General features: G+C 70.5%; 46 protein-coding genes (2 of these 46 only partly in view). 24 read left to right on the top strand and 22 right to left on the bottom strand.

Annotation, left to right across the window (positions count from 1 at the left end):
* Positions 1 to 262: the 3' portion of a hypothetical protein gene (locus KY661_RS05080; RefSeq protein WP_225409105.1), read on the top strand. Its footprint begins 23 nt before the window's first position; only the last 262 of its 285 coding nucleotides appear in the window; the start codon falls outside the window, past its left edge; the stop codon is at positions 260 to 262.
* A gap of 10 nt (positions 263 to 272) precedes the next feature.
* Here KY661_RS05080 and KY661_RS05085 read toward each other — a convergent pair whose 3' ends face one another.
* The 5 genes from KY661_RS05085 to KY661_RS05105 all read right to left on the bottom strand — a co-directional run bounded on the left by KY661_RS05085 (position 273) and on the right by KY661_RS05105 (position 5464).
* On the bottom strand, positions 273 to 1445 hold the full coding sequence (locus KY661_RS05085; RefSeq protein ID WP_225409106.1) for a CBS domain-containing protein: 1173 nt from the start codon (positions 1443 to 1445) through the stop codon (positions 273 to 275).
* 202 nt (positions 1446 to 1647) lie between these two features.
* Complete coding sequence (locus KY661_RS05090; RefSeq protein WP_225409107.1) at positions 1648 to 2763, bottom strand: ArsA family ATPase; 1116 nt, start codon at positions 2761 to 2763, stop codon at positions 1648 to 1650.
* Positions 2760 to 3704 carry an ArsA-related P-loop ATPase gene (locus KY661_RS05095; protein ID WP_225409108.1) on the bottom strand — a complete coding sequence of 315 codons (945 nt, stop codon included), beginning with the start codon at positions 3702 to 3704 and terminating at the stop codon, positions 2760 to 2762. Before KY661_RS05095 ends, KY661_RS05090 begins: the two co-directional genes overlap by 4 nt.
* A 180-nt stretch (positions 3705 to 3884) precedes the next feature.
* Positions 3885 to 4568 (bottom strand): hypothetical protein, encoded by a 684-nt coding sequence (locus tag KY661_RS05100; RefSeq protein WP_225409109.1) that lies wholly within the window; start codon positions 4566 to 4568, stop codon positions 3885 to 3887.
* Positions 4569 to 4639: 71 nt separating this feature from the next.
* Entirely contained in the window at positions 4640 to 5464 is an 825-nt protein-coding gene (locus KY661_RS05105) for a GNAT family N-acetyltransferase (RefSeq protein ID WP_225409110.1), read from the bottom strand.
* 57 nt (positions 5465 to 5521) lie between these two features.
* On the opposite strand from KY661_RS05105, the gene KY661_RS05110 reads away from it, so the two are divergent.
* Positions 5522 to 6544, top strand: coding sequence for an ROK family protein (locus KY661_RS05110; RefSeq protein WP_225409111.1), 1023 nt, complete (start codon positions 5522 to 5524; stop codon positions 6542 to 6544).
* A gap of 23 nt (positions 6545 to 6567) precedes the next feature.
* On the opposite strand, the gene KY661_RS05115 is transcribed toward KY661_RS05110, so the two are convergent.
* Positions 6568 to 7215: a hypothetical protein gene (locus tag KY661_RS05115; protein WP_225409112.1), complete on the bottom strand. Its 648-nt coding sequence runs from the start codon at positions 7213 to 7215 to the stop codon at positions 6568 to 6570.
* Positions 7216 to 7365: 150 nt separating this feature from the next.
* Between KY661_RS05115 and KY661_RS05120 the strand changes: the two genes are divergently transcribed.
* Positions 7366 to 8703 (top strand): cytochrome P450, encoded by a 1338-nt coding sequence (locus KY661_RS05120; RefSeq protein ID WP_225409113.1) that lies wholly within the window; start codon positions 7366 to 7368, stop codon positions 8701 to 8703.
* Here the strand turns inward: KY661_RS05120 and KY661_RS05125 are convergent.
* Positions 8688 to 8984, bottom strand: coding sequence for a hypothetical protein (locus tag KY661_RS05125; RefSeq protein ID WP_225409114.1), 297 nt, complete (start codon positions 8982 to 8984; stop codon positions 8688 to 8690). The genes KY661_RS05120 and KY661_RS05125 overlap by 16 nt on opposite strands.
* A 257-nt stretch (positions 8985 to 9241) precedes the next feature.
* On the opposite strand from KY661_RS05125, the gene KY661_RS05130 reads away from it, so the two are divergent.
* A complete protein-coding gene (locus tag KY661_RS05130) occupies positions 9242 to 9520 on the top strand; it encodes a hypothetical protein (RefSeq protein ID WP_225409115.1) in 279 nt (92 codons plus the stop codon).
* Between the two features lie 52 nt (positions 9521 to 9572).
* Here the strand turns inward: KY661_RS05130 and KY661_RS05135 are convergent, their stop codons facing one another.
* The 4 genes from KY661_RS05135 to KY661_RS05150 form a co-directional block, all read right to left on the bottom strand.
* The gene (locus KY661_RS05135; protein ID WP_225409116.1) at positions 9573 to 11648 is read right to left on the bottom strand and encodes a response regulator; all 2076 of its coding nucleotides are present in this window, start codon (positions 11646 to 11648) and stop codon (positions 9573 to 9575) included.
* 314 nt (positions 11649 to 11962) lie between these two features.
* A complete protein-coding gene (locus KY661_RS05140; protein WP_225409117.1) occupies positions 11963 to 12835 on the bottom strand; it encodes a hypothetical protein in 873 nt (290 codons plus the stop codon).
* A 72-nt stretch (positions 12836 to 12907) separates the two neighbouring features.
* Positions 12908 to 13921 carry a hypothetical protein gene (locus tag KY661_RS05145; RefSeq protein ID WP_225409118.1) on the bottom strand — a complete coding sequence of 338 codons (1014 nt, stop codon included), beginning with the start codon at positions 13919 to 13921 and terminating at the stop codon, positions 12908 to 12910.
* A 149-nt stretch (positions 13922 to 14070) separates the two neighbouring features.
* Positions 14071 to 14718 (bottom strand): hypothetical protein, encoded by a 648-nt coding sequence (locus tag KY661_RS05150; RefSeq protein WP_225409119.1) that lies wholly within the window; start codon positions 14716 to 14718, stop codon positions 14071 to 14073.
* A gap of 237 nt (positions 14719 to 14955) precedes the next feature.
* On the opposite strand from KY661_RS05150, the gene KY661_RS05155 reads away from it, so the two are divergent.
* A complete protein-coding gene (locus KY661_RS05155; protein WP_225409120.1) occupies positions 14956 to 15840 on the top strand; it encodes an MbnP family copper-binding protein in 885 nt (294 codons plus the stop codon).
* Between the two features lie 21 nt (positions 15841 to 15861).
* Positions 15862 to 17001 carry a methanobactin export MATE transporter MbnM gene (locus KY661_RS05160; RefSeq protein WP_225409121.1) on the top strand — a complete coding sequence of 380 codons (1140 nt, stop codon included), beginning with the start codon at positions 15862 to 15864 and terminating at the stop codon, positions 16999 to 17001.
* Between the two features lie 6 nt (positions 17002 to 17007).
* On the opposite strand, the gene KY661_RS05165 is transcribed toward KY661_RS05160, so the two are convergent.
* From KY661_RS05165 to KY661_RS05175, 3 genes are all read right to left on the bottom strand, one after another.
* Positions 17008 to 18099, bottom strand: a complete 1092-nt coding sequence (locus tag KY661_RS05165) for a cytochrome-c peroxidase (RefSeq protein WP_225409122.1) — start codon at positions 18097 to 18099, stop codon at positions 17008 to 17010.
* Entirely contained in the window at positions 18093 to 19211 is a 1119-nt protein-coding gene (locus tag KY661_RS05170; RefSeq protein ID WP_225409123.1) for an ABC transporter C-terminal domain-containing protein, read from the bottom strand. The genes KY661_RS05165 and KY661_RS05170 overlap by 7 nt, the downstream gene beginning before the upstream one ends.
* A gap of 148 nt (positions 19212 to 19359) precedes the next feature.
* A complete protein-coding gene (locus tag KY661_RS05175; RefSeq protein WP_263436626.1) occupies positions 19360 to 20091 on the bottom strand; it encodes a superoxide dismutase in 732 nt (243 codons plus the stop codon).
* 207 nt (positions 20092 to 20298) lie between these two features.
* Here KY661_RS05175 and KY661_RS05180 point away from each other — a divergent pair, with 207 nt between their 5' ends.
* The 4 genes from KY661_RS05180 to KY661_RS05195 all read left to right on the top strand — a co-directional run bounded on the left by KY661_RS05180 (position 20299) and on the right by KY661_RS05195 (position 23472).
* Positions 20299 to 20742, top strand: a complete 444-nt coding sequence (locus KY661_RS05180) for an organic hydroperoxide resistance protein (RefSeq protein ID WP_225409125.1) — start codon at positions 20299 to 20301, stop codon at positions 20740 to 20742.
* 51 nt (positions 20743 to 20793) lie between these two features.
* Positions 20794 to 21270 (top strand): MarR family winged helix-turn-helix transcriptional regulator, encoded by a 477-nt coding sequence (locus KY661_RS37190; RefSeq protein WP_263436627.1) that lies wholly within the window; start codon positions 20794 to 20796, stop codon positions 21268 to 21270.
* Between the two features lie 273 nt (positions 21271 to 21543).
* Positions 21544 to 22893, top strand: a complete 1350-nt coding sequence (locus tag KY661_RS05190; RefSeq protein WP_225409126.1) for an AHH domain-containing protein — start codon at positions 21544 to 21546, stop codon at positions 22891 to 22893.
* Positions 22894 to 22908: 15 nt separating this feature from the next.
* On the top strand, positions 22909 to 23472 hold the full coding sequence (locus KY661_RS05195) for an imm11 family protein (protein ID WP_225409127.1): 564 nt from the start codon (positions 22909 to 22911) through the stop codon (positions 23470 to 23472).
* Between the two features lie 12 nt (positions 23473 to 23484).
* On the opposite strand, the gene KY661_RS05200 is transcribed toward KY661_RS05195, so the two are convergent.
* On the bottom strand, positions 23485 to 23970 hold the full coding sequence (locus KY661_RS05200) for a SixA phosphatase family protein (protein ID WP_225409128.1): 486 nt from the start codon (positions 23968 to 23970) through the stop codon (positions 23485 to 23487).
* A gap of 95 nt (positions 23971 to 24065) precedes the next feature.
* Between KY661_RS05200 and KY661_RS05205 the strand changes: the two genes are divergently transcribed.
* A complete protein-coding gene (locus tag KY661_RS05205; protein WP_225409129.1) occupies positions 24066 to 26765 on the top strand; it encodes a M1 family metallopeptidase in 2700 nt (899 codons plus the stop codon).
* A gap of 9 nt (positions 26766 to 26774) precedes the next feature.
* Here KY661_RS05205 and KY661_RS05210 read toward each other — a convergent pair whose 3' ends face one another.
* A complete protein-coding gene (locus KY661_RS05210; RefSeq protein WP_225409130.1) occupies positions 26775 to 27773 on the bottom strand; it encodes an aldo/keto reductase in 999 nt (332 codons plus the stop codon).
* Between the two features lie 94 nt (positions 27774 to 27867).
* Between KY661_RS05210 and KY661_RS05215 the strand changes: the two genes are divergently transcribed.
* Positions 27868 to 29481 carry a M28 family metallopeptidase gene (locus KY661_RS05215; protein WP_225409131.1) on the top strand — a complete coding sequence of 538 codons (1614 nt, stop codon included), beginning with the start codon at positions 27868 to 27870 and terminating at the stop codon, positions 29479 to 29481.
* An 11-nt stretch (positions 29482 to 29492) separates the two neighbouring features.
* Here the strand turns inward: KY661_RS05215 and KY661_RS05220 are convergent, their stop codons facing one another.
* Together KY661_RS05220 and KY661_RS05225 are read right to left on the bottom strand one after the other, a co-directional pair.
* Positions 29493 to 30167: an SOUL family heme-binding protein gene (locus KY661_RS05220; RefSeq protein ID WP_225409132.1), complete on the bottom strand. Its 675-nt coding sequence runs from the start codon at positions 30165 to 30167 to the stop codon at positions 29493 to 29495.
* A 149-nt stretch (positions 30168 to 30316) separates the two neighbouring features.
* Positions 30317 to 33778 carry a CARDB domain-containing protein gene (locus KY661_RS05225; RefSeq protein WP_225409133.1) on the bottom strand — a complete coding sequence of 1154 codons (3462 nt, stop codon included), beginning with the start codon at positions 33776 to 33778 and terminating at the stop codon, positions 30317 to 30319.
* A 265-nt stretch (positions 33779 to 34043) separates the two neighbouring features.
* Here KY661_RS05225 and KY661_RS05230 point away from each other — a divergent pair, with 265 nt between their 5' ends.
* Together KY661_RS05230 and KY661_RS05235 are read left to right on the top strand one after the other, a co-directional pair.
* A complete protein-coding gene (locus KY661_RS05230) occupies positions 34044 to 35150 on the top strand; it encodes an AAA family ATPase (protein ID WP_225409134.1) in 1107 nt (368 codons plus the stop codon).
* 93 nt (positions 35151 to 35243) lie between these two features.
* Entirely contained in the window at positions 35244 to 36836 is a 1593-nt protein-coding gene (locus KY661_RS05235) for a hypothetical protein (RefSeq protein ID WP_225409135.1), read from the top strand.
* Here the strand turns inward: KY661_RS05235 and rpiB are convergent.
* Positions 36764 to 37258, bottom strand: coding sequence for a ribose 5-phosphate isomerase B (gene rpiB, locus KY661_RS05240; protein ID WP_225409136.1), 495 nt, complete (start codon positions 37256 to 37258; stop codon positions 36764 to 36766). The genes KY661_RS05235 and rpiB overlap by 73 nt on opposite strands.
* A gap of 70 nt (positions 37259 to 37328) precedes the next feature.
* Positions 37329 to 39383, bottom strand: coding sequence for a transketolase (gene tkt, locus KY661_RS05245; RefSeq protein ID WP_225409137.1), 2055 nt, complete (start codon positions 39381 to 39383; stop codon positions 37329 to 37331).
* 498 nt (positions 39384 to 39881) lie between these two features.
* Between tkt and KY661_RS05250 the strand changes: the two genes are divergently transcribed.
* The 4 genes from KY661_RS05250 to KY661_RS05265 all read left to right on the top strand — a co-directional run bounded on the left by KY661_RS05250 (position 39882) and on the right by KY661_RS05265 (position 42977).
* Positions 39882 to 40532: a cell wall protein gene (locus KY661_RS05250; protein ID WP_398577137.1), complete on the top strand. Its 651-nt coding sequence runs from the start codon at positions 39882 to 39884 to the stop codon at positions 40530 to 40532.
* Between the two features lie 93 nt (positions 40533 to 40625).
* Positions 40626 to 41123 (top strand): hypothetical protein, encoded by a 498-nt coding sequence (locus tag KY661_RS05255; protein ID WP_225409139.1) that lies wholly within the window; start codon positions 40626 to 40628, stop codon positions 41121 to 41123.
* A complete protein-coding gene (locus KY661_RS05260; protein WP_263436628.1) occupies positions 41068 to 42675 on the top strand; it encodes a serine hydrolase domain-containing protein in 1608 nt (535 codons plus the stop codon). The genes KY661_RS05255 and KY661_RS05260 overlap by 56 nt, the downstream gene beginning before the upstream one ends.
* Positions 42672 to 42977: a hypothetical protein gene (locus KY661_RS05265; RefSeq protein WP_225409140.1), complete on the top strand. Its 306-nt coding sequence runs from the start codon at positions 42672 to 42674 to the stop codon at positions 42975 to 42977. Before KY661_RS05260 ends, KY661_RS05265 begins: the two co-directional genes overlap by 4 nt.
* Before the next feature lie 4 nt (positions 42978 to 42981).
* Here KY661_RS05265 and KY661_RS05270 read toward each other — a convergent pair whose 3' ends face one another.
* Positions 42982 to 44787 (bottom strand): sigma 54-interacting transcriptional regulator, encoded by a 1806-nt coding sequence (locus KY661_RS05270; protein ID WP_225409141.1) that lies wholly within the window; start codon positions 44785 to 44787, stop codon positions 42982 to 42984.
* A gap of 224 nt (positions 44788 to 45011) precedes the next feature.
* Between KY661_RS05270 and KY661_RS05275 the strand changes: the two genes are divergently transcribed.
* From KY661_RS05275 to KY661_RS37195, 5 genes are all read left to right on the top strand, one after another.
* Positions 45012 to 45635, top strand: a complete 624-nt coding sequence (locus KY661_RS05275) for a DUF2378 family protein (protein ID WP_075005657.1) — start codon at positions 45012 to 45014, stop codon at positions 45633 to 45635.
* 85 nt (positions 45636 to 45720) lie between these two features.
* A complete protein-coding gene (locus KY661_RS05280) occupies positions 45721 to 45927 on the top strand; it encodes a hypothetical protein (protein ID WP_143101332.1) in 207 nt (68 codons plus the stop codon).
* A 103-nt stretch (positions 45928 to 46030) separates the two neighbouring features.
* Positions 46031 to 46486, top strand: a complete 456-nt coding sequence (locus KY661_RS05285; protein WP_075005655.1) for a response regulator — start codon at positions 46031 to 46033, stop codon at positions 46484 to 46486.
* Positions 46483 to 48417, top strand: coding sequence for a hybrid sensor histidine kinase/response regulator (locus KY661_RS05290; protein WP_225409142.1), 1935 nt, complete (start codon positions 46483 to 46485; stop codon positions 48415 to 48417). Before KY661_RS05285 ends, KY661_RS05290 begins: the two co-directional genes overlap by 4 nt.
* 139 nt (positions 48418 to 48556) lie before the next feature.
* Positions 48557 to 51130, top strand: coding sequence for a CARDB domain-containing protein (locus KY661_RS37195; protein WP_263436629.1), 2574 nt, complete (start codon positions 48557 to 48559; stop codon positions 51128 to 51130).
* A 15-nt stretch (positions 51131 to 51145) separates the two neighbouring features.
* Here KY661_RS37195 and KY661_RS05300 read toward each other — a convergent pair whose 3' ends face one another.
* Positions 51146 to 54214 (bottom strand): poly(A) polymerase, encoded by a 3069-nt coding sequence (locus KY661_RS05300; protein ID WP_225409143.1) that lies wholly within the window; start codon positions 54212 to 54214, stop codon positions 51146 to 51148.
* 348 nt (positions 54215 to 54562) lie between these two features.
* Between KY661_RS05300 and KY661_RS05305 the strand changes: the two genes are divergently transcribed.
* Positions 54563 to 56883: the 5' portion of an Ig-like domain-containing protein gene (locus KY661_RS05305; RefSeq protein WP_225409144.1), read on the top strand. It continues 3070 nt past the right edge of the window; the window shows 2321 of its 5391 coding nt (coding positions 1-2321); the start codon lies at positions 54563 to 54565; the stop codon falls past the right edge of the window.

Genomic DNA, 56883 nt, shown 5'->3' on the forward strand with positions numbered 1-56883 from the left:
GCTGCTCCCCCACGGCTGGAAGCACCCGAACACCTCTCCCTTCGCGGGCCGCATCGTGTCGTCCCTGCCCGTGGTGGACCTGGACCGCGCCTGGGCGCCCGTGAGCATCGTGAAGACGGTCCGGCTCCGGCTGCCGCGCGAGCTGATCTGGCTGACGGGCGGCGAGGAGCGCGAGGGCTACCGCATCCTGGGCCGCCGCATCGCCCCGGACTTCGAGGCCGTGCGCCCCCCGCGCGTCGCTTCTTCGAAGCGCGAGGGGTAAGCCCGGGGTTCTAGAAGAGCCGCTTCCAGAAGGAGCGCCGGGACGAGATGCGCTCCAGCGCCTCCTGCACTTCCTCGTCGTAGTCGGCGCGCTGGGCGATGTCCCCCAGCGAGATGATGCCGATGAGGTGGTCCTCCCGGTCCACCACGGGGATGCGGCGGATCTGCCGCTTGCCCATCAGCTCGATGATGCTGAAGAGCTCCTCGTCCGGGTGGACGCACTCCACATCGTCCGTCATGACGTCCCCGGCGCGGAGCTGGTCCGGCGTCTTGCCGCCCGTGAAGGCCCGGATGACCAGGTCCCGGTCGGTGACGATGCCCACCAGCGCGCCCCCCGCATCCACGATGGGCACGGCGCCGCAGTCCTCGTCCTTCATGAGCTGGGCCACGTCGCGCAGGGCGCTGTCCCGGCGCAGCGTCTTCACCCCCCGCGTCATGATTTCCCGCGCGGTGAGCGGCTCGCGCTGCCAGCCGCGGCGGCCCGTGTCCTGGGGGGCCGTGCTCCGGGTGCCCACGTTCACGCCCATGCCGGGCTGGCCAGGGCTCGCATGCCCCATGCCCAGCAGCGGATCATACCGGCCGGAGGGGGACTGCCCCTGCTCGCTGGAGGCGCCCCGGCGTCCGGAGGCCACCCCCTGGCGGGCCGGGACGCTGTAGTCGCCGTACGGCTGGCCCTGGGTGCCCGCGTATTCCCCGCGGTCCTCGCGCAGGCGGCCCTGCTCGCCGCCGTAGCCCCCGCGGTCCCACGGGCGGTAGTTCTCGTCGCCCGGCTCGCGGCGCATCTCCAGCGAGTGGCGCACGTCCTGCTGGCCCATGCGCCCCGCGTGGCCCATGCCGATGGCGTAGCGGTCATCCCGGTCGTCCTGTCCGTAGGGGCCCGAGGGGCCGCCGTAGCCCAGCTCCCGCGGGCTGCCCGGGCCTTGCGTGCTGGTGCGCGGCTGCGCCATGCGCATCGCGGCGGCGCGGTGGAAGCGCCCCTGGCGCTGGGCGTATTCCTCGTCGCGCTCGGGCGCGTAGCCGCTGACACTGGACTCGGAACGCTCACGCGAGCCCGGCGGGGCCGCCTCGGCGGAGCGGGAGGAGACCTCCGTGTCGTGAATGGCGACGGCCCCCACGCCGCCCTGGGGGTTGGGGCGCTGCGTGCGAACGTCGTCCCTGCCGTTGTCCAAGCGTCTGTCGGCCATGGTGGTGCTCTCCAATCGTAGGCGTGGGTGGTCCGCGCCACGAATGGACGGGAGCGGACATGCCAAGGCTGGCGCTTGTGTCCACCTGTACCAAGGGGGGGGCGGGAGCTTGCTCCGCCACTGTCCGCTCACATGCAGGCTGCCCAGCCGGGCAGCCCACCGGTGGACACCGCCTCCGGTCACGGGTCAACGCAGCGGGGGCTCACCTCGCCGCGAGCGACTCGCCCAGCCGCGCCAGGCCCTCGAAGCTCTCCAGCTCTCCACTGGCCTCGGGCGCGGCCACCGCCACGGAGCCCTTGGGCAGGTTCTTCGCCAGCTGCGTGAGCAGCTCCCGGTGCTCCTGGGCCCGGGTCCGCTCGCGCTGGGCGAGCTGCTCCAGCGCGTCCACGCCCGCGCTCGCCGCCGCGTCCCCCGGGGGCACCTGGCGCCGCAAGTCCTGGGGCGTGGGCAGGGACTCCTCCCGCGCCCAGCTCCGGTTGAGCACGTACCCGGCACACGGCAGGCCCCGCTCGGTGAGCGTCTGCTGGAAGTAGCGCACCTCCTCCAGCGCCGCCGCCTCGGGCGAGGTGACGAGCAGGAAGGTGGCCTCCGCCGAGGACAGCCGCTCGCGCAGCCGGTCCGAGCGCAGGCGGATGCCGGCGAACAGGCCGCTCGTGGCGCCGATGAAGGTGCGCAGCTCGCCCGTGAACGTCTCGCCGAAGATGGTGCCCAGCACGTTGCCGATGAGCCGCGTGGCCCGCCGCCACAGGCCCCCGCCGGAGGCCTCCTGGGGGCCGAAGAGCGCCACGATGCGATCATCCAGGAAGCGCGCCAGGCGCCCCGGCGCATCGAGGAAGTCCAGCGCGTGCCGGCTCGGCGGGGTGTCCAGGACGATGAGCTCGTGCTGGCCCTCGTGGATGTACTGGTCGAGCGCCTCGGCGGCCGCGTACTCCTGGATGCCGGCCACCAGCTCCGTCAGGAAGCCATAGAAGCGGTGCTCCAGGATGGAGCGCACCGCCTCGGGCGAGGGGGACAGCCGCCGCACCATGCGCTCGAACACGATGCCCGGGTCCAGCATCCACACATCGAGCTGGCCTGCGCCCGCGGCCTTGCTCCCGTGGAGGATGTGCGGGGCCACGGCGGTGGGCTCCGTGCCGCTCTCGGGCAGGCCCATGGCCTCCGCGAGCCGCCGCGCCGGATCAATCGTCAGCACCAGCACCTTGCGCCCCGCCCGCGCGGCGGCCACGCCCAGCGCCGCCGCCGTCGTCGTCTTGCCCACGCCGCCCGCCCCGCACAGCACGAGCACGCGCTTGTTCCGCAGCACCGCACTCAGGCTCATGGCGTCTCTTTCTGGCTCAGCCGTGCATTCAAGGGGAGGAGGGCCACGGCGAGCTGCTCCACCAGCGCGGGCCCCGAGGCGAGCAAGTCCGGCAGGCACAGCAGCGGCGCGGCGATGCCCTGCTCCAGCCGGGCCCGCGAGGTCTCCGCCACCTCCAGCCGCGACAGGGCCCGGGAGCCCTCATGGGGGCCGCTCGCCGCGAGCAGCTTGCCCAGGGCGGCCCGGGACTCAGGCGTGGGAAAGGGGTTCGCGGGCATGCGGTTGAGCAGCGCGGCGGCCAGGGGCATCCCCAGGCGGCGCACCTCGCCGGCCAGCTGGAGCGCCTCGCTCACCGGCAGGGGCTCGGGCAGCGTGGCCAGCAGCACCGCGGTGCGCACCGGATCCTGCAGGAACTCGAGCCCCTCGCGCACCGCGCGGCCAATGGGCCCGCCGGGCAGGAGCGACAGGATGGCGCGCGGCAGCGAGGCCATGGCCAGCGCGTGCCCGGTGGCCGGCAGGTCCATCACGCACAGCGGGTAGAGGGCACGGCCGTCCGGCCGTGTTTGGCGCACCAGATCCAACATCTGGTACATGAGCCCCAGCTCCCGGAGTGAGGGGCCCGCCTCCAGGAAGCGGCGCAGGGCGCGCGAGCGCAGGGCCGCGTCCGCCATGAGGCGCATGGGCAGCACGTCCTCCAGGAAGCGCCGGTGGCCGGTGGCCGCGGAGATGCGCAGGAAGGACAGGCCGGGCTCCACCGGCGTCACCTCCGTGCCCGGGCCCTTCGCGCCCACCAGGGGGCCCAGCACGGACGGGCCCTCCATGGAGGGGGTGACTTCCGCCAAGAGCACCGTATGGCCCGCGCGCACCGCCGCCCGGGCCAGGGTGGCCGCGAGGGTGCTCTTGCCCACGCCTCCCTTCCCGGAGACCAGCAAGGCCCTTTTGGTCCACAACGCTTCCAGCACCCGACCCCATCCTCTCCGCAGGAGTGCGGCCCCTCAGACTAGGACGGGGCGTGGCCTCACGCACCCTCAAAATCTTGTCACGGGGAGGGACGGATGCCTGTCCCCCCCGCGCACGGCCCGCTCCTGGTGCGGGGGATTGTTCACCAGGAACCGGAGTGTGCGCGGGGAGGGGGCGTGGGCCTAGTTCACCGCCCAGAGCGCGCCGATCTCCTCACATGCGCGCTCCACGTCCTGGAGCCGCCGGAGCGTGGCCCTCGGGGCGCTGAAGAGGTTGCCCGCGAAGACGTCCACCACCTGGATGCGCCGCGGGTCCACCGGCCCCAGCGCCCGCAGGTGCTGCTCGGCGAAGCTCTGCAACAGGGTGGCAACGTACTGCCCGGAGCGCTCGTCCAGCGGGTGCCACTTGGAGAAGTAGAGCTTGAGCAGCCCCACGGTGGGCTGGCCATGCCGGTCCAGGCACTGGAGCACCACCTCGGGCCGCACGTTGATGGTGACGCCGGCCACCTCCAGCACGGGCGGCTCGGTGCCCACGGCGCTCATCACCATGCCGTCCAGCTCCAGCTGGGGCACCAGGGCCGCGAACCGGTCCAGCGCCTCGCTGCACAGCTGCAGCCGCTGGGCCTCGAAGTCCGAGGCGGGCACGGTGGTGAAGAAGCGCTCCTGGTGGGCGCGCAGCACCCCGCCGTTGAGCCCCTCGCACAGGAAGTCGGTGATGGCCTGCGCGGCCTCGGGGTACCGCAGGTACTGCGGGTCACACGGGTGCTTCTGGTCGTGGATGATGCGCTTGCGCCGCGAGGGCGTCGCGGTGAGGTACTCGCCCAGCTTGTTCACCGAAACGCGCGGCGACTCACGGAATTCAGCCATGAAAATTGCCCCTTCGTGTGTCGTTGAGAAGCCACACAGTACAGGGGCGGTCTGACATCTCCGGGGGGGGCTCAGGGGGAGGGGACGAGCCCCTGTCCGGGCTTCGCCAGCGCCACGCGCGAGTAGGCCATGGCGAAGCCCAGCCGGGTCGCGTTGCGCTCGGTGGGAATGCCCGGCCCCGAGGCGATGATGGCCAGGGTGCTGCCCTGCTCCTGGCCCCGCGCCAGCCGCGCGGCGATCAGCGCCTGCTGGATGCCCCGGCGGCGGAACGCGGGCTTCACCGAGGTGCCGAACAGGGACGTGAGCCCGCCGCTCGACTCGCAGCTCCCGGCCCCTGCGGCCTCCTTCCCGACGCGCGCCACGTACGCGGTGGTGCCCGGGTGCTTCACGCTCTTGATGCCCAGCTCCAGGAACACCGGCGACAGGGGCTCGCCCTCGGGCATGAAGCCGCTGCTGGACACCTCCACGAACTCGAGCACCGCCGCCTCGTCCGTGGGGTCCACCTGCTCGATGCGGACGCCCTCCGGCCACCCGTGGGGGAGCTTGCGCAGGTCCTCCCCGGCGCGCAGGGGCCGGTAGAGCACGTTGACGAACTCCCGGAGGACGAAGCCGCGCCGGCCCAGGCTCTCCAGCAGGGCAGGGGGCGCGAAGGGGCTCAGCTCGACCTTGGGCTCCACCCCGCGCGAGGCGAAGAACGCCTCGAGCTCGTCGAGCTGGGCCTCGGTGACGGGCTGGTCGAAGCCGAAGCCACAGGACTTGTTCACATAGGAACCCTGGCCGCCGTAGGCCATCCACCCATCGGCGAGCTCCCGGGACTCCAGGGCCAGCTCCACTGCGGCGGTGCCCTGCTTGCGCTCGAACACTCGGGCGATCTCGACGAAGCTCCATTCGCTCATGCGGCGATACTCCCCGCAGTCGCGGCTGGAACGCGAGGGAAAGCGCTGGAGGCGCGGATGACACGCAGGCCCAAGGAAGACCGGAAGCGGCTGCTCGGGGGGCTGGACCTGGGGGGGACGAAAATCCAGGCCGTGGTGCTGGATGAGCACGGCACCGTCCTGAGCCAGGCCCGCCGCGCCACGCCGCAGGAGGGCGGGCCGCCCGCCATCGTCGAGGCGCTGGCCGCCGCGCTCCAGGACGTGACGCAGCCCCTGGAGCTGGAGCCCTCGGCCCTCACGGGCGTGGGCGTGGGGGCGCCGGGCGCGGTGAACGCCGCCACGGGCACGCTGCTCCAGGCGGGAAACCTGCCGGGCTGGAGCGGGCCCTATGCGCTCGCCGAGGCGCTCACGAAGCGGACCCAGGTGCCGGTGTACCTGGGAAATGACGTGCAGGTGGCGGTGGCGGCCGAGGCCCGGCTGGGCGCGGGGCGCGCCTACCGCTCGCTGCTCGGGGTGTGGTGGGGCACGGGCGTGGGGGGCGGCATCCTCCTGGACGGCCAGCGATGGCTGGGCCGGGGGGCGGCGGGGGAAATTGGCCACACGGTGGTGCGGCGCGGCGGGGCACGGTGCTCGTGCGGCCGGCGCGGCTGCCTGGAGGCGTATGCCGGGCGCGGCGCGATGGAGCGCAAGGCGCGCAAGGCCCTGGAGCGCGGGGAGAAGACGCGCCTGTTCGACACGATGGCGCAGGAGGGCAAGGACCGGCTGACCAGCGGCGTGTGGCTCAAGGCGCTGAAGAAGGGAGACCCCCTGGCGGTGAAGCTCATCGACCGGGCCCTGCGGATGCTGGGCGCCGGCATCGCCTCGGCGGTGAACCTGCTGGACGTGGAGGCGGTCATCCTCGGCGGCGGGCTGGGCACGCGGCTGGGGCTGCCCTACGTGGACCAGCTGCGCGTCCTGATGAAGCCGCACCTGTTCGTCCCGCAGCGGCCGCCGGATCTGCACCTGGCGGGGCTGGGGGAGCTGTCGGGGGCCATCGGCGCGGCGCTGCTGGCCGAGCCCGCGGCGGAAGTCCTCGCCCCCCGGGGGGCCCCGCCCGCCTGACACGGGGCCGGGGCAGGGCCGGCTCACTCCGCCTTCGCGGTCTCATCCTGCCGGCGCTTTGCCTTCGGCTTGCGCACCTCCTCGGGTGGCGGCGGCGCGGCATGCGTGCACGCCAGGAGCGAGGGCGGATCGAAGCAGCCGAGCCGGAAGTTGTCCTGCACGCACTTGCCGCGTGGTGTCTGGGCGCATGCCACCTCCGTGCGGCTCGTCTTGCAGTCATACCCGCAGGCGATGCCCGTGCCCGCCGTGGTGCAGGTGGGCCGTGCCAGCTCCGCGCCGAACTCGTGGATGGTGGTCTCGGAAGGGTCCCAGCACTTCACCTCGCCGAAGTGCTCCCGGCAGACGCCATACGGCGTCCTCGCACAGGCCACCTGGCCCTGGGTGACCAGACAGCGGAAGCCGCAGGCCACCCTGCCCCGCACCTCCTTGCACTCCGGCCGCAGCCCTTCATCGGGGGGGTGGTGGATGCTCGCGGGCAGCGGATCGACGCAATGCACCTCGTCATTGAGGACCGTGCAAGTCCCATACGGTGTGCTCGCACAGCGCACCTGGCGGGAGCTTGTTTGGCAGGCGTAACCACACGCCGTCTCTCCGTTGGCGGACAGACACGTGGGCGGAGGAATCGCGGGCGAGGCCGCGAGCAGGACGGCTCCTAGAAGGATGAATGGCATGGGCACCTCTGGACGAATGCGCAAGAGCCCGAGCGCGACGAGCGAGAGCCTCCGTTCATTCAATTCGGCGTGAGGGGTGACGCCGTGGGCGGATGTGTTGGGAAGCCGCCGCTATTTCAGGACAGACCTGGAAGACCATATCATCTGGACATGCCTAAGACCCAGCGACCCGCGCGTGCGGCTCCCGCCACGCCCACCCCCGTGCCCGCCTCACGGTGCCCTCACCTGGGCGATGCGTACAACCCCTTCAAGGGCCCGCACCTCCAGACGCCCTATCCGTTCTTCGCGCGGCTCCGGAAGGAGGCGCCCGTCAGCTTCAACTCCATGCTGGGCATGTGGCTCGTCAGCCGCCAGGAGGACATCAACGAGGTGCTCAACAACGCCCCGAGCTACTCCTCGGCCAGCATGCTCACCTCCGCCTCCGTGCTGACGGACGAGGCGCTCGCCATCCTGGGGCCGGGGCCCATCCTCCACGACAGCCCGCTCAACACGGATCCGCCGGCCCACACGCGGCTGCGCCGGCTGTTGCAGCGCGGCTTTCTGCCCGCGCGCATCGCCCGCCAGGAGGCCAGCACCCGGCAGCTCGCCAACACCCTCATCGACACGTTCATCCACAAGGGCCGGGTGGATCTCGTCAGCGAGTTCACCTACCCGTTCCCCATGCACGTCATCCTCAGCATGGTGGGCGTGCCCCACGAGGACATGGACCGCGTGAAGCGCTGGTGCGATGACCTCTTCGGGCTCATCTTCTCGCAGGTGCCTCCGGAGGCGCAGCCCGCCATGGCGCGCGGCATCGTCGAGTACCGGGACTACTGCGCGGACCTCATCGCGCAGCGGCGGCGCGAGCCCCGGGAGGATTTGACGAGCTACCTGGTGCACACCGAGCCGGGCGCGGACAGCCTGAACACCCCGGAACTCATCTCGCTGCTGGGCGGCTCGCTGATTGGCGCCGGGCACGAGGCCACCACGGCCCAGCTCGGGCTCATCCTGCTCAACCTGCTGGAGCAGCCCGAGCGCTGGCAGGCGCTGTGCGAGAACCCGTCGCTCATTCCCCGCGCGGTGGAGGAGTGCATCCGCCTGGAGTCCGCCTCCCACGGCATGGTGCGCACCGCAGTGGAGGACGTGCGGATCGGCGGGGTGATGCTGCCCAAGGGCTCCCGGTTGCTCCTGCTCTACAGCTCCGCGAACCACGACGAGGCCGGGCACGCGAATCCGGAGCAGTACGACTTGCACCGGCAGAACCTCCACCACCTGGGCTTCGGCCATGGGGTCCACTACTGCCTGGGCTCGCACCTGGCCCGGCTCGAGATGTGCGTCGCCATCGAGCTGTTCGTCCAGCGCCTGCCGGGACTTCGGCTGGTGGCCAACCAGGACGTGGGCTACCACCAGGAGCTGCTCATCCTGCGCAACATCACCCAGCTCCAGGTGGAGTGGCCCGTGGAGGCCCCCCCACCCGGTCCGGATGGCGCGGCTCAGTCCCCCGGATAGCTGGTCCAGTAGACGTCGGGCAGCGGGTTGGTGCCCCGGTCACTGCGCGGCCCATCCCCATCGGGGATGTCATCGATGCCGCCGCGGCTGGGGTCCTCCTCCTCGTCTTCGTCTTCGGCTTCGTCCTCGTCCGCGGCCTTCCGCGGGGCGTTCCCGGCGCCCTCGCCGGGGCTGGCCTCGCGGGGCCGGGCCTCGGGCTCCGAGGGACGGGGGCTGGTGGGACGTCCGAACATGTCCTCGGCTGGCTGGGTCCCGGGCTGCGGCTTCTCTTGAGTTGCCATGTGGAAATCCTCCGCACCCTCAAGGTCGGGGTGGCTTGGGCCCCCGGCAACTGGGCAGCGCTGACGGTCTGCCGAGCAGGCAGCCAGGGGAGGGCAAGCGAGCCGTCATCGAAATCTGAGAGCAAGCGACAACCTTTACAGGCGTGGTCCTGAAAATTCTTCTTGGCATGGCCCAAAAACCGCCAGAACTCACAGATTTCCCGGGAGCCGCGCCGGGCGCGTGGCTTGCAAACATGCAGGTGTCCTCGGAGCCGACCATGACCCGCGCACGACCCACCCTCACGCGGTACTACGACGTTGCCCTCGCGCCAGAGGCCTGGCGGGATGCGGGGTGCGTCACCGCGGATGACTTCCTCGTTTTACAGGATGTGATGAACCTGCTGGCCGTCGAAGGCACGCCGTACGAGCGCGGCCGGGGGCCCCACTCGGTGACGGTGGCCGGGCTGGAGGTCCACTACACGCGCGATGACGTGGCCCGGACCCTCACGCTGCACCGCGTGGTGCGGGCCCTCGAACAGCCCGGCTCGGCCTACTGAGTCAGGCCCGCGCTCTGGGGCGCCGCAGACCCAGGCCGGGCCGCCGCCCCGCTCAGGCGCCCTTGACGAGCAGGCGCGACACCCGGGCGAGCAGGGTGTGAATGGAGAAGGGCTTGGCCACGAAGTCCGCGGCCCCCTCTCCCAGCAGGCTGACCACGTCGCCATCCCGCACGCGCGCGGACAGCACCAGGGCACGTACCGTCGAGCCTTTCTCCTTCAGGGCGCGCAGCACGTCGATGCCCGAGCGCCGGGGCATGTGGACATCCAGCAGCAGCAGGTCCACCGGCGTCAGGCTGGGGTTCAGCAGCCGGTTCAGGGCCTCCTCGCCGTCCTCGGCGGTCTCCACCACGTAGCCCTCCTGCTCCAGCAGGCGCTGGAGCACCCGGCGCAGCGCCGGCTCGTCGTCCGCGACCAGGATGCGGCGGGAGCGCGAGGCGCCCGCGGCCCCGGGGTCGGTCCGGGCCTGGGAGGAGAGGGGGCGGGGGGTGGGGCTGGCCTCGTCCCGAGGGGGAAGCGGCGCATGCCGGGAGAGTCCCACTGGCGGCGGGGCACGCGGGGGCAGGGGCGGCAGGGTCTCCGGGCGGGAGAGGGGCGGCCGGGTCACCGGGGAGGACAACCCCGGGGGCGGCGAGGGCCGGAACGAGACGGAGGAGGGGCCCTCCACCCGGAGGGCGGCGCTCTGCCGCTCCAGGCTCTTGCCCACGTTGAGCTCGGCGGCCACGAGCAGCGCCTGGGCCCCGGTGCCAGGCTGGGCCCGGTTGTCGGCCACCCCCACCTGGGCATCGCCCAGGCCCGGAGGCGCCTGGAGGAAGGAGAGGGTGGCGCGGGCGTCCTCGCCCGGCCGCGTCAGCGCGAGCGTGCGCTCGTCCCAGCGCGCCAGCATGTCGCTGGGGCGCAGCCGCGTGCTCAGGCGCGAGGCGTGCTCGGAGGCGGCATCCGGCCGGGGAAAGCGGATCAGGGCCACGGAGACGGGCGCGGAGGTGCTCGCCTCCAGGTGCCGCGTGAGGGTGCGCACCAGGGAGTGGGCGTTGGCGAGCCCCGTGGTGGCCTCCTTCTCCAGCGAGGAGCGCAGCGAGGCGCGGCGCTGCAGGTGGGAGAGCAGCCGCACGCGCAGCTCGGAGGGCTGCACGGGCTTGAGCAGGTAGTCATCCACGCCGAGCTGGAAGGCGCGCACCCGCTCGGTGGCGGTGTCCCGCGACGTCTGGAAGACGATGGTGAGGTTGCGCCAGGCGGGCTCGCCCCGGAGCTGGGAGAGCAGCTCCAGGCCGTCCACCGAGGGCATGGCCACATCCAGCAGCAGCAGGTCCGGGTGGTGGCGCTGGAGGCTGGAGAAGAGGTTGCGCGCGTCGTTGAGCGTCACCACCTCCATGCCCGCGGCCTCCAGCACCGCCCGGGCGCTGGCCAGCACGGACGAGTCCTCGTCCACGGCCAGGACGCGGAAGCGCACGGGGGCCGAGCGCTGGAGCGAGGCGATCTCCCGGGCCAGCAGGGACGGGGGGGTGCCCAGCGCGAACACCGCATCCACGCCCTCCCGGCCCCCGGCGCGCGCCTCGGCGGCGGGCACCATCTGGATGAGCAGCGGCGGCGTGTTGAGCGTGCGCAGGGCCGAGCGCAGCGTGGGCATGAGGATGGGGCCCACCACGAGCCGCTCCGCGGGGCGCTCGGAGGTGAGCATCCGCAGCGCCTCGTCGTCCGAGGACGCCCCGAGGGTCTCCACGCCCAGCGCCTCCAGGGCGCGGGTGAGCTCGCCGGCCAGCAGCGAGTCCGTCAGCCGCAGCAGCACGCGGGGGCGCTGCGGGGGAGCGTGCGGCTGGTTCGGCGGCAGGGAGAAGGCATCCGCCAGGGATTGCAGCAGCCCCAGGATGTGGGGCGAGAACGGCGGCGCCTCCCCGTCGGCCAGGCGCTCCATCTCCCCCGCGATGCGGGCCACCTCGGAGAAGCCGAGCGAATCGGCGGTGAGACGCAGGGTGTGAGAGGACTGGGCGAGCTGGGCCGCGGCGCCCGGAGTCTGGGCCTTCCACGCATCGGCATGGCGGCGCAACTGGGCGAGCCGTTCGGGCGCGGTGGCGCGGAAGCCACTCCGGATGGTTGCCAGGGCTGTCTCGTCTGCGACACCGCGCTCAGGCATGAGGTTCCGGGGAAAAAAGGAAAGACGCGGGCCTGCACAGCACCCCATCCACCTTGGGTTTAACATGGCATGCGAGGAACTTCGCGGCCCGTCAAGAGAGATGAAGCCAGCCTGGCCGGCCCTCGCTCTGAAAGCCCCGGACTTCATGAAGACACGGATGCTTTTGTGTTCAGAGATAGAACAAGACGGCGGCGGGCCGCGGGCGGGCCCATGATTGGCATTGTCCGAAAGGGCGGGGTGACTTTGACCGCTTGCGTGCGCCCGTCCGGGCGCTGCCGCCCTCGGCGGGGGCAGGGCCCGGGGTGGGCTCCTCCTTACGGACAGCCGCTGCTGACCTCCAGCGCGTCATACGCCATCCACCCGTTGCGCTTGGTGCCCGTGGCGGCGATGACGTAGCCGTAGAGGAACTTCATCGTCCCGGACTGCTTGCGGTAGCGGCCCTCGCTGTCCTGCACCCAGAGCGGCACGTCGATCGACGGGGCGCCCCCATCGGTCGGCACGTCCAGGCGCTGGAACTTCGTGCCCGCGGGGAAGTGGTCCACCGCGGGGCCGCCCAGCCCGAAGCCCGGCACGTTGAAGGCCAGGTTGGCCGAGCGCTGGCCGTTGGCGCGCACCAGCGGCAGGTAGTCCCCCGCGCGCTCATGGACCGCATCGCTGTCGTAGACGACCTTCTTCAGCTCCAGCACGGGATCATGCGTGTTGCGGACCGCATAGCAGCCCAGCTTGTTCAGGCCCGCGCCCAGCGCCGAGACGTGGCCCACTTTGCTGGCGAAGGACTCCTGCCCCAGGATGCTGGAGAGCGGCATCCACCCGGCGCTCGAGTTCGAGGTGGAGACAGCGAAGGCGTGCGTCTCCCCGGCGAAGGTGCGCGTCTGGCCATGGTTGAAGGTGGCACGGGTCCGGTTGGAGGTGGCCACCACCTCGCCGTGGCCATTGCGCACGGGCACGCCCACCACCAGCCCCCAGGAGTCGTCATCGTCCGGGTCATTGGTGGCGACGCGGTTGCCGCCCGACACGCGCAGCTTGCAGTTGTAGGGGCTCGCCGTGCAGGCATCGCCGTTGACGCCGGCGTAGAGCGCCTGCGTGCCGGTAACGAGCACCTCCTCACCGTCGCCGGTGAGGACATCGCCCGCGCACGCAGAGGAGACCAGGGCGAGAGAACAGACCGTCAGGGATCGAAAGAGCATCCGGAATGAGAGGAACAAGTCTTCCGGGAAGTCAAGACTGTCCGTGAAGTCTCGTTTTCGTCTGGACGGCCGCTACTTCATTTGATCAATCCAGGCGCGGACGGATTCCATGCCGGTGGGGTCCACATGGTGGGTGCCCAGGGGCGGCATCTGGAGCGGGCCGCTGCGGTTGCCCATGCGCGTCAGCAGCGCGCTCTCCTGGGACTTGCCCGGCACGACGCGCTGGGGGCCCACCCCGGGGAGCACGGAGATGGAGGCGGCGTTGACCGAGGTGAGGTACGTGTCGGTCTTCTCCACGGCGTCGAGCTTGCCGGTGTCCAGGCGGAGCCGCAGGCCGCTGGTGCGGCCCATGGCCAGCGAGCCGCTGCTGTGGCAGGAGACGCCGCAGTTCATGTGGAGGTAGCCCAGGGCGGCCTGCTCCTGGGGGTTGCCGGGGATGCGGAAGTCCGCGGCGGGCGGGTGCGTGAGCAGCCCCTCCTGGACGAGCTGCCGCAGGGTGAGCCCTTCGGCCAGCTCGCCGGAGAGCGCCACGGCCTCGAAGCCGAGCACGGTGTCGCGCTTGCCGTTGTGGCACATGCCGCACTGGGCCTGGGAGGGGATGTCGTGGTGGTCCGTGCCGGGCACGTTGGACTCACCGTCCTTCAGCTCCATCGCCTCGGACTCGTCCTCGCTCCAGCGGTAGGTGGTCTTCACCCACCGTTTCTCGCCCTGCTTCCAGAGCAGCCGGGTCTCGATGCGGCGGCCCTTCCAGCGAAACTCCTTCCAGAGCTTCGTCCCCACGGGGAACACCCAGTCGTCCATGTTCGCGGTGTTCACCTTCGTGCCGGAGGGCAGGTAGATGAAGCGCGACTTGTCGAGCCCATCCGTCCACAGGCGGTGCGAGGGCGTGAAGCTCCTCACGCCGGGGGCCAGCGTCTTCGTGGTCCAGCCGTCTGGCGCGTACAGCCCCGTACAGGCCAGCTGGCGCGGATCACACGCCGGTGCCGCGGCCACGCCCGGGGCCTCGGGAGGTGTCTGCTCGGTGCACGCTCCGAGCAGGCCCGCGAGTCCACTGATGAGGAGCACCCTGTTCGCCCACTGCTTCATCCCTGCGTTCCTTCCAGGCCTCGCGAGCTGCGCGTTCGCGAGGGCCTTTTAACACGCCGTGTCCGGTGGCTTCCAGGCAGCCGGGCTGCGGGCCCCGGGCCGTGCCAGGAGGCCCGCCTGCCTGGCGAGTGCGGAGTTCACGCGGGGGCTCAGGGCTGGCGCGACAGCGCGATGGTGTTGCCCACGTTGGTGAGCGCCTGGGACGCGGCGTCGGCGGACGCCCAGTCCACGTCATTGAGCCAGCGGTCATAGGCGAGGGTGAAGCGCAGGCTCGCCTCGCGGTCGTCATCCGAGAGCGTGAGCGCCTCGAAGGGCAGCTCCGCGCTGGCCAGGCCCGCGCTCTCCAGCCGGAAGGGCCGCACGGTGGCGCCGTCGGCGGACGTCACCTGGCCCTCCAAGAGCAGCGTCTTGTTCAGCATGAGGGCGCCCTCGGGCATCTGCTCCGCGTCCGCGTCGGCGGGCCCCAGGACGAGCCGCACCCGGCAGTAGCTTCCCGGCGAAGGCTGCAGGGCCTGCATCTCCAGCACCTCGCCATCCGCCCGCTCCAGGCTGTCCACGTAAGGGGTGCCCATGCGCCGCGGATCCGTGACGGAGTGGGCATGCGCGGTGCCGAGGGGGGAGAGCCACTGCAACCACTTGCGGGCCCCCGTCACCGGGCAGGCGAAGATCTCCACGCTGTTCACGGTGACGTAGGCGCGGGTGAGGGTGATCTGCTCACCCCGGTTGTTGGTGAAGTGGCGCTGGGTGCCTACCCGCTGGACCTCCTGCGCGGGCTGGTGGGCGAGCCCCAAGTTCAAGTGCAATCCTTCCTCGCGCGCGCCGCAGCCAGCGAGGGGAATCAGGACAGAAATGAAAAGAGGGAGGCTGGATTTCATGGGTTCACAATTTAGTGACAGATCCGTGAAGGCCCCCCGTGGTGAATTGCCGCATCCCCGGCTCGGCGCACCGGGCCAGGTGTGACAACATGCCGCCTTCAGACGCGGGGGAGTTCCATGGTGAAAAGGGCCTCCTCCCCTCACCCCAAGGAGTCCTTCATGGCGTCCTCCCCCAGCCACCCGTTTGCCCTCGTGTCCCTGCTCGCTCTCGGAGCAATGGGGTGTGGCGACGATGAACCGGGGACGCCCGTGAAGCCCACCGTCGCCATCACGATTCCGTTCGAGGCGCGCGTGGGCAGCGAGCCGTTCGCCTGCGGCCAGCGCTACGCGGGGCTGGGGACGACGAAGACGGCGTATGACCCGCAGGACTTCCGGCTGTACGTCCACGACGTGCGGCTCGTCTCGGACACGGGGCAGGAGGTGCCCGTGGCGCTGACGCCGGACGGGCGGTGGCAGGCCGAGGGCGTGGCCCTGCTCGACTTCGCCGACAAGAAGGGGCTGTGCTCCAACGGCACGGCGGAGACGTACACCCAACTGGTGGGCACCGTGCCCGAGGGCACCTACCGGGGCCTGCGGTTCCGGCTGGGCGTGCCCTTCGCGCTGAACCACCAGGATGTCTCCACGGCGCCCGCGCCCTTCAATGATCCGATCCTCTTCTGGGGCTGGCGCACCGGCTACCTCTTCGTGCGCATCGACGGGCGCACCACGGGCCTGCCGGGCGGCTACTTCATGCACCTGGGCAGCACCGACTGCGCGCCGCCGCCCGCGGGGCAGACGTCGGGCACCGCCGGGTGCGACTTCCCCAACCGCCCGGACGTCTCGCTGGACACCTTCACGCCCGGCCAGGGCAAGGTGGTGGTGGATCTCGCGGCCCTGCTCGCGGACGCCAACCTGGACGTCAACGCGGAGGTGCCCAACACCTCGCTGGGCTGCATGTCCCAGAAGGAGGATCCCGACTGCACCCCCGTCTTCCACCGCATGGGGCTCTCCCTGGACAAGGGGACCCCGGCCCCGGCCTCCCAGTCCTTCATCCGGGCCGAATAGGTGAACGCCATGAGCACGCGCATGAACCGATGGCTGTGGCTGGTGCCGGCGCTGCTGAGCGTGGGCTGCGGGGAGGACAACGCCGCGGCCCCGGAGCCCGGCGAGGCGTATGACTGGCGGCTGCCCACGGGCTTTCCCAAGCCCCGGGTGCCCGCGGACAACCCGATGACGGCGGCGAAGGTGGAGCTGGGCCGGCGGCTCTTCTACGACACGCGCCTGTCCCTCAACGGCACCCAGTCATGTGGCTCCTGCCACGAGCAGGTCCTGGCCTTCACGGATGGGCGCGTCCACGCCGAGGGCAGCACGGGCGAGCTTCACCGCCGCAACGCGCAGGGGCTGGCCAACGTGGCCTATGCCACGAGCCTCACCTGGGCCAACCCCTCCCTTGGCACGCTGGAGCTCCAGGCGCTGACGCCCCTGTTCGGCACCGAGCCGGTGGAACTGGGGTTCGCGGGCAAGCAGGACGAGCTGCTCGCCCGCCTGGGCCAGGACGCGGACACCGCCGCCCGCTTCGCCGAGGCCTTCCCCCAAGAAGCCGAGCCGGTGTCCCTGGCCACGGTGACCCGCGCCCTGGCGTCCTTCCAGCGCGCGCTCATCTCCGGCAACTCGCCGTATGACAAGTACGTCTACGGCGGCCAGGTGGATGCCCTCTCGGCCTCGGCCAAGCGGGGGTTGGATCTCTTCATGTCCGAGCGCCTGGAGTGCAACCACTGCCACTCGGGCTTCAACTTCCTGGATGCCACGGTGACCGAGCTGACCCCCGCGCCCAGCCAGCCCTTCCACAACACTGGCCTCTACAACCTGGACGGGAAGGGCTCCTACCCGGCGGCGGATCCGGGCGTCATCGAGCTGACGGGCCAGTCGGAGGACATGGGGCGCTTCCGGGCCTCCTCGCTGCGCAACGTGGCCGTCACCGCGCCGTACATGCACGATGGCAGCATCGCGACGCTCTCCGAGGTGCTCGACCACTACGCCGCGGGCGGCAAGGCGCGCATGGGGCTTCCGCAGGGGGGCGCGTCCAGCCCGCTCCAGAGCGGCTTCGTGCGGGGCTTCACGCTGACGGCCCAGGAGCGGCAGGACGTGCTCGCGTTCCTGGAGTCCCTCACGGATCCGGAGTTCTTGAGCGATCCGCGCTTCTCGAACCCCTTCGCCACGCCCTGAGCGGGCCTACCGGGGCTCCGGCGGCCCCAGCGCGGGGTGGGTGAGGAAGGACGTGTCCGTCAGCGCCTCCAGGAAGGCGAGGAGGGCGGCCTTCTCACCCTCCTCCAGGCCAAGGCCCGGAGGGGCGCCGCCGCGCTGGAAGGCGGCGTCCAGCGTGGCGGACGGCACCATGCCGTGCCGGTAGTGCTCCAGCACCGCGTCCAGCGTGGCGAAGCGGCCATCGTGCATGTAGGGGGCGGTGAGGGCCACGTTGCGCAGGGTGGGCGTCTTGTAGAGGCCCGCGTCCTCGTCGCGCAGGGTGATGCGGCCCCGGCCCCGCGTCACGTCCTCGCCCGTGCCGAAGCGCGCGTCGAGCCCGTTGTTGTGGAACGCGTTGTCCGTGAAGAGCTCCGAGCCATGGCAGGGCGTGCAGTGCCGCTGCACGAGCGCGAAGCCCTCCTGCGCCAGGGGGCTCAGAGCCCCGCCCGGCTCCCCGCGCCGCCACCGGTCATAGGGCGAGTCCGCGGACACGAGCGTCCGCTGGAACTGGGCGAGCGCCTGGAGAAGGTGGCCCAGGGTCAGCCCGCCAGGGCCGAACGCATCCTCGAAGCGCTGGACGGCCTCGGGGTTCGCGGCCAGCCGCGCCATCAACGCGCCGAGATCCGCCTGGCCCATCTCATCCGGGTGGGTGAGCGGGGAGAGCGAGAGAGACTCCAGGTTCTTCAAGCCCCCATCCCAGAAGAGCGACTCCATCCAGGCGAGGTTGATGAGCGCCGGGGTGTGCCGCGCGAGGGGCTTGCCACTCACCCCCCGGAGGGTGAGGGGCGCATCGTCCGCGAAGGCCCGGGAAGGCGGATGGCAGGTGGCGCAGGAGACCTGCCCGTTGCTCGACAGCGCCGGTGAATAGAACAGCCAGCGCCCCAGGGAGATGCCCTCATCCGTGAGGGGATTGTCCTGGAGCGCCGGGATGGAATCGAAGCCCACGGGCAGCGCCCGGGGCGGGGCTTCCCCTTCCGGCGGAGCGGGGGCCAGAGGCCCGGACGCTCCGCCACACGCTCCCAGCAGGACGGCCCACAGGAGCCCCGTGGCCATCCGCCAGTGCGTGCCAGGGGCTACCACTGGAGGGCGTTCTCCGCGGACACGATCGAGAACATGTTCTTGAAGCCGTCGGACAGCGTCTCGCGCGGGGCCGCGTGCGCGGCGCCGATGGTGGGCATCGCCGAGGGGCTGAGCGTCTCGAAGAGCTTGGACACCTCCGCGTTCAGGGCCACCTTCAGGTGCTTCTGCGCGTTCACGGTGACGGGGCTGGGGAAGGCCAGCCGCGTGGTGCGGAAGTTGGAGTTGGTCCCGGTGTCCCACGCGAAGGTGCCGGTGCTGCCATCGGGGGCGGTGAACGTGCCCTTCGTCTTGGTGAAGATGTAGCTGGTGAACCACATCCAGGTGACCGAGGCCATGTTCTTGAACAGGTGCAGCTCTCCCGCCTGCCGGCTCAGGTTGTCGTTGTAGTACGGGTCCACGCCCACGCTGAACTCGATGCTGGTGTAGGTGCCGGCGGGCACGGGGATGGCGTTCACCTGCTCGCGGCGGTTGGCCGGGAGCGTGACGCGGGGGGCGGTGGGATCATTCGGCTGGGAGGCCTCCGCCACGTCCTGCTCCTGGATGTTCTCCATCAGGTAGTAGCTGGCGGGGATGGCCACCCCCGTGCCGTCCTCCCGGACGAACTTCACGTTGGAGAGCCAGTAGCGCAGCTCGGTGAAGGTGATCTTCTCGCCGCTCGCCAGGGTGTAGGACTGATCCAGCGCGAACGGCTGGCCGCCAAAGCGCAGCGCGGCGGTGAGCTGCACCTGGCCGGCGAAGTTCGCCATGCGGGCCTGGAGCGAGGCGATCTCCGCCTTCGCGGCGTCCAGCTTGACGAGCACCCCGTCCCAATCCTGGGTGTCCAGCAGCGCGCGCGCCTCGGCGAGCTCCTCCTGGAGCGTGCCGATCTGCGTGGTCAGCGCTTGCTTCTCACGCTCGGAGGCGGCGGCGTCCTTCGCGAGCTGGGCCTCCAGCGCGGCCACCGAGGCCTCCAGCTCCGAGATGCGCTGCTCGAACTGCTGACGCTCCTCGGCGGACAGGGTGGTGGGATCCGAAGCGTCATCCCCACAACCCGGAAGGGCGGCGAACGTCAGGGCCGCCAGGAGGAGTGCACGTCCAGAACGGAAGGGCGAAGCCATGAAAGGGAGTGTCATGGCCCGGCATTCTTCATCAGTTCGCCGCGAATGTCCCTGTGACGAATCGACGCGCCGTCCGCCAATCGAAGGATGTCGCGTGAACCGCTACTTCTGTGTCGCGCCACGGACGATAAGTTCAATCCGCCCGCAGCGCGCGGGGCCCGCGTTACTTCTTCTTCGCCGCGCGGGCTTCGTCGAACAGCCGGTTGGCCTCGTTCCAGTTGAGCACCTCCCACCAGCCGGAGAGGTACGCATCGCGCTTGTTGCGGTGCTTGAGGTAGTAGGCGTGCTCCCACACGTCATTGCCGATGACGGGCGTGCCCTTGAGCTCGGAGGCATCCATCAACGGGTTGTCCTGGTTGGGGGTGGAGCCCACCTGGAGCTTGTCGCCCGTCCAGACGAGCCAGGCCCAGCCGGAGCCGAACCGCTTGGCGCCCGCGTCGGCGAAGGCCTTCTTGAACTCGTCCATCGACTTGAAGTCCTTGTTGATCTGATCCGCGAGCGCCTTCGAGGGCGTGCCGCCCTTGCCCGGAGGCGCCATCAGCTTCCAGAACAGGGTGTGGTTGTAGTGGCCACCGGCGTTGTTGCGTACCGCCGCGTCGTAGCGGGAGACGTTGGCGAGGATCTTCTCCAGGGACTGGCCCGCGAGCGCCGAGTTGGCCGCGACCGCCTTGTTGAGGTTGTCCACGTAGGCCTTGTGGTGGCCGCCGTGGTGAATGCGCATGGTCTCCGCGTCGATGACGGGCTCCAGCGCCTCGTGGGCATAGGGCAGCGCCTCCAGGGTGAAGGGCCCGGTGGCGGCGGGCTTTGCCTCCGCGGCCGTGGCGGGCTTCGCCGCCGGAGGGGTCCCCTGGGCCAGGGCCGCGGAGCCGGTCAGCGCCGCGGTGAGGGTCGTCATGAGAATCAAGCGCACGGAAGAGCCTTTCGAATGGAAGTTGGGCGCAAGAGAGCGCGCTCGCCTGCGGAAATCGAGTGCAACCGGAGGCAGGTGATGGATGGCCAACGGCATCAAGTCCTGTGCGATTCGTTTGCGCGCGATTTAAATGCGCGCTATGTTGATTCCCGGGTGGCAATGACGCCACCGCCCGGATTGAAGGAGCACGCCATGAGCCAGTCCCCCACGATTCTCGAGAAGCGCCTCTACACCGCCACCGCCACCGCCATCGCGGGACGTGACGGACGCGTGAAGAGCGATGACGGCAACCTCGACGTCGCGGTCGTGCCCCCGCGCGCGCTGGGCGGCAATGGCGCGCCCGGAACCAACCCCGAGCAGCTCTTCGCCGCCGGGTACTCGGCGTGCTTCGGCAGCGCCCTGGGTCACGTCGCCCGCGCGCAGAAGATCACCACGGGCCCGGTCAGCATCACGGCCAACGTGACGATTGGCCCCGTGGGGCAGGGATTCGGCCTGGCGGTGGAGCTCATCGCCGACGTTCCCGAGCTTCCGCGCGAGCAGGCGGAGGCCCTGTTGCAGGCCGCCCACAAGGTCTGCCCGTACTCGAACGCGACGCGTGGCAACATCGTCGTCGACCTGCGGCTCAAGGGCCAGTAGGCCCTGGATGCCGTATTCTCCGGGCCCTGCTGGAGAAAGGAAGGTGCACGGATGACCGCCGCGAAGGACCCGCTCTTGTTGGAGCAGCAGCTCTGCTTCGCGCTGTACCGGGCCTCGCGGGCGATGATCCGTGCGTACGGGCCGCTGCTGGAGCCCCTGGGCGTCACCTATCCTCAGTACCTGGTGCTGCTCGCGCTGTGGGAGGAGGAGGGGATTCCCGTCAAGCGGCTGGGGGAGCAGCTCGTGCTCGACTCGGCCACGCTCACCCCCTTGCTCAAGCGCCTGGAGCAGCGGGGCATCGTCGAGCGGCGGCGGGATGGGCAGGACGAGCGGGTCGTCCGCATCTTCCTCACGGAGGGAGGGCGGGCCCTGCGCGCCCAGGCGAAACACATCCCGGGCCAGCTCGCGTGCCGTGCGGGCGTTGACGCGGCGTCCTCCCGCTCGATGGCGCAACTGGCGCGGCTGCGCGAGGAGCTGACCGCCCTCTCGAAGGTGCTGGAAGAGGGCGAGGCGGACGGTAAAGCCTAAGTAGGTAGCCACAAGTTCCGAGACGAATTCCGGACAAGGGAGTTGCGTCGACGCGGGCCTCGCGGTGCGCGTCCAGGCGGGCACCGTCGGACACGCGCCTCGTGGTGCTGGGGCTCGCGGTGAGCATCCAGGCCGGACACGTCGGACGCGGGCCTCGTGGTGAGCGCTGGGGCCTCGTGGTGAGCGTCCAGTCCGAGCACCACCCGGCATATCTTCCTCTCCCGTGTGGCGGCCCCCTAACCTGTTCCCCTTCTCACAGAAAAGGGGTGCCCCATGCTCTGGCGGATTCTCTGGCAGGCCGAAGCGCTGTTGCTGGCTGTGCTTGTGGGGTGCAGCGCCATTCAGCCAGCGATCCGGGTGGACACGGGAGCAGAGGGAGAAACCCTGAGCTACATCCCCCGTGCTGCCACGGTGGAGCCGGTGCAGGTGGCGCCGGAGCAAGTGACAGAGGCGATCCGGAAGCTGGCGCGCGAGGTGCGCCTGTCAGGCTCACCCCGGCAGACCGTGGAGCGCCTGTTTCAACTCGACGCGCTCTATGGGGATTACCTCCTCAGAGAGCGAAAGATCGTCCCTCTGGAGTCGTCCGGGATGCCCCTGGAAGGAGCGTTGACGGAGGAGGAGCAAAACCTCGTTAGCCGTTACAAGGCGTGGTGCCGGAGTGCCCATGGATTCGAGGGCGATTGCTTGGGGGGCGCGCTCGTGGGCGGCAAGTACCTGGACATGCAAGGCCGGTACATGCTCGCCATGGCCCTGAGCAAAAGTCCGGTGCTGGAGGAGTTCGAGAAGGCGCTGGGCGAGATGGTGAGCATGCGGGCCGTCCTGCAAGCCGCGATTGGGACGGTGGTAACGCTCCTTGTCCTGCTTGCGTTGCCCGAGCCGATCACCAAGTTTGTCGCCGCGTGGGCGACTACGGCGCTCGTGCTCTGGGTGGGTGCCAAGACGCTCTACAACCTCGTGGCGGGTTGGTTCCAGTTGATGGAAGAGGTGAAGGCCGCAGCCACCTTCGAGGAGATCCGCGACGCGGGCGAGAAGTTCGGCAAGCTGTTCTCGCGTGAAGCTGCGCAAGCGTTCGCCATGATCGTCATGGCGCTTCTGACGCACACGGCGAAGGGGTTCGCGGAGCAAGTGGCGACACTCCCCGGATCCGCTCAAGTGTCGATGCAGGCTGCGGGCCGCGAAGGGATCTTGTTGTCAGAGGTGGGCGCGGTGGAGTCCGTGGCTGTGACGGCCGAGGGCTTTAGCTTGGCTCTGGCATCGGGCGCGGTGGCGATGGCGGCGCGCGGTGGGCGCGGCGCCCGCACGGAGAAGCACCACATCGGGACCATCGCTAACAAGAAGTCCACCTTGCGTGGTGGCCCGTGGACACCTCGGCTTGAGGACCTTTACGCCAGGGCGGGGATGCGGATGAAGGACCGCGAGAACATCGTGCCTATCCCGGGGCACAAGGGGCCTCACCCGCAGCGCTACCATGAAATCGTCTACAGGCGCTTGCGGGAGGCACTTGGAGACTGTAGCAGCATCGCGGAATGCCGGGCTCGGTTCGTGCCCGCGCTGGATGAACTCGCCAAGCTGATCTCGATACCCGGAACGGAGTTGAACCGACTCGTTACCCTGGGAAAATGACGCTAGAACTTCCCCATGTCCCAACGCTTCTTCGACCTAGCCGACGACGTCTATGTCCCCAACCGCTGGCACTTGGCCACTCCCATCGACAGCCATGGCCGCAAAGTGTTCGACTGGGACTTCACGCGAGGAACGCCCGTGCATGTGGAGGGACGATTAAAAATCCCCTTCAAGATTGCGGGCAGGCCGCTGGACTTCTCCGAGGCGGGATTGGGCATTGCCGTCGTCCACGTCAAGGTGGCTTCCATGCTGGCGGAGCGTGCCCCCGGCGACGTGCAACTAATCCCGGCGGACATTGAGGGCCAACCGGATCAGTACCTAGTGCTCGTAGCAACGCGCCTCATCCGCTGCATCGACGAAGAGGCGTCCGAGGTGAGTTTCTGGACGCCAGAGCATGGAGTGCCCGACAAAGTCGGGCAATACATGGGCGTGGATCGCATGCGCATCGACAAGGTGAAGGTGGGGAACGCCAAGGTGTTCCGTCCCGAGGGGTGGTCGAGCACCCTGATTGTCTCCGAGGAGATCAAGGATGCCTTGGAACGCATGGGCGCCACGGGCACGAGATTCGAGGAGGTCTAATAGCCCAGGAGCTCAGGAGCGAGGCCGCCGCACGGTGCTGCCGGGGGCCGCGAACCACGAGAGGGTGAAGTGCTTCGGGGCCGGGTGGAGGGCCAGCACGGCGCCCTTGCGCATCTTCCCTGGCAACTCCTCATCGAGGGCCAGCTCTCCGGCGCGCTTCAGGCCCGGATTGTGGCCCACCAGGGCCCAGCCCGGCCCCACCTCGCGCGCCAGCTTCACGATGTGCTTGTGCGCGCGGGGGCCCGGCAACAGGGCCGGGTGCACTTCCACCTGCGAGAGGCCAAAGGCCTCGGCGAGGATCTCCGCGGTCTGGACGGTGCGCACCAGGGGGCTGGTGAGGACGCCGATCAGCGGGGTGAGCTGGGCGAGCTTGCGCGCGTGCTTGCGAAAGGCGGCGCGTCCTTCGGGCGTCAGGGCGCGGAACTCATCCCCCAGGCGGTGCTCCTCCTCGGCGATGGCGTGACGGACGAGCAGGAGCGGAAGGTCGTGTCCAGGCATGGATGGGGGCGTCCGTAGCCCCCGGGGGACAGGAAGGCAAGGCACAGCTTTGTCACGGACCTCGGCCGGCGTCCGCTGGGCTAACCTCCTCCCTCATGCCTCGGTCCTTCTGGTGGTGTCTCGTCGCGGTTGCGCTCGTGCGGTGTGCCCATGCCCCCCCCGCCGCTCCGGCCCCCGTGGCCACTGCGGTGGAGTGGCCCGAGCCCGCGCCCCCGGCGTTGCGCCTGCCCGGCACCGTGCGGCCGGTGCACTATGCGCTGGACCTGACGCTCCTTCCCGCGGAGCCCACCTACTCGGGCACCGTCACCATCGACGTGGAGGTCCGCGAGCCGGTCCGTCAGGTGTGGCTGCATGCCCAGGATCTCAAGGTGACGCAGGCCCGTGTCCTCCTGGGCGGGCGCACGCTGGAGGCCAAGGCCGTCACGGCGTCAGAGGGCCGCCTGGGCCTGTTGTTGCCCGAGCCCATCGGGCCCGGCGCATCCCAGCTCGTCCTGTCGTTCTCGGGCCGCGTGGACCGGGAGCGCAGCCAGGGGCTCTATGGGGTGGAGGAAGGGGGCGAGTCCTACCTCTATACGTTCTTCGAGCCCATCGACGCGCGCCGGGCGTTCCCGTGCTTCGACGAGCCGGGCTTCAAGGTGCCCTGGCGCCTGCGCCTCACGGTGAAGCAGGAGCACGTGGCGCTCGCCAACCACGCGGTGGTCTCCGAGGAGCCCCAGTCCGGGGGCCTCAAGCGCGTCACCTTCGCCGAGAGCCGCCCCATGCCCAGCTACCTCGTCGCCTTCGTGGTGGGGCCGTTCGACCTGGTGGAGGGCGCGCCCGTGGGCCGTGCGCAGGTGCCGCTGCGGTTCGTCGTCCCCAAGGGCCGGGGCGCCGAGACGGCCTATGCCGCCCAGGTCACCCCGCGCCTCGTCACGCTGCTGGAGGACTTCTTCGATGACACCTACCCGTACGAGAAGCTCGATGTGGCGGTGGTGCCGCGCTACTGGGGCACCATGGAGCACCCGGGCCTCGTCGCCCTGGGCCAGCCGCTCACGCTCATCCGGCCGGGGGAGGAGACGCCGGAGCGCCGGCAGGCCTACGCGAACATCGCCATCCACGAGCTGGGACACTACTGGTTTGGGAACGTCGTCACCTGCCAGTGGTGGGACGACATCTGGCTGAACGAGTCGCTGACCTCGTGGCTCGACCAGAAGATCACCGGCCAGTTCGAGCCCGCCTGGAGCTACGCGCTGGAGTCCCAGGCCGAGTCCACCGTGTTCGCGCTCCGGACCGACTCCCTCACCCACACGTCACCGGTGCGCAAGCCCATCGCCACCAACGATGACATCATCGGCTCCTTCGACAACGCGACGACCTATGCGAAGGGCGCCTCGCTGCTCAACATGCTGGGGGGATGGCTCGGCGAGGAGCGCCTGCGGGACGCGCTGCGCGCCCACGTGCGCCAGCACACCTGGGGGCTCACCACCTCGGATGACTTCCTCGCCACCCTGGGCAAGTCCCTGGGTGCGGAGGCGGCCCAGGTGTTCCGGGGCTATGTGGATCAGCCCGGCGTCCCCCGGATCTCCGCGGAGCTGAGCTGTCAGAAGGGGGCGGCCCCCCGGCTGAAGCTCGCCCAGGAGCGCTTCCTGCCCGCGGGCTCTCCGGGGACGGCCCCGCAGACGTGGACCGTGCCGGTGTGCGTGCGCGCGGGCACGGGCAAGGCGTCCTCCCGCGCCTGTGTGGTGTTGGCCGAGGCGGCCTCGGAGGTGGAGCTGCCGGTGCAGGGCTGCCCCACCTGGCTTCTGCTCAACGCGGGCGGGAGCGGCTACTACCGCGTGGGCTACTCGCGCGAGCAACTGGCCCGGTTGCTCGCGGTGCCCGCGGGGACGCTGTCCACCGCGGAGCGGCTGGCGCTGCTCTCCGACGTGGAGGCCGCCGTGTCCCGGGGGGACATGCCCCTGGGCGAGGCCCTGCGGCTCGTGCCCGCCACCGCCTCGGATCCGCAGCGCCTCATCCTCCAGGGCGGGAACCAGCTGCTCTCGGCCCTTCGCCAGGACTGGCTCTCCGGGCCGGAGCGCCAGCGCTTCAAGGCCTGGCTGCGGGAGCTCTACGGCCCGCGCGCCCGCGCGCTGGGATGGTTGCCCAAGCCGGGCGAGAGCGATGATGTGAAGCAGACGCGCGGGATGCTCCTCTTCCGCGCGGTGGTCAGTGGGGAAGACCCCGCGCTGAACGAGGAGGCGGGGCGCCTGGCCCGGGCCTGGCTGGCGGACCGCAAGCGCGTGCCCGCCGAGAGCGCCTACCTCGCGCTCTCCGTGGCCATGCGCCAGGGGGACCGGGCCCTCTTCCAGCAGGTGCTCGCCCAGGCGCGTGCCACGCAGGAGCCCGCCGAGCGGGCGCGGCTGCTCGGCGCGCTGGGGGGCCTCCAGGAGCCCGCGCTCTTGCAGGAGGCCTTCGCGCTCATCACCGGCACCGAGTTCGATGTGCGCGACACGGTGCACATCCTCATGCGGGCCTTCTTCACCCCGGAGACGCGCCCCCTGGCCTGGGCGTTCTACCAGCAGCACTTCGACGCGCTCGCGGCCAAGATGCGCTCCGACGAGCTGGGAGGGCTCATCAGCATCGTGGGGACCTTCTGCGACGAGACGCGGCAGGCCGAGGTGGAAGCCCTGCTGCGCCCCCGGGTGGCCCAGATCGAAGGAGGAACGCGCGTCCTCTCCCGCGAGCTGGAGTCCATCCGGCTGTGCATCGAGTCGAAGCGCCGCCACCAGCCCAGCGTGCTGGAGTTCCTCCGCACCTCCGGGAAGGCGCGGCGCTGAGCCGCGGGCTCACCGCTCGCTGTCGAGCTGATGCAGCTGGTGCTCGCCGTAGCGGGTGCCAGCGACCTCGGAGGGGGGCAGGGCCGCCTCGATGTCCTTCAGCTCCGAGGCGGACAGCTCGATGCCGAGGGCGCCCAGCGACTCGTCGAGCTGGACGCGCTTCCGGGCCCCGATGACGGGGACCATCGTCTGTCCCTTGGCGAGCACCCAGGCGATGGCGAGCTGGGTGGGGCTGACGTGCTTGTCCGCGGCCAGGGTCTTCAGCACGCCCACGAGCCGCTGGTTCTGCACGAGGTTCTCCCCCGAGAAGCGCGGCAGGTAGGCCCGGAAGTCGCCCTTGCCCGTGGTGCTGGAGCCGCTGAGCAGTCCCCGGGAGAGCACCCCGTAGGCCGTGACGCCGATGCCCAGCTCCGCGAGGACCGGGAAGATGGCCGCCTCCGGGCCCCGGCTCACCAGGGAGTATTCGATCTGGAGGTCGCTGATGGGGTGCACGGCCTGGGCCCGGCGGAGGGTGTCCGGGCCCACCTCGGACAGGCCGATGTAGCGGACGTAGCCCGCGGTCACCATGTCCCGGATGGCGCCGATCGTCTCCTCGATGGGCACCTGGGGATCCAGGCGCGCGGGCCGGTAGATGTCGATGTGATCCACGCCCAGCCGGTTCAGGCTGTAGGCCAGGAAGTTCTTCACCGCTGCGGGGCGGGCGTCATAGCCATTCCAGGAGGAATCAGGGCCCCGGAGGGCGCCAAACTTCACGGACAGCAAGGCCTTGTCGCGCCGGTCCTTGATCGCCCGGCCGATGAGCAGCTCGTTGTGCCCCATGCCGTAGAAGTCGCCCGTGTCGATGAGCGTGATGCCCCGGTCGAGGGCTTCATGAATCGTGGCGATGCTCTCGGTCTCATCCGACGGGCCGTACATGCCAGACATCCCCATGCACCCGAGCGCCATGGGAAAAACCTTCGGGCCGTGGGCCCCCAACTGCCGGGGCGTGATCTTGCTCTGTGTCGCCATGAATGATCTCCTGTGAAGCCAAGGCAACGTGAACGTACCGGGTTTCACCAGCAGGAAGGCACCGGTTCGTTCCATAGTTACCGGACGGAAATCCATGAGACTGCTCCAGGCCTGTGTCTGCTTGCTGCTGCTCCCCGTGCTGGGGCATGCGAAGGCGCCTTCGCCCGCGGCGACGCGGTGGTGGGCTCACGTGGAGACGCTGGCCAGCGACGCCATGGAGGGGCGGGACACGGGCAGCGAGGGCTATGACCGCGCCGCCGCGTACGTGGCGGCGAAGCTGGCCGAGGCGGGCGTCCAGCCCGGCGTGGGCACGGAGTTCCTTCAGGAGGTTCCCCTCCGGTCGCAGCGGCTGGTGCTGGAGCAGAGCCGGTTGTCGCTGGTCCGCGACGGAAAGGAGGAGCCGCTGGTCCTCGGCGAGGATCTGATCCTGAGCGCCTCCTCCAGCCGCTCAGGGCCCATGGAGGCGGGGCTCGTCTTCGTGGGCTACGGGCTGACCATCCCCGAGGCAGGCCATGATGACCTGGCCGGCCTGGAGCTCCAGGGCAAGGTGCTGGTCGTCCTGTCCGGGGGGACTCCGCCCGGGGTGGCGGGCAACCTCGCCGCCCACGCCAAGTCCCGGGAGGAGATCTCCAAGGCGTATGCCCGCGCGGGCGCGGTGGGCGTGCTGATGGTGCGCAATCCCCGGATCCAGGAGATGCCCTGGTCGCGGAGCGTGGGCACCATGCTGCACCCGGCGATGATGCTGGCCGAGCCCACCGCTCAGGACGCCCGGGACATTCCGCTGCTGGGCACCATCAACCCCGCGAGCGCGGACAAGCTGTTCGCGGGCAGTGGCCACACGTTCCAGGAACTGGTGGCGCTGGCGGACGCGGGCAAGCCCCTGCCGCGCTTCGCGCTGCCCGCCTCGGTCCGGGGACAGCTCACCCTGGAGCAGTCGCGGCTTCGCTCCTTCAACGTCGTGGGGCGGCTGCCGGGCAGTGATCCCCTGCTGGCCGGCGAGTGCGTGGTGCTCACGGCGCACCTGGACCATGTGGGGATCGGCCAGCCGGTGGACGGCGACAGCCTCTACAACGGGGCCATGGACAACGCCACGGGGGTGGCCGCGCTGCTGGAGCTGGCCCGGTCCTTTCAGGAGGGCAAGGGGCGCAAGCCGCGCCGGACAATCCTGTTCGTGGCCGTGACGGGGGAGGAGAAGGGCCTGCTGGGCTCGCGCTGGTTCGCCGAGCACCCTCCCGAGGGCACGGGGCGGATGGTGGCCAACGTGAACACGGACATGTTCCTGCCCCTGACGCCGCTCAAGCGGATCATCGCCTATGGCATGGAGGAGTCCTCGCTGAGCGTTCCCATGAAGGCCAGCGCCGCCCGCCTGGGCGTCAGCGTGCTGCCCGACCCCAACCCCGACGCGAACACGTTCGTGAGAAGCGACCAGTACAGCTTCATCCGCAAGGGCGTGCCCGCGCTGTCCCTCAAGTTCGGGTACCTCAAGGGCACGGCGGAGGAAGCCCTCTTCAAGGAGTGGCGCATGAAGCGCTACCACGCGCCTGCGGATGATCTCTCCCAGCCCATGGACCGCGAGGCCGCCGTGCGCTTCGTGAAGCTCCTGGCGGACCTCACGAAGCGGATCGCCGATGCCCCCGAGCCTCCCCGCTGGAACAGCGGCAGCTTCTTCCGCCGCTTCGAGCCGCCCGCCCCGGCTCCGCCCCGCTGAGGCCAGAGGCCTCAGTGCACGGCCGCCAGCCGGACCTCGACGAGGATCTCGTTCTTCCGGAGGAAGGCCGGCATGAACGGTGAGTTGTACTGGGCGAGGATGGGCTCACCCACCGGATGGAGCCGCTGACGGTGCAGGCGCTCCAGCAGCTCGGCCGTCCAGGCTTTCACGGCCTCCTCGGTGGCCCGGCCGGAGAAGCGCAGCGCGGCCATCCGCTTGGGCGCGACCGCTTCGAGCCGGATGCGTGAGTCGATGGGAACCGGCAGGGACTCCAGCGTGAACTCCGACGGCATCACGAACGTCATCCGCCACGCCTCGTCCTGGCGCTGGAAGAAGACGGGAGCGGTCATCTCCAGGCGCTGCGCCTCCGGGGTCCAGTACCGGTGTTGAAGGACTTCCGGCGCGGCCGGGTCGAAGGACTCCTTCTTCAGGTTGCTCCCGAAGACGTAGCCCGCCAGCCGGTGGAAGCCCTCCTCCACGCTGGGGGCGAAGGCGCCCTCCACCTCGGTCGCCGCCACGGCCAGGGAGGGGTACTGCCGCAGCTCCACGCCGTCCTGCTCGCCGAGGGACTCGAAGACAGGCTGCTCGGCCGCTCGCTCGGAGAGTACCCGTTTGCCAGCCCAGGCCAGGACTCCCGCGAGCGCCGCCCCTGTCCCGAACACCCAGGCCTGCCTTTGTCGGTTCATGAGAGAGGAATAAGGATGGCGCCGGACGGGAACCAGGGGCGGGCCCCCGTGGCTGCCTGCTCCCGGGGGGCCCGGGCTCCCGCACGAAAAAGGGGCTGCCCCTGGAGAGGGACAGCCCCGGTGCTTCACTTCAGGAACGGAGGGCTAACCTACCAGTTGTTGCCCGCGCCCTTGGTGACGGTGAAGGCGCCACCGGCCTGATTGGCGAACTTCCCGGAGGGCGCGTTGTTCACCGTGACGTTGGTGAAGCTGGCGCCGCCCTGGGCCGTCGAGAGGACCTGCACACCGTAGGTCGTCGGGTTGTTGATGGTGACGTTCTCGAACGCCACGTTGGTGAAGGAGCCACCGTTGCTCTGGATGCTGATGCCCTGGTAGGTCGGATCCACGATGTCCACGTTCTTGATGGTGATGCCGTTCGTGGGGGTCTGGTCCGCGCGCAGCCAGATGGAGCCGAACTGCTGGCCGTTCCAGTAGGTGCCGCCGGTGCGCACCAGCGTCAGGCCGTCGATCGTCACGGACTCCATGGGGAACGGGTTGAACTCGGAGCTGATGGTCAGGCCCGGGTACGTCATCACATCGTAGGCGATGCTGTTCTCGATGCGGTTGCCCCGGCCGCCGTACACGGCGTACGCGGCGGCGCGCCACACGAGCTGCACGGTGCAGTTGCGGATGACGTTGTTGATGTTCGGCTGCGGGTAGAGGTCTCTCGCGGACCAGATGGCGAAGGCGTCATCGCCGGTGTTCCGGGCGTGCGAGTTCTCGATGATGCTGTCCTTGTTGCCGTTGCAGAGGTTGACGCCGTCCGCGCCGGTGTTGCGGATGCGCACGTTGCTGATGCGCAGGTTGGTCGACTCCGAGGGGCCGCCCACCCAGTAGCCGCAGTGCACGTGCTCAATCCACATGTTCTCGATGACGGTGTTCTTGAAGGCCGAGTTGACCCAGGCCTTGCCGCCCTGCGTGCGCAGACCGTCCGTGGCGCCGAAGATGGCGAAGTCGCGGAACTTCGCGTTGTCCCCGGTGATGATGAAGCCCGTCTGGCCCCAGCCGGCATCCTCCGCCAGGCTGGCGTTGTAGAGCCGCGTGTGCCACAGGCCCGCGCCCTGGATGGTGACGCCCTTGACCTGGATCTTGTTGGTCTGGTCATACACGCCCGGCGGCAGGTAGACGCCGGAGAACCGGCCCGCCTCGACCGCCCAGATGGCCTGGCTGATGGCGTTGTCGTCCGGCTTGCCGTCGTTCGGGATGGCCGGCTCCCAGCCGTTGCCCGCCTGGGTGACGTCCACGTACCCGGCCGGCTTGGGGAGGGGGGCCGCCACCAGCTCCAGGTCGACGAAGTCGATGGCGTAGTACGGCGAGGTGTCCCCCGAGTCCTTCTGCAGGCGCACCGTGGCCCCGGCGGGGATGGTGGTGTTCAGCAGCTTGCTGGACTCGTCGTAGATGCGGCGCGGCGGGCCCGCGGAGGGGTTGTTGTACTGGGTGGCGTCATCGCCGTAGACCCACGCCTCCTTGGAGGAGAGGTTCAGCGTGCCCAGCTTGCTGCCGTTGACGTAGAGGCTCAGCGTGGCCTGGATGCCGCCACCGCCGGCCGCGTCGGGCATGCTGTTGCGCACGACGATGGAGTTGGCCGCCGCCGAGGTGGTCCACTCCACGTACTCGCCCGTCGCGTCGAGCACGACCGCCTTGCGGCCGGAGGCCTCACCCGCGATGGTGCCCAGCAGGCGGCCGGGGCCCTGGACGGTGCCGTTGGTGCGCCCGCTCTCCGCCTCGTACTGCAGCCAGGGCACATTGGCGCCACGGCCCACGTACAGGCTCGACGACTGGGTGTTGTTGCTCTCCACCGCCTCGTTGATGGCGTTGGCGGGGTCCGCCGTCGCCACGAAGGTGTGGCTGCCGTTGACGGCCGTCCACGTGCCGCTGAAGGTGACCGCGGCGGAAGCGCCCGCGGCCAGGAACGAGGGGGTGGCCCCCGTCAGCGTCGTGCTCCCATCGATGACGAGCCGGAGCGCCACGGAGTTGCCCGGCGTCGCGTTCAGGCCCTGGTTGGCCACGTTCACCGTGAAGCGCACGGCGGTGCCCGCCGAGGGCGTGCTGGGGCTCCACGAGATGGACTGGACCACGAGGTCCGGCCCCGGGCTCTGGGACACCGTGAGGTTCTTGGTGAGGCTGTTGTTGGCGTCGCTGAACTCGGCGATGGTGTTGTCCGGATCCACGACGGCCGTCACCGGGTAGGTGCCGAAGGCGGTGGACCAGGTGGAGTTGGCCGTCAGCGTGGCGCTCGCGCCGGCCGCCACGGAGGTGCTCGCGGGCAGCGTGGAGGTGGCGATCTCCTGGCCGCCCACGCGGAAGGAGACCTTGTGCACGCCGCTGGGGCTCGCCGCGGTGCCCGCGTTCTTCACCACCGCCTTGAAGGTGATGGCCTCGCCCTGCTGGGGCGGGGTGCTCGCCGAGGACCACTGGATGTCCGTCACCGACAGGTCCGGCTTCTGGGCGGTGGTGGGGGCCAGGGACAGCGCGTCCAGGTTGATGTTCGCCCCGTCACCGGCGTCGTACTGGTACGCCACCTGGTTGGCGCCGGCGTTGAGGTAGGCCACCTCGGTCTTGGTGAGCCAGGTGTCCCAGTTGCCCGTGGTGGGCAGGATGCTCTGGCCCAGCTTCGCGCCGTTCACATAGTAGGAGATGTTGGACTCGGCGAAGCCGTTGCCGTAGCGCAGGCCCAGGTCATACCAGCCCGCGCTGGCCACCGAGATGTTGAAGCGGGTGCTGGCGCCCACGGCCCAGTACCCCTCCACGAAGCCCGAGCCCGTGTAGCCGGCGTGGTTGGTGGTGATGGTGGCCCCGCCGCTCAGCGTGGCGGACTCCGCCTCGTACCGGTTGCCGCCCTGCGAGGCGGGCACGTAGGTGGCGGAGATCGTCGTGGCCGACGCGGCCGTCCGGTAGGTGGTGGAGGCCGCGTTGATGTTGCCGAAGTTCGCCGCCACGCCGCCCGTCCAGGCGCTGAACACCTGGCCCGAGGGGGGCGCCGCCGCGGTGATGTTCACCACGGTGTTGGCCGCGTAGGCACCGCTGCCCGTGCCGTTGTTGACGGTCAGCGCGTAGGTGGCCGAGCCCGCCGTGGGCGAGCCGATGACCTGGAACTCCGCCACCTGGGCGCCGGTGGAGCCCGTGTTGGAGTTGAACTGGAGCCGCACCTCGCTCACGGTGGCCGTGACGGGGATCGTCACCTGGTTGCCCGTGGCGGGGTTGAAGGTGTAGTTGGCCGCGCCCACGAGCGTGGAGAAGGTGCCGGTGCTCGCGTTGTGGCCCAGCACGGTGATGTTCTGGGTGCGGGTGGCCCAGATGCTGTCCGGGTTGAGCTGCAGCACGACGGACTTGATGTCGTGGTTGCTGCCCAGGTTCACCGTCAAGAGATTGGGATAGGCATTGGGGGCGCCCTCCCAGTACGTACCACGGTTCCCGTCATTCGCGTGGGTGGCGTAATAGACCTGCGTATAGGAGGAGGCGGTGATGCTCTTGCCCTGCGCGACGTTCGCGTCGGCGCCGGCCAGCACCTGGCCCATCTCCTGGGGCGTCTGCGATTGGGGCTCGCAAGCGCTGAAAATCACTTGGGACATGAGCAGCGCGACAGCGCCGCCAGTCCTTTGCCAATGGGGGACGTTCCGTAATTTCACTCTGGCCTCCGGGGGATGCAGCGGTTCACAAACGGTCTGGCGAGGCCTGGCGTGCCCTGGGACGCGCCGCCTCTCGCCTTGCGCGGACAGAGGCATAAAGCGGTTAAATCGGGTCACGGGCTTTTTTGAGGGGTATCCCTTCTCGCTGGGAGAGCCTGTTTTTGACGCCCAGCGTCATGGGGGCGAGCGGGTGTAGCCTGCGGCGGCGATGAGGGTGACGCGGCTGGACATAGCGGGATACCGCTCGGTGAAGCGGATGGTGTTGCCGGTGCACCCGGTGACGGTGGTGGTGGGGGCCAACGGCAGCGGGAAGACGAACCTGTACCGCGCGCTGCACCTCTTGCAGGCGGCGGCGGAGGGGCGGCTGGCGAGGACGCTGGCGGAGGAGGGCGGCGCGCCGAGTGTGGTGTGGGCGGGGCCGCGCGAGGCCAAGCAGCCGGTGCGGATGCGGGTGGGGGTGTCGCTGGAGGACGAGCTGGCGTACGAGCTGAGCTGCGGCCTCGTGCCGAAGGACCCCTCCGAGCGCTTCAGCCTGTTCGTGTTGGATCCGGAAGTGAAGGAGGAGCACCTCTGGGCGCTGTCCGGCGGGCGGCGGGCGGTGCTGATGGAGCGCAAGGACCGGACGGTGTTCCTGAGAGACTCGGAGGGCCAGCGCGTGACGTTCCCCTCACAGCTGTGGAGCGCCGAGTCGGTGTTGGATCAGCTCGCCGAGCCCCACCGGTTCCCCCGGCTGACGGAGCTGCAGCGGGCGTTGAGCGCGTGGCGCTTCTACCACCAGTTCCGCACGGACCTGGACGCGCCCTCCCGGCACCCGCAGATTGGCGTCCGGACGACGGCGCTGGCGCCGGACGGGCGGGACTTGGCGGCGGCGCTGGGCACCATCCGGGAGATTGGGGACCGGCGGGGGCTGGAGCGGGCGCTGGAGGATGCGTTTCCGGGGGCGGAGCTGGAGGTGAAGGCGCCCCAGGGCCGCTTCAGCCTGGCGCTGCACCTGCCGGGGCTGAGCCGGCCCATGGAGGCCAGCGAGCTGTCGGACGGGACGCTGCGCTACCTGTGCCTGCTGGCGGCGCTGCTGAGCCCCCGGCCGCCGCCGTTCCTCGCGCTGAACGAGCCGGAGACGAGCCTGCACCCGGAGCTGCTGGGGCCCCTGGCCCGGCTCATCGTGGAGGCGGCGAAGCACAGCCAGATCTGGATCACCACGCACGCGGAGCCGCTCGCGGAGGCCGTCTGCCGCCGCACGGGGTACGAGCCCGTCCGGCTGGTGAAGCACGCGGGGGCCACGGAGGTGGAGGGCGCGAAGGTGGGCGAGGACTGAGGAAGCAGGCAGGCGGCGGCGCCGGGAGGAATTCGCGCTGTCATGGCGGGGGCGTAGACTGGCGTCCTGTCCGGTGAATCCAGGGAGCCCCCGATGAACGAGAGCGGCGCAGGGCCAGGCGGCAAGACGCTGGCGTCTGAGGGCGCGGAGCCGGTGTGGCAGCAGGGGTGGGGCCTGCTCCAGCGCATCGTGGGGTGGGGCCTGCTCGTCGTGGCCCTGGGCATCGTGGCCCTCTACTTCCTGTGGAGCGTCCCGGTGGATGCGCCGCCCCCGCCGGGGGTCCTGGGGGGCGTGCACCAGGTGATGGGCCAGCTGCGTGAGGGCAACGATGCGGCCGGGGTCTTCCTGCTCATCGTGGCGCTCTGGGCGTGCTCCCAGTTCCTGTTCCTCAAGAAGGAGAGCGACGGCGTCCGGGCCGTGCTGGGCCTGGTGCTGGGCGGGCTCGTCTTCATCGGGCTGGGCGGGCACATGCTGTCGCACGAGACGCTGTGGGGTTGGGGGCTCGCGGTGCTGCCAGCCATGCTGGTGGTCCACCACGGGCTCTACCTGGGGCGCATCAAGCCGCACTTCATTCCGGAGGAGCTCAAGGCGCACCCCGAGAAGGTGGGGCTCGACCGCTACAACCTCAAGGACCTGGTCGAGGCGAGCGACCGGTACTTCAACGCCAGCAACATCGCGTTGCGCTACGGCCTGCCGGCGTTGGCCATCCTGGCCATCGGGGCCATCCTCTTCCACAGCCTCAACCCCGTGACGGGCTGGGCGTTGGAGAAGATGCTCGAGGGGGAGGTCAACGGGCAAAAGCAGTTGTGGATCTCCGCGCCGACGCTGGCGGCGGCCCGGTACGGGGCGGCGGGGGCGTACGTGTACGTGCTGCTGTACCTCGGGCAGCGGGGCTTCCGGCATGACATCTCGAGCGGCTCGGCGCTCTGGTGCGCGGTGACGCTGGGGCTGGGGCCCATCCTAGCAGCGGTGTTCTCCACGGTGTGGATGGGGGCGGCGGGGGCGGAGCCCACGGGCTGGGCCACGCGGGCCCTGTACTTCGGCGTGGGCCTGTCTCCCCGGCACCTGGCGCAGCAGGTGACGCGCATGGTCCAGCGCGTCGTCATGGATCCGGCGAAGGGGGCCGCCAAGGACCGCACCATTCCGCTCACGGTCATCCGGGGCATCACCCCGCACATCGAGGAGCGGCTCTCGGAAGAGGGCATCTACGACGCGGTGGGCATGGCCATGGCGGATCCGATGCGGCTCCAGCGCAACACCAACTTCGACAAGCACCAGATCCTCGCCTGGATTGACGCCGCGCTGCTGGTGCACGCGCTGCCCGAGTCCTGGGAGGCGCTGGAGCGCAAGGGCATCCGGGGCGCGAGGGACCTGGTCTGGTACACCTACGAGACGGGGCCCGAGGCGGACCACGGCTTCAAGCAGCTGGCCAGCGAGGTGCTGGACGAGAGCCTCCTGAAGGACGTGGCGTGGCGCCTGGCGCAGGACGCGCAGGCCCAGCGCATCCAGTTGCTGTACCAGCTCGTCAACATGCAGCCGGAGGACGGGGCTGCGTCCCTCAAGCCGCCGTCCTTCGAGGTGCCGCCGGGGCTGGCGCTGGCCGCCCCCCAGCTTCAGGGCGCGGCGTTGTCCGTGGAGCCGGAGCCCGCCGTGGAGCCGGAGGAGGACCGGGCCTCCAAGGCCTGAACCTTGGACAGCCGGCGCACGTGGCGCTCCTCCCCGGTGAAGCGGGCGGAGAGAAACGCGCGCACCAGGTCCTCCGCCAGGGCCACGCCGATGACGCGGGCGCCCAGCACCAGCACGTTCATGTCGTCGTGCTCGACGCCCTGGTGCGCCGAGTAGGTGTCATGGCACAGGCCGCCGCGCACGCCGGGCATCTTGTTGACGGCGATGGAGGCGCCCACGCCGCTGCCGCAGATGAGGATGGCCCGGTCCACTTCGCCCTGGCGCAGGGCCTCGCCCACGGCCTGGGCGCAGTCCGGGTAGTCCACGGGCGCGGTGCTGTGCGTGCCCTTGTCGAGGAGGGTGTGGCCCGCGTTCTCCAGGGCCTTCAGCAGCCAGCTCTTCAGCTCGAACCCCGCATGGTCGGCGGCCAGGGCGATGCGCATGGAACCCTCCTCACAACGGCACAGGGAAAGGGCCTGGAGGACAGTGCGCTCCAGGCCCCGGGGACCGCGGTTACTTCTTCGCCGTGGCGATGGTTTCCTTGGCGGCCTTCACCACGTTCTCCACGGTGAAGCCGAACTTCTGGAGCAGGGACTTGATGGGGGCGGACGCGCCGAAGGTGCGCATGCCGATGGCCTTGCCGGTCAGTCCCACCCAGCGCTCCCAGCCGAACGCCGCCGCCTGCTCCACGGAGACGCGCGCCCGGACGGACGGGGGCAGCACGGAGTCCTTGTAGGCCTCGTCCTGCTGCTCGAACAGCTCCCACGAGGGCATGCTCACCACGCGCGCCTTCACGCCCTCGGACTGGAGCTGCTCGGCGGCCTGCAGGCACAGGGAGACCTCGGTGCCGGTGCCGATGAGGATGACCTCCGGGGTGCCCTCTCCGCCCGCGAGCACGTAGGCGCCCTTGGCCACGCCCGAGGCGGGGGCGTACTTCGTCCGGTCCAGCGTGGGCACCGGCTGGCGCGAGAGCACCAGCGCCACCGGGTGGTGCTTCTGCTGGGCGATGACGCGCCAGGCCTCGGTGACTTCGTTGGCATCCGCGGGCCGCAGCACGATGAGGCCGGGGATGGCGCGCAGCGACTGCAACTGCTCCACGGGCTGGTGCGTGGGGCCGTCCTCGCCCAGACCGATGGAGTCATGGGTGAAGATGTGGATGGCGGGAATCTCCATGATGGACGAGAGCCGGATGGCCGGGCGCTCGTAGTCGCTGAAGATGAGGAAGGTGGCGCCGTAGCCGCGCAGGTTGCACAGCGTCAGGCCGTTCACGATGGAGCCCATGGCGTGCTCGCGCACGCCGTAGTGGACGTTGCGCCCGGTCTGGTCGCCCGGCTTCATCGGCCCGGAGAAGCTCAGGTACGTCTTGGTGGAGGGGTTGAGGTCGGCCGAGCCGCCCACCAGCCAGGGGTAGTTCTTCGCCAGGGCGTTGAGCACCTTGCCGCCGGACTCACGCGTGGCCATGCCCTTGGCGTCCGCGGGGAAGGTGGGCAGCTCCTTGTCCCAGCCCTCGGGCAGCTCGCTGCGCTGCATGTTCTCCAACTGGCGTGCCAGCTCCGGGTGCGCCTTCTTGTAGCCGGTGAAGAGCTGCTCCCACGCCGCGCGCGTCTGCTGCCCGCGCGCGCCCATGCGCTCCTGGAAGCGCTCGCGCACGCCCTCGGGCACGAGGAACTGCGCATCCTCGGGCCAGCCGTACGCGCGCTTGGTGCCCTTGATTTCCTCGGCGCCCAGGGGCTCGCCGTGGGCCGACGCGGTGCCCTCCTTCTTGGGCGAGCCGAAGCCGATGCGGCTGCGAACGATGATGAGGGTGGGCTTGCCGCGCTGCTCCTTGAAGGTGCGGTAGGCCTTCGACAGGGCCTCGAGGTCATTCGCGTCCTCCACGCGCAGCACGCGCCAGCCGTAGGCCTCGAAGCGCTTGCCCACGTCCTCGGTGAAAGCCAGCTCCGTGCTGCCGTCGATGGAGATGTGGTTGGAGTCGTAGACCCAGCACAGGTTGGGCAGCTGCAGGTGGCCCGCGAGCGAGGCGGCCTCGCTGGCCACGCCCTCCATCAGGTCGCCGTCACCGCAGATGGCCCACACGTCGTAGTCGAAGAGGGTGTAGTCCGGGCGGTTGAAGTACCCGGCCAGCCACCGCGAGGCCATCGCCATGCCCACGCTGTTGGCGACGCCCTGGCCCAGGGGGCCCGTGGTGGTCTCCACGCCGGTGGTCCAGCGGTACTCGGGGTGTCCCGGCGTGTTGCTGTCGAGCTGGCGGAAGTTCTGGAGATCCTCCAGCGAGACCGCGGGCACGTTCTCCACCTGCATCTGCTTGTTCACCCGGCGCACGCCGGCCAGGTGCAGCAGCCCGTACAGCAGCATGGAGGCGTGGCCGTTCGAGAGGACGAAGCGATCCCGGTTGGGCCACTGGGGATTCGCCGGATCATACCGCAGCTCCTGCTGCCAGAGCTGGTAGGCGACAGGCGCCAGCGCCATGGGCGCGCCGGGGTGTCCGGAGTGGGCCTTCTCCACCGCGTCCATGGCCAGGGTGCGGAGGGTGTTGATGCACTTCAAATCCTGCGAATCGGTCGTCATGGGAAGTCCTTGGTTGACGGGGACGCACAATGCCGCAAGCGCGGCCCTTTCGCCGCAGAAAGGCGCAGGACGTAGGCCCCGGGGATGTCAGACCGGGCCCGTAGACTTGAGGGAAATGAATCCGAACCCTGTTCGTATCAGGAAAACAGGAGACGGCGCGTCCGGCAGGGCAGTCCTCGTTTCGGGGGGTAATTGATGATTCATCTGTTCATTCCTGCGCTGTTGGTGCTGTGGGTGGCGTGGGCGGCCCCGCGCTCCCGGCGCCGCATGCGCCGGTTCAAGGTGGGCGCGCGCGCGCGGTAAAGGCCATGCCGCGCTGCGCCGCCCGGGGGAGCAGCCCCACCCGCTGAAAGCGGTTACATTTCTGGAGACAGGCCCCGGGGGAAGTTGGAACCCCCAGGGGCCTGGTCCAGAGACAGACATGAAAGGCGTTCTCCACACCGGGAGGTATCGGTGTATACACAGCGCCACATGTCCTTCGAGAAAGCCCTTCGAGAAATGATTCGGGTTGAGCTGACGACCCAGCTGCGGCCCCTCCAGAAGTCCATCGCAAGCCTTGAGAAAGGGCTGGGACATATCGAGCGCCTGCGCTCGATGACCGCGAGGCTGGCCCCGTTGGCGGCCTCTCAGGGGCTGAAGTTGCCGCTCCCCCTGGTGCGTGGCGCCGGGAAGCCGGCCGCGGGCAAGGCCGCGCCCGTGAAGGCTGCACCCGCGAAGGCCTCGCCCGCGAAGGCGGCTCCTGCGAAGGCGGCCCCTGCGAAGGCGGCCCCTGCGAAGGCGGCCCCCGCGAAGGCGGAGCCCACGAAGGCCCCGGCTGGGGCGGCGCGGTCCTCGGGCAAGGGTGCCTCGGCCGCGGCCGCAGCGTCCGGTGCGTGCGCGGTCATCGGGTGCAAGCGCCCGAGCCGGTCCAAGGGCTACTGCTCGGCGCACTACCAGAAGCTGCGGCTGCTCATCCGGACGGACCGCCGCCCCTCGGACTGGGGCGACAACGCGCCGCCGCAGTCCGCCAAGGACGTGAAGCTGCCCCGGGGGCGGGCGGCCGCCCAGGAGCGCCAGGCCGAGCCGCAGCAGGAAGAGCTGAAGGAGCCGCCCAAGCCCAAGGCGTGGGTGCGCAAGAAGGGCGCGCAGGGGATGATCTCCCTGAACTGAAGGGCGAGGGAGCGGCGCGCATGACGAGGGCCTCCCAACACGCCAGGTCGCGTGGCCGTTGACAGACCTGCCGGGGGATGGGATTCGGGCGGCATGAGCGAGCAAGGTTATCCGGTCACCGTGGCGGTTCAGCGTCCCGATGGCCGCGTGGAGCACGTGCGCGTGGGCACGGCATACAAGCGCGAGGAGGGATTCTCCCTGCGCATGGGCGAACTCTCCATCGGTGCGGTTCCGGACGCGGCCTCTTCCGCGCCCCGCCGGGCCGCGAGCAGCGCGGGGGCGGGCGGCGGTGGGGGCGGCGGCGGCGGCGATGGGTCCGTGTTCCCCAACTACGGCCGCAGCAAGGGTGGGCCCATCTACGGGGCCACCATGCAGGACCTGGAGTATTACGCCAATGGCGCGAGGCGCTCCCTGGCCGACCCGAGCAAGTCCCGGTGGCATGACAAGGAGCGGGCGCTGCTGGCGAGCATCGAGGCGGAGATTGCCCGGCAGCGAGGAGGCGACGCGGACGCCCCCCAGGGCGGAGGCTTCGGCCATGCGCCGGGAGACGGCGATCCGCCGCCGCACACCGATGACGACATTCCCTTCTAGACCCACGGGGTGGGCCCTTCCCTTCGGCGTGGGGGTGGCCACCGCCCTGGTGATGGTGCCCCTGGCGCTGTGGGCGGGCATGAGGCTGGGCACGCTCTCCTCGAACACGGTGAGGGCCGCGGTGCCCGCGCTGCTCCTGGTGGGGGTGGTGCCCCCGCTGGCGGTGGTGGGGATGGAGGCGTGGGTCATCCGCCGGATGGGCGCGGCACCGGGGCGGACCGGGCTGGCGGTGGCGCTGGCCCTGGGGACGCAGGTGTTGGTGCTGGCAGGGGCGATCGGGCTGCATGCCTCCGCGCGGCGGCCCGGCGATGCGGCCCTGCTCACCGGGGTCCTGGCGGTGGTGCTGCCCCTTGGGGTGACGGGGGCGCTGAGGGCCCGGGGGCGCTCCGGCGCGGAGGCCCTGCGCGCCTCGGGGGCGAGCCTGCCGCTGTGCCTGGTGTTGCTGGGACTGCCGGGCGGGGCGGACGCCGGGTGTCCCGAGCGGAGCCTCTGGCCCACGCAGGACTGGGCCTCGGCGCCCTTGCCCGCCGGGCATGAGCCCGCGCTGCGGGCCTTCGAGGACTATGCCTTCACCCGGAAGGAGCCTGCCTCGGAGCGAAAGGGGATTCGCACGGACGGGGTGCTCATCCTCCACCGGGGGCGTCTGGTGTACGAGCGCTATGCGCCCGGGTGGACGGCCCAGAAGCGGCACCTGGGCTGGTCCATGGCCAAGAGTGCCACCAATGCCCTCACGGGCCTGGCGGTGGCCGAGGGCGCGCTGGCGCTGGAGGACTCCATCTGCAAGTACGTGAAGGCCACGCGGGAGTCCGCCTGTGCCATCCAGGTGCGCCACCTGCTGGAGTTCGCCTCGGGGCTGGACTGGCAGGAGGGCTACGAGAATGGCCCGCTCCAGACATCCTCGGTCCTGGCGATGCTCTACGGCGAGGGCCACGGGGACATGGTGGCCTTCATCACCTCTCACGTGCAGCGGGACGCGCCGGGGACGAGCTGGGAGTACTCCTCGGGCGACACCACGCTGCTGGCGGCGGTGGTGGGCGCGGCGATGCGCCCCCGGCAGCCCGAGGGCTGGGAGTGGCGGCTGCTGTTCGAGCCGCTGGGCGTGCGCAGCGCGGTGTGGGAGCGCGACGGCCAGGGCGTCCTGGTGGGCTCCTCGCTCCTGTACGCCACGCCGCGGGACTGGGCGAAGCTGGGCTTTCTCTTCCTGAATGACGGGTGCTGGGAGGGCCAGCGGCTGCTGCCCGAGGGCTGGGTGGCCCAGTCCACCGCCGTGTCCGGGCCGCTCCGCCAGAAGCGGCTGTATTGGGACCCAGGGGATGTGCAGGGCTGGCAGCTCTGGCTCAACCGCCGCGTGCCGGGCGTGCAGGACGGGAAGCCCTGGCCGCACGTGCCCGAGGATGCCTACGCCATGCGCGGGCACTGGGGACAGTCGGTCACCATCATCCCCTCGCTGGATGTGGTGGTGGTGCGCATGGCCGACGACCGGGAGCCGGGCGCCTTCGAGCTGGATGCCTTTCTGGCCCGGGCCCTGGCGCTGGTGGGGCAGCGCCCATGAAGCGGGCGGCGTGGCTGGGCATCGCGGCGGGGCTCGTGGCCTGTGAGGGCGGGGACCGGCGCTTGTATGACAACAATGACTTGCGGCTCGTGACGGCCTACACGGCGAAGGATGCGTGCTCCTGTCTCTTCGTGGCGGAGCAGGACGAGGCCTTCTGCCGGGCCTGGGTCCAGGCCAGCCCCGCCGTGGCGCACCTGCGCATCGACGCGGAGCGGAAGGAGGTGGAGACCTCGGCCCTGCTGCTCTGGGGTGCCCGGGCCCGCTTCGTGGACGCGCGCACCGGGTGCGTGCTGGAGGAGTAGGGGCTTAGCCGCCCTTCCACAGGCCGTGGCGGCGCGCCCGGCGGCCCAGCGTCACCGGGTCCATGCCCAGGGCCACCGCGGCGCGGCGCAGCACCCCGCCACTCTGCTCCAGGGCCTCGCGGATGAGCTCCCGCTCCAGTTGCTCCATCCGGGTCCGCAGTGAGCCTGCTGGGGCCACGCCCCCGGGGGGCAGGCTCGCCAGCATCATCGGGGGCAGCAGGCTCCGGGTCACCAGCTCTCCAGGCTTCGACAGGAGCACCGCGCGCTCCAACACGTTGCGCAGCTCGCGCGCGTTGCCGGGCCAGGCATACGCCAGCAGGGCCTCCTCCGCCTCGGGCGCCACCCCGCTCGCCGAGCGCTTCAGCGCCTGATTGAAGAGCTCCAGGAAGTGCCGCGCCAGCGAGAGGATGTCCTCGGGGCGCTCGCGCATGGGGGGAATGTCGATGGTGAAGCTGTTGAGCCGGTAGAAGAGGTCCGCCCGGAAGCGCCCGGCGCGCACCTCCTGGGCCAAGTCCCGGTTGCTCGCCGCCACCACCCGCACGTCCACGTGGCGCACCTGGGTGCCGCCCACGGGGCGCACATCGCCGCCCTCCAGCACGCGCAGGAGCTTGGCCTGGAGGTTGGGGGTGGTGTTCTCGATTTCATCCAGGAAGATGGTGCCGCCGTCGGCCAGGACGAAGAGGCCCGGGTGGTCGGCCACCGCGCCGGTGAAGGCCCCCTTCACGTGGCCGAACAGCTCGCTCTCCAGGAGCGTCTCGCTCAGCGCGCCGCAGTCCTGCACCACCAGGGACACGTTCCCCCGGCCGCTCAGCTTGTGGATGATGCGGGCCAGCACCTCCTTGCCCGTGCCCGTCTCCCCTTGCAGCAGCACCGCCACCCGGTGGGGGGCCGCCACGCGCACCAGCTCCATGACGCGCTTCATCGGGGGGCTGGAGAAGCCGGGCCCGTCGCCCCCCGCGGGGCTGGGCGTGCCCGCGGTGCCCTCCAGGAGCGCCCGCTCCCGCAGGAGGTTGCGCTCCAGCTCGAGCGCCAGCCGCCGCTGCTCCGTGCGCACCCCGTGCTCGCGTCCCGCGTCCAGCACCGCCTGCCGGATGATTTCCGGCTCCGGCGAAGGGCCCAGCGCCCGGAAGATGCCCCCCGCGTTGAACAGCTCCACCAGCCGCTCCGCCGGGGCGGGCGCGCAGTAGACGATGCGCGCCGCCATGTCGCTGGGGGGCGCCGCGCCGGTGACATCCACCTCTTCCATGCGCCGGGCGGAGAGCTGCTCCACCAGCGACAGGGCCTGCACCTCGTCCGTGCCGGCCACCAGCAGGACGGCCACGTCCCCCCGGTTGAGCAGGGCCTGCACCTCCGGCGAGGACGTCGCGTGGCCCAGCCGCGCGTGCCCCTCCAGCGCCGAGCGGATGAGCCGGACCTGGGCCTCCGTGGCGTAGGCCACCGCCACCTGGAGGGCGCTCTCCTGGAGGTAGCGCGCCAGGGTGACGCGGTGGGCGCCCTCGAAGGAGCGGAAGAACACCCCCATCGCCATCACGGTGCCGCCGTTGGCCACCTCCGTGTCATGCCGCCAGCGCACCTCGCCCTGGGCCCGGATGCGCGCGTGGGAGTCCGGCAGCGAGAAGGCCAGCTCGAAGAGTTGCCCCTCGCGGGGGCCCGTGGCGGTCCCCTCCAGCGAGGTGGCCACCAGGCCAATTCCCGTCTCGCTGATGTTGACCGACCAGCACCCGTGCAATGCCGGCTGCGTCACGACCTGCACGTACAGGGGCTTGCGCGGGCTGCGGTCCGTGAAGATCCGGGACGAGGGGGGCTTCATGACTGAAGGAGGGGGCTTCACGAATGAAGCATGGCTTCAGAAGGTTGAAATTGCATGTTTCGATGAACGCCTTGTGCTGTCGAAGCTTCAGCCCTGAATCCCCTGGGGGAAGGTAACGCCTTGTTTTCCAAGGGATTGGAAGGTGGCCCAAATCCTGCTCTTGGCAGCCCCCGGCAGCGGTCCCCGGCTTTCTCCCGGCAGGTCCCACTTCAGGAAACGCCATCATGCACGCACACCTCGAGTCGCTACAGCCGGTGATGGACCTCGACGTGGAGCGCCAGCTCCGCCACCGGATGGCGATGACCAGCCCCACGGACACGGCACACGGGATGTTCTTCAGCGGGGTGCTGGAAACCGTTCGCACACTCGGTGGGAGTGAAGCCGCGGACCGCTGCCAGGAAGTCTCGGAGAGGCGGCGCTTCATTGCCTCCCTTCCTTATCCCGTCGCCGGGCTGCTGCGCATGATGCTCGTGGCGGTGAAGGAGCTGGGGCCGCGCGCCGGAGGCGGCTCGGCGGTGCTGCGCCGCATGGGGCGCCAGGCGGCCCATGATTTTTTGCGTGCCCCCGCGGGCCGCACCATGCTCGTGCTCTCGGAGGGTAGCCCCCGGCGGCTCCTCCAGCAGCTGCCCTCCAGCTACCGCGCCACGGTCAGCTACGGCGAGCGGCGGATGATTGCCTTCCCGCCGGGCAACACGGGCCGGTTCGTCACGCAGGGGGATTTCATGCCTCCGGCCTACACGAAGGGGCTGTTGCAGGGCGTCCTGGAAGAGGGCGGCGCGCGGAACGTCTCGGTGATGGGCAGTGCGGTGGGGCTGCTCGACAGCGAATACGAGCTGGCCTGGGATTGACGGGAAGAAGGAGAAGGCCCGTGAGTTGCAGGTGTCCCACGCAGGCAGGGCCAGGGCAGACCACGCGGAGTGAGAGGAGATGCGGATGAGGCTCGACGACGGGAGGGTGGAGGGGACTCAGGGCGCGCCGCGCAAGGGGCCGTCCGAGGGCGGAGGCCGGGGCGGCGCTGGCGCACGGGACATGTCCCGCAGCGGCTCGCCGGGAGCGCGGGGCGAGGGGGCCTCGGAGTCCACTCCCCGGGCGCGCGCGGAGCACCGCAAGCTGCAGGATTTTCTGAATGCCTTTGTGTAGGGCCTGAAGATTCTTCAGGCCGCGCCGGCACAACCCTCTTTCGCGTCCTCACGGAAAGAGCGATTTTCTGTTGCCCCTCACCACCGGCGGGCAAGAGGAAGTCATGGGACGAGCCAGAGCCACCACCATCCTGATGGCGGACGATGATGCGGATGACCGGGAGCTTGCGCAGGAAGCCCTGCGGGTCAGCCAGGTCCCCAGTGCCTTGCGGTGTGTCGAGGATGGGGAGGAGCTGCTCGACTACCTGAACCGGCGGGGCCGCTACCGCGAGCCCCAGAGCGCGCCGGCGCCCGGGCTCATCCTGTTGGACTTGAACATGCCGCGCATGGACGGCCGTGAGGTGCTGCGGACGCTCAAGCAGGACCCGCGCCTCAAGCGCATCCCCGTCGTCATCCTGAGCACCTCGCGCCGGGACGAGGACGTGGTGGGAAGTTATGACTTGGGGGCCAACTGCTTCATCACCAAGCCGGGCTCCTTCTCGGAGCTCATCCAGATGATGAAGGTCCTGGACGCGCATTGGATTCAGACCGCGGAGCTGCCCCGCGCGGCCCTCTCATGATGCAGCAGGCCGCCTCCTCCCCCGTGCGCGTCCTGCTGGTGGAGGACGACGAGGATGACTTCCTGCTGGTCCGGGACGCGCTGCGCGCCATGGGCTCGGGCGGTGTCACGATTGACTGGGTGAGCGAGGCGGACCCCGCGCTCGCGGCGCTGGCGGAGGCGCGCCACGAGGTGTGCCTGCTGGACTACCGGCTCGGGGCGCACACGGGCCTGGAGCTGCTGGAGGAGGCCCGGCGCCGGGGCGTGCACACGCCCATCATCCTGCTGACGGGCATGGCGGAGGGCAGCGAGGTGGACCGCCAGGCGCAGCAGGCGGGGGCGGCGGACTTCCTGGCGAAGTCCGAGCTGACGCCGGTGCTGCTGGAGCGCTCCATCCGCTATGCCATCCAGCATGCGCGGACGCTGGAGGTGCTGCGGCGCTCCCAGGCGAACTTTCGCGAGCTCATCGAGCAGATGCCCGCGGGCCTCACCGTGCTGACCGGGGGGCGGGTCGTCTATGTGAACCCCGCCATGGCCCGGCTGAGCGGCGTGTCCCGGGAGGCGCTCCTGGGGCGGACGCTGGAGGCGTTCCTGGCGCCGCTGCTGGGGGCCGGGGAATGGCCGAAGCTGCGGGAGGCGCTGCCGGCGGAGGGCACCCCGCTGGCGCCCCGGGATGCGCGCCTGCTGCGGCCCTCGGGCGAGGCCATTCCGGTGGAGCTGGCCCGGCTGCCGGTGGTGTTCGACGGCCAGCCCGGCTCGCTGTGGGTGGCGCGGGATTTGACCGAGCGCAGGCTGCTGCAGTCGCGCCTGATGCTCGCCGAGCGCATGGCCTCGCTGGGGATGGTGGCGGGCACGGTGGCGCACGACATCACCAACCCGCTCTCGTACGTGCTCGCCAACCTCCACCACCTGGAGGCCGATGTGCTGCCGCGCCTGCCGCTGGCCGAGGCGGAGCGCTCCGAGGTCCGCACCCTGCTGGGGGACATCCGGCACGGCGCGCAGAGCTTCCGCGACATCATCCAGCAGCTGCGCGTCTTCGCCCACGAGGGCAAGGAGGCGCCGGCGCCCGTGGAGGTGCACCGGGTGCTGGAGTCCTCCATTCGCATGGTGCAGCACACCCTGCGGCAGCGCGCCCGGCTGGTCCGGGACTACACCCAGCCGCTCTCGGTGCTGGCGGACGAGGGGAAGCTCGGGCAGGTGTTCATGCACCTGCTCGTCAACGCGGCCGAGGCCCTGCCGGAGGGGGATGTGGAGCACCAGGAGATCCGCCTGGTGACGAGGCCCCAGGGGGCGCAGGTGGCCATCGAGTTCCACGACACGGGGGCCAGCATTCCCCCGGACCGCCGGGAGCGGGTGTTCGAGCCCTTCTTCCCGGAGGCCTCCGGTGGGGTGGACACGGGGCTGGGGCTGTCCGTGTGCCGCACCATCGTGACGGACCTGGGCGGGCGCCTGACGCTGGAGAGCGGGCCGGGGCGGGGCCGGGTCTTCCGGCTGCTCCTGCCCGTCCCGGAGCGGAAGGCCGTGCTCTCCCCACCGCCGCTGCCCCTGGGGAACGTGCCCCGGCGTGGGCGCATCCTCATCGTGGATGACGAGCGGATGGTGGGGGTGGCCATCCGCCGGGCCCTCCAGCGGGAGCACGAGGTGGAAGTGATGACGGATGCGCGCGAGGCGCTGGAGCGCCTGGTGGCCGGAGACCCCTTCGACATCATCCTCTGCGACATGATGATGCCGGAGATGAGCGGGATGGAGCTGTACGAGGAGCTCTCCCGGGTGGCGCCTCGGGTGGCCGGCCGGATGGTGTTCCTGACGGGCGGGGCCTTCACGCCGCGGGCCCGGGAGTTCCTGGGACGGGTGGGCAACCGGTGTATGGAAAAGCCGTTCCTGCCCGAGGAGCTCCGTCAGCTCGTGCAGTCGCTGCTGGTCCGTGAGTCCGCCGCGCCGCCGGGGGCCTGAAAGACCTGAAGGGTTTGAATAAATCCGCACAGCCCCCGTCTGGGAGGCCGTGTTGGGGCTGGTGGGGATGGGCGCATCAGCGCCCGGTGGGAGGCGGGATGGGCCGGCGGCTCCACACTTCCCAAAGAGGCAGGCCCTCATGCGGATACAGAAGTGGTGGGCGGGCGCACTCGCCAGTGCGTTCGTGGGCTGTGTCGTTGCACCCTATGACGACGCGTGGGAGGGCGATGACCTTCCCAGCGTGCCGGGTCCGAACCCCGAGCCCTGGGTCCCCACCCCGGGCCCCTCCGGCGTGGACTTCCAGGTCGAGTTCCTCTCCGGGCCCTCGACGCTCGGGGTGGGCTCGCTGGTGCGCGCGAGGCTGTGCAACCGGGGCAGCGCGCCGGGCACCACGCAGCTGGCCTTCGTCCTGTCACAGGATGCGGTCATCGACGCGCGCGATGCCTGGCTGGGCTCCAGCGAGAGCTTCCTGGTGCAGGCCGGGCAGTGCCAGGAGGTCAGCGCCTCCCTGGACATGCCGGACGTGGCCGCGGGCACCTATGTCCTGGGCGCCATCGCTGACCTGGAGAACCGGGTCGGCGAGTCGAATGAGCGGAACAACGCCCGCGCGGGCGGCAACGTGCAGGTGGACCGCTCCGCGCCGTCGATGCCCAGCCTCTCGTGGCGGGCGCCGGGGGCCTCGGACTCCCTGCAAGTGCCCCACCTGGTGGTCCGCACCGAGCCCCGCGCGACCGTGCGCGTCTACGGCAGCCCCAACTGCACGGGCCCGGTGGTGGCGAGCAGCGAGACCGGCGCGGGGACGTCCTGCGAGATTCCCATCTACACGCCGGGCTACTCTGCGGGCGTCTACTCGGCACGCTCCTATAATGGTGCGGGCAACGCGTCGGGCTGCGCGACCGTTCCTTCCTATGGAGGCGGCGGTGGGGGCGGGGGCGGCTGCACCGGAGGCGGTGGCGGCAGCGGGGGCTATGGCTACGGCAGCGACGGCGGGTACGGCGGGGGCAACGGGGGCTGCGATACCACCCCGCCGGCGCCGCCCGTCATCGTCGAGGCCACCTGGCAGTACGGCAACACCCGGCATGAGCTTCGCGTGAAGGGCACCGCCGAGCCCGGGAGCACCGTGGGGGTCTTCATCGACGTGGCCTGCACGGGGACCCCCGCGGCCACGGCCACGGTGGGCGCCGATGGAAAGTTCAACCTGGTGGTGCTCGTGGATGCCACGGGCCCGGGCTCCGTGCGCCGGGTGTTCTTCGCCGCGAAGGACGCCGCGGAGAACGTCTCGTCCTGCATCGAGGGGCCGGTCTATGAGACGCCTTGCGCGCCGGGGTACGGCAACTGCGATGGGAACCCGGCCAACGGCTGTGAGACGGACCTCACCTCGAACGTGAACCACTGCGGCACCTGCGGCAACACGTGCCCCGGCCAGGACTCCACCGTGGGCGTCTGCATGGCCAGCCAGTGCAGCACGGCCTGCGCGCCCGGCCGGTATGACTGCGATGGGAACGCCGCCAACGGCTGCGAGTCCACCTGTGCGTGCACCCCGACGGCCTGCACCATCGACCGCCAGGCGGAACTGGTCATCACCTCGCTCTCGGTGGTGGAGGACCCCGTGCGGACCGCGCCCGGAGGCGCCTGGCACTTCGGGACGCTGATGAAGGCGATGGCGGGCAACCAGGACCCGTCCGCGCTGGTGCGCCAGTGGCTGCGCACCTGGAACACGGCCCAGACGGTCAACGGCATGACGCTGCCGGCCCGCACGCAGCTGCAGACGCTGGTGCTGGGGCCCTGGGAGCAGCGCAGCGGCGGGGCGAGCAAGCCGCTCGACTTCAGCACGGCGCCGTTCCGGCTCCTGGCCATCGTCAACCGCATGGACCTGCGGCAGCCGGGTGTCCAGGCCGGTGAGGGGCGCTTCGTCTTCGGCGTGCTCGATGCGCAGGGCCGTCCGCTCGAGTTCACCCTCATCCTGGAGTACACGCTGCCCGGAAGCAGCCCGGAGGCCATCCTGGCCTGGGCGCGGGACTGGCACGCCCTGGGGCAGCTCGGCCTGGGGAGCGCCAACTACAAGGCGAAGCTCCAGCAAATCACCGATCGCTTCACGGCGGCGGGCGTGATGCCCTCGCGGCCCTTCGGCAGTGCCATCAACCATGTCCGCACCAACGAGGCCGCGCTGTCCACCCTGTGGGAGATGCGGGACTTCTCCCTGTCGGCGGAGGGGCTGAAGCCGGCCGCGACGGCGCTCACGCCGGACTTTGGCTTCAACAACTCGAACGCCCTGGGCAACTTCATCCGTGCCAACGAGGACGCCATCCTCGCCGAGCAGCACCAGGTCCCCGCGGTCTTCTCGGGGGCACCGTTCCTGGCGGCGGGCGTCCGGGTCCCGGATGAGACGTTCTTCTGGCGGGCGCCCTCGGTGAGCGTCGAGGCCCGGCACAAGTTCTCCCTGAACACCTGCAGCGGGTGCCACGCGGGCGAGACGAAGACGGACTTCACCCACATCCTCCCGCGCGCCGCGGGGCAGGCGTCGAACCTGTCCCTCTACATGCGGGGCGTCTCGGTGAAGGACCCGGTGGGGACCGTGACGCGGACGTTCGACGACATCGGCCGCCGCGCCGAGGACATGGCCGCGCTGGTGTGCGGCAGTGGGAACATGCTGAACGCCAGCGACAGCGGCCTCCCGCCGGCGTCCAACCTGCCCCGCTCCCGCGTGCACTGAGGCCCTGACGGCGGCTCAGTCCACGGCCAGCCGGAGGGTGAGCGAAGCGCCTGGAGGCCGGTGGCTCCAGGCGTGAAAGGACTCGCGGAACGCGTCCAGGGTCTGGCGCAGAGCGCTTCCCGGATGCAGCGAGAGGGCCTCTTCCCCCTCCTGGCCTTGAACGGCCAGGCCCACGAGGAAGGGGCCCTCGGGCTGAGCGGGGGGAAAGGGGCGCAGAAAGAGCCGGCGATCTCCCTCCAGCCGGTACACCAGGGCCGTGAGGTGCCCGAGCACCCAGCCCGCGGCCACCTGCCGGTCCTCGGGCGATTCGGCCTCGATGGAGACCACCACGCGGGCGGGCATCTGCCGGGAGACGTCCACGGGCGCGAACAGGGCCTCCCAGGCCTCCGCCGTGCCCTTGCTCCGGGCCTGCCGCAGCACTTCACTGGCGCGAGCGAACTCGTCACGAAGCACGCGGAGCGTCGAGCGCGACACGTTGCGCGCGGTGTTGCGGTGAGGCAGCGCGGGCGCCACCACGGGCATCAGGTCGCGCTTCCCCTCTGGGGTGTACCGCGCGGTCCCCGGCGTGAGGGTGACGGGCAGGGGCCACGGCCAGGCCGCGAACATCTCGAAGAAGTACGCGAGCAGCTGCTCCTCCGTGCGGGAGGACTCCCGAGGGGCGCGCAGACAGGCCCAGGCCACCAGCACGGCCCAGGAGAAGCCTCCCAGGTAGCCCAGCGCATGCGAGTACACGCCGCGCGCCTTCGCCCAGACCTTGACGGCCCGCAGCACGGTCCGGAACCGCTCGCGCTCGGGGCCCTCGGGCCCGGCACAGCTCAGCAGCGCCTCCGTGTCCGCCCAGCCCGTGAGGGAGCGGAACCCGGCGGGATCCAGCCGCTCGCCGTACCGGGCCAGCAGCTCTGAGGGGGGACAGGGCGCTGCGTCCTCGGGGCGGCTCGCATAGGACACATCGAACGGCACGCCATCGAGGGTCAGCTTCACCAGCGGGAGGGCGGCATCCGCGATGAAGCGGGCACCCTCGCTGCCCTTCTCCCGGGAGAGCGCTTGGAGGAGGGCCTGGGCGAAGTCTTCACGGGACAGGTGGGAGGGACCAATGGCCACCGCGTCCACGTCGCTGCCGGGCCGGCTCATTCCCATCCGGAACGAGCCATAGGGGTACAGCGCCACGCCCAGCCGGGCGCACACCGCCTCCAGGTGCTTCACGGCCTGAGCGTGTGCCTGCGAGGCCTCGCCGGAATCCAGTTCCCCTCGCGCGGATAGGACTTCGTGGAGGGTGGTGTGCGGCGGGGCGGTGGGGCGGCGGGCACCCCCGAGCGCCACGCGCCGTCTCACCGCGAAAGGGCCGTTGCCCCGGCGGCTGATCAGACAGACCTCGCGGACTTCGAAGGAGAGGGGACGCCAGTCCTGCTCCCAGGTGGAGAGCGTCTGCCGGATGTCCGCGGGGGCCGAGCGGGGAAGCTGGCCGACACTCAGATGGGGCGTGAACCCGCGTTCGGACTTGCGGCCCTGCTCATCACAGTGAGGGAGCGCGGCTTCGAGCGCGGCTTGCAGGGCCTTCAAGGCGCCGTGAGGCTGGTCCTCGGGCTGGAGCCAGGCGGTCACGCTGGCGCGGTGCTCGAAGAAGTCGAAGCTCGTGAGGGTCACCTGGAAGGGGGCGATGGACCGCAGGGCTTCTTCGATGAGCGCCTCGGCCTCCAGGAAGTGCTCTTCAGGGATGAACGGATAGAGCAGCGTCACATGCGGCATCCACCGCTGGTAGTTCCGGTCATGCTGGGCGCGCAGGGCCTGGAGGGGGCCCCACTGCGCCTCCGGGGGGATGAGCACCACGGCCGACTCGTGCACGGGAACCGCCGAGAGCGCCCGGGAGGCGGCAGGCGGGTGGGCCCGGGGTTCATCCAGTCGCAGCACACAGCGCACGCCGAAGTGATCCGATGTGAAGAGGGGGCCTCCCGCGGGCGCCTCGGGTGGGGGCAGGGGCGTCTCTCCAAAGAGCGACACGGCGCGAGGCGTGAGCCGTCCCGAGCGGGAGCGCACGAGCACCCGGTCCAGCCGCTGGCGTCGGCCGGTGACGGTCATCGCCGTGGCCAGCGCATTCCGCTCCGGGTCGAACGTGAATCCAGGCTCCTCGGGCCGCAGCAGGGGCCAGACATCCACGAATCCTTCTTGGGTGAAGACCTGGGCCTCGGCAGCGTCCTCGCCGAGGTTGAAGTCCCCCGCGAGCACCACATCGGGGGCCTGGGGCCCCAGGGCATTCGCCCAATCGACGAGGGTCCGCAGCTGGGCCGCGCGTGCACTGTCCGGCGAGGCGGTGCGGTTGCTCGTCAGGTGAGGCGTGGCCACCCACACGGGGCCATCCTTCAACCGGAGCTCCCCGGCGATCACCCGCTTGTCCCGGGTGAAGACGCACTGGCGCAGGGAGGCGAAGGGGAACCGGGACAGGAGGAGCTGGCCGTAGGGTTTGACGGTGGCGGCCACCGGTCCGTCCGAGAGGAAATAGTGCTCGCGGATCCACGGCGTCGCGAGGAGCATCCGGAGAAAGGGCTCGGTGACTTCTTGCAAGGCGATGAGGTCGGCATCGACCGAGCGCAGCAGGGAGAGGGCCTCCGGGATGCGCCGCCGGGTGTCGATCAGCTCCGCGTCGTAGAGATCAAAGAGGACGTTGAAGGTGGCCACGGTGAGCGCCTCCGGCGAAGGGAGGGCTTCGGTGTCCACCGTGTCCGGGGGGACGTCTTCACACCAGGCTTCCGCGTGCGCGTCATACCGGTACGCGGGAATCGGTGTGAAGGCAGGCGCGGCTTCGGCCGGGGGAGGGGCGGACGCCGCGGACGCTGCCGGGCCCGCGGCGAGCTCAGTCAGCACATCGGTGCGGCTCTTCCGGTCCCACACCCGCTCAGGGCCCCGGCGGAAGTACCAGACGCGGTGCCAGGGAATCTCTCCATCGGGAACGAAGGCCGCGAAGGGCACTTCCTCCATCTCGCCGGAGTGGGCGTCGTAGCCGATGACGAACTCACGGGCATCGAGCCGGGGATCCCAGCGGATGCGGTGGTAGACCTCTCGGCTGGGGGTGAAGCGCTCGTGAGACATGGCGGAGCCCTCTGAAGAACGGATGACGCGGGATGGCCTCCCTTCAGGCCGTACAACGCCGGGTCCGCATGCGGTTTTCGCGTGCCGCCCCTGACGCGATGCGAAGCGGTGGGCTGACACGGTTGAAGGTGTGGAGGGCAGACAGGCGAGCGCTCAAGGGCTGAGGCCTGCCTCCAGATTGCCCTGCTCACGGAAAATTCCGCGAGAGCTTGGATGGGCCCGAATTCTCGGCCCCTCCCGCGCCGGAAACGCCTCTGTAGGTGTTCCTGCCCGGTTGCCATGTCGGGTAAAAAACGAACGTTGCCGCGCCGGGTTCACGCGCGGGATTCCCTTCTCTCCGAGGCGTGTATGGCATCTCATTTCCTTTCATTCCGCTGGTGCCTCGCGCTGGGCGCGCTCGTGCTGGGGCTGGCGTCTGGCTGCTCGAGTGAAACCACGCCCCCCCGGCCGCCGCCCCCCAGCCGGGACCTGCCGGATGTGGAGCGCTCCACGGTGGAGGTGAACCGCGCCACGAACGTGCGGGCCGATGGCCAGGACGAAGTCACCGTCACCGTCACCGTGCTCAAGAGCGATGGCATGCCGCTGCCGGAGCGACAGGTGTCGCTCCATGCCTCCGGTGAGGGCCACACCTTCTCGCCGCCCTCGGGCATGACGGATGAGAAGGGCGTGATGGTGTCGAAGCTGGTGTCCCTCGTGGCGGGGCCGAAGCAGGTGACGGCGCAGGTGGAGGCCAGCGGAAAGCCCGTGCTGCTGGGCCGGGCGCCCACGGTGCAGTTCGTCATCCCGGCGGCTCCGCAGATCTCGAAGCTCGCCCTCCTGGGCACGGGCCTCGGGGGCGTGGCGGGCTCTCCGATGCAGCCGCTGGAGGTACAGCTCCAGGATGAGGCGGGCGAGGTGATTCGCGGGGCGACGGCCCGGGTCAAGGTGGAGGTGGCCTCGGGACCTTCCTCCGCGCTGAAGGGAACCGTGGAAGTCACCGCGGTGGACGGCGTGGCGCGCTTCACTGAACTGGTCATCGAGCGGACGGGTGAGTATTCGCTCCGGGCGAAGCTGAACACGCTCTCTGTGGAGAGCCCCTCCTTCCAGGTGGTGCCCGCAGCCGCCTCCGTGGTGGAGCTGACGGGCCTGCCGCCGGACACGGAGGCGGGCAGCGCGGTGGGCGCCCAGGTCCTGCTGCGCGACGCGTTCGACAACGTGGCGACGAACTACACGGGGACCCTGCGCATCGTCACCTCGGACTCCACGGCGGTGATTCCGGCGGATCTCGTCTTCTCGAACACGGATCAGGGAAGCAGGGCGTTCGCGGGCCTGTCGCTGCGGCGCGCGGGCCTTCAGACGGTCGGCGTGGTGGACACCGCGAACGGGGCGCTTCAGGGGCAGGTGGAGATTGACGTGAAGCCCGGCGCGGCCGCCCGGCTCACCTTCGCCCAGCCCATTGGACAGCACTCCGTGCGTGCCGCCCTGTCCCCGGTCCAGGTCGCCCTCACCGATGTGTATGGCAATACCGCCGGGGCGCCCACGCCGCAGGTCACCGTGACGCTCTCTCAGGCCGGTGGTGTGCTGGACGGCACCGCCACGGTGGCGCCCGTGGGTGGCGTGGCCACCTTCACGAACCTGAGCATCGCCCAGGAGGGCACGTACACCCTGACCGCCCAGGCGCAGGGCCTGCCGGACGCGAACAGCACCTCCTTCACCATCGTGGATGATGTGGTGCCGGCGACGCCCGTGCTCACCCAGGGCACCACCACGGCGTCCTCCTTCATCGTCCAGTGGAACGCCGTGGGCGATGATGGGCTGCTGGGCACGGCCACCAGCCAGGAACTGCGCTACGCCTCGGCGCCCATCAATACGGATGAGGACTTCGCGGCGGCCACGCCGGTGGCCGTCGAGGCACCGAAGGCACCGGGAACCGCTGAGCAGGCCTCGATCGATGGGCTCGCGGTGAGCACCACCTACCACGTTGCTTTGAAGGTGACGGACAACGCGGGCAACGCCGTGCGCTCGGCCTCGCGCGCGTTCTCCACCAGTAATCCGAGCGTGGAGAAGCTGGCCTTCACGGTTCAGCCGGCGAATGGCACCGCGGGGGTGGCGCTGGCGGAGGTGAAGGTGGCCCTGCAGGACGCGGCGGGCAACACGGTGGGCAACGCCACGCTGGCCGTGACCCTGGCCCTGGCCGAGGACGTGCCGTTCACCCCGGTGACGGTGAACGCGGTGGCCGGCATCGCGACCTTCCCGGGCCTCGTCCTCAACAAGGTGGGCACCTACCACTTCACGGCCTCGACGGGCTCGCTGCCCGCGGTGCAGAGCGAGCCCTTCACCATTCAGCCCGCTGCCGCGGCCCGCTTGGATCTGGTGGGCCTGGTGGGCCCTGTTACCTCTGGGGTGCCGGGCAGTGTCGAGGTGAAGGCCTTCGATGCGTTCGACAACGTGGCCACCGGCTTCGTGGGCACGGTGCACTTCACGTCCACGGACGGCCAGGCGACGCTGCCGCCGGACTACACCTTCACGCCGGGCGATGCGGGGCACAAGGCCTTCACCAACGTCGTGCTCCGGACGGTGGGGGCGCAGACGGTGACGGTGCAGGCGGCCTCACTCCAGGACGAGCTGACGGTGGAGGTGGGCAGTGGCGCTGTGGCGGAGCTGGTGCTTGAGGTGCCCTCGGCCCCCGT

This window comes from Allostigmatella hybrida, from assembly GCF_020103775.1.
Taxonomy (GTDB): Bacteria; Myxococcota; Myxococcia; order Myxococcales; family Myxococcaceae; genus Hyalangium; species Hyalangium aurantiaca.

Bases quoted from the DNA above. Each gene is read 5' to 3' on its own strand.
- KY661_RS37195 (WP_263436629.1), top strand. From the start codon at position 48,557: ATGCGGATACAGAAGTGGTGGGCGGGCGCACTCGCCAGTGCGTTCGTG.
- KY661_RS05190 (WP_225409126.1), top strand. From the start codon at position 21,544: ATGCTCTGGCGGATTCTCTGGCAGGCCGAAGCGCTGTTGCTGGCTGTG.
- KY661_RS05170 (WP_225409123.1), bottom strand. From the start codon at position 19,211: ATGACACTCCCTTTCATGGCTTCGCCCTTCCGTTCTGGACGTGCACTC.
- KY661_RS05255 (WP_225409139.1), top strand. From the start codon at position 40,626: ATGAGCGAGCAAGGTTATCCGGTCACCGTGGCGGTTCAGCGTCCCGAT.
- KY661_RS05210 (WP_225409130.1), bottom strand. From the start codon at position 27,773: ATGGCGACACAGAGCAAGATCACGCCCCGGCAGTTGGGGGCCCACGGC.
- KY661_RS05215 (WP_225409131.1), top strand. From the start codon at position 27,868: ATGAGACTGCTCCAGGCCTGTGTCTGCTTGCTGCTGCTCCCCGTGCTG.
- KY661_RS05130 (WP_225409115.1), top strand. From the start codon at position 9,242: ATGACCCGCGCACGACCCACCCTCACGCGGTACTACGACGTTGCCCTC.
- KY661_RS05135 (WP_225409116.1), bottom strand. From the start codon at position 11,648: ATGCCTGAGCGCGGTGTCGCAGACGAGACAGCCCTGGCAACCATCCGG.
- KY661_RS05115 (WP_225409112.1), bottom strand. From the start codon at position 7,215: ATGCCATTCATCCTTCTAGGAGCCGTCCTGCTCGCGGCCTCGCCCGCG.
- KY661_RS05160 (WP_225409121.1), top strand. From the start codon at position 15,862: ATGAACCGATGGCTGTGGCTGGTGCCGGCGCTGCTGAGCGTGGGCTGC.
- KY661_RS05250 (WP_398577137.1), top strand. From the start codon at position 39,882: ATGATTCGGGTTGAGCTGACGACCCAGCTGCGGCCCCTCCAGAAGTCC.
- tkt (WP_225409137.1), bottom strand. From the start codon at position 39,383: ATGACGACCGATTCGCAGGATTTGAAGTGCATCAACACCCTCCGCACC.
- KY661_RS05265 (WP_225409140.1), top strand. From the start codon at position 42,672: ATGAAGCGGGCGGCGTGGCTGGGCATCGCGGCGGGGCTCGTGGCCTGT.
- KY661_RS05285 (WP_075005655.1), top strand. From the start codon at position 46,031: ATGGGACGAGCCAGAGCCACCACCATCCTGATGGCGGACGATGATGCG.
- KY661_RS05125 (WP_225409114.1), bottom strand. From the start codon at position 8,984: ATGGCAACTCAAGAGAAGCCGCAGCCCGGGACCCAGCCAGCCGAGGAC.
- KY661_RS05085 (WP_225409106.1), bottom strand. From the start codon at position 1,445: ATGGCCGACAGACGCTTGGACAACGGCAGGGACGACGTTCGCACGCAG.
- KY661_RS05230 (WP_225409134.1), top strand. From the start codon at position 34,044: ATGAGGGTGACGCGGCTGGACATAGCGGGATACCGCTCGGTGAAGCGG.
- KY661_RS05100 (WP_225409109.1), bottom strand. From the start codon at position 4,568: ATGGCTGAATTCCGTGAGTCGCCGCGCGTTTCGGTGAACAAGCTGGGC.
- KY661_RS05145 (WP_225409118.1), bottom strand. From the start codon at position 13,921: ATGAAGCAGTGGGCGAACAGGGTGCTCCTCATCAGTGGACTCGCGGGC.
- KY661_RS05110 (WP_225409111.1), top strand. From the start codon at position 5,522: ATGACACGCAGGCCCAAGGAAGACCGGAAGCGGCTGCTCGGGGGGCTG.
- KY661_RS05300 (WP_225409143.1), bottom strand. From the start codon at position 54,214: ATGTCTCACGAGCGCTTCACCCCCAGCCGAGAGGTCTACCACCGCATC.
- rpiB (WP_225409136.1), bottom strand. From the start codon at position 37,258: ATGCGCATCGCCCTGGCCGCCGACCATGCGGGGTTCGAGCTGAAGAGC.
- KY661_RS05140 (WP_225409117.1), bottom strand. From the start codon at position 12,835: ATGCTCTTTCGATCCCTGACGGTCTGTTCTCTCGCCCTGGTCTCCTCT.
- KY661_RS05260 (WP_263436628.1), top strand. From the start codon at position 41,068: ATGCGCCGGGAGACGGCGATCCGCCGCCGCACACCGATGACGACATTC.
- KY661_RS05235 (WP_225409135.1), top strand. From the start codon at position 35,244: ATGAACGAGAGCGGCGCAGGGCCAGGCGGCAAGACGCTGGCGTCTGAG.
- KY661_RS05200 (WP_225409128.1), bottom strand. From the start codon at position 23,970: ATGCCTGGACACGACCTTCCGCTCCTGCTCGTCCGTCACGCCATCGCC.
- KY661_RS05270 (WP_225409141.1), bottom strand. From the start codon at position 44,787: ATGAAGCCCCCCTCGTCCCGGATCTTCACGGACCGCAGCCCGCGCAAG.
- KY661_RS05280 (WP_143101332.1), top strand. From the start codon at position 45,721: ATGAGGCTCGACGACGGGAGGGTGGAGGGGACTCAGGGCGCGCCGCGC.
- KY661_RS05175 (WP_263436626.1), bottom strand. From the start codon at position 20,091: ATGACGACCCTCACCGCGGCGCTGACCGGCTCCGCGGCCCTGGCCCAG.
- KY661_RS05120 (WP_225409113.1), top strand. From the start codon at position 7,366: ATGCCTAAGACCCAGCGACCCGCGCGTGCGGCTCCCGCCACGCCCACC.
- KY661_RS05090 (WP_225409107.1), bottom strand. From the start codon at position 2,763: ATGAGCCTGAGTGCGGTGCTGCGGAACAAGCGCGTGCTCGTGCTGTGC.
- KY661_RS05105 (WP_225409110.1), bottom strand. From the start codon at position 5,464: ATGAGCGAATGGAGCTTCGTCGAGATCGCCCGAGTGTTCGAGCGCAAG.
- KY661_RS37190 (WP_263436627.1), top strand. From the start codon at position 20,794: ATGACCGCCGCGAAGGACCCGCTCTTGTTGGAGCAGCAGCTCTGCTTC.
- KY661_RS05220 (WP_225409132.1), bottom strand. From the start codon at position 30,167: ATGAACCGACAAAGGCAGGCCTGGGTGTTCGGGACAGGGGCGGCGCTC.
- KY661_RS05180 (WP_225409125.1), top strand. From the start codon at position 20,299: ATGAGCCAGTCCCCCACGATTCTCGAGAAGCGCCTCTACACCGCCACC.
- KY661_RS05205 (WP_225409129.1), top strand. From the start codon at position 24,066: ATGCCTCGGTCCTTCTGGTGGTGTCTCGTCGCGGTTGCGCTCGTGCGG.
- KY661_RS05225 (WP_225409133.1), bottom strand. From the start codon at position 33,778: ATGTCCCAAGTGATTTTCAGCGCTTGCGAGCCCCAATCGCAGACGCCC.
- KY661_RS05195 (WP_225409127.1), top strand. From the start codon at position 22,909: ATGTCCCAACGCTTCTTCGACCTAGCCGACGACGTCTATGTCCCCAAC.
- KY661_RS05275 (WP_075005657.1), top strand. From the start codon at position 45,012: ATGCACGCACACCTCGAGTCGCTACAGCCGGTGATGGACCTCGACGTG.
- KY661_RS05155 (WP_225409120.1), top strand. From the start codon at position 14,956: ATGGCGTCCTCCCCCAGCCACCCGTTTGCCCTCGTGTCCCTGCTCGCT.
- KY661_RS05290 (WP_225409142.1), top strand. From the start codon at position 46,483: ATGATGCAGCAGGCCGCCTCCTCCCCCGTGCGCGTCCTGCTGGTGGAG.